Genomic DNA, 57,671 nt, shown 5'->3' with positions numbered 1-57,671 from the left:
TTTCAAAAAATCCATACTGATTTCGATGCTCTCAAAAGGTGTTCTTCTTGATCTGTCCTGCTCAACAACAAACCACTCCACACCTGAACTCATCCCCTGATTAAGTACCCCTTCTACATTAACCCCACCAGTTCCTAATTCCGCAAAAAACTTCTCCCCATCTGTCGTCATGTCCTTAAGATGAACAAGTGGTGTTCTTCCTTCATAACGTTTTAACCAATGAACTGGGTCTTCACCAGCTTTTGTTAACCAGTAGACATCAAACTCAGCCTTTACCCATTCAGGATTTGTTTCATCTAGAAGTATTTCTAAAGGCTTTTTACCATTATCTAGGTCAACTAATTCAAAATCATGATTATGATAAGAAAGTGTAATTCCTTCCTCGTGACATTTTCGACCAATTTCATTTAAAATTGGAATAAGTTCATAGTAAGCTTCTTTTGTTCTTCTTTCAGCTGGAAGGACAGGGCACGCTACGTGTCGACTACCTATTGTTTGTTGAAATTCAATGACCCTAGCTAATTCATTTTCTAGAACAGATAATTGAACATGACTAGAACTTGCTTTTAACCCTAAGCGATCAAGTTCCTGTCTCAATTGCTTTGACGTTAATCCTCCATATCCAGCAAACTCTACCCCTTGATATCCAAGCTTTGCAACTTTCTCTAATGTTCCAATAAAATCTTTTTCAGTTTCTTCACGCAGTGTGAATAATTGTAAGCTAAATAGAGTATTTGACATAGAAAAGTCCTCCTTTTTCAACCACAAATGTAACCGGTTACAAATATCCATTCAATTTTCATGTAACTTAAGCTATTCACCTCCCTTAATTTGTAATCGGTTACATTTTATGTGCTGATTTTTTCATTTATTACCTTTTCTTTACCTTTTCCACCACAAGAATCTCTCACAATTAATTCACAATCTAATATATATTGTGACTTAATAATCGGCTTTCCTTGAATTTGCTGTAATAGTAATTTCATAGACTTTTGTCCCATTTCAAAAAGGGGTTGTGCAACTGTCGTTATAGCTGGATCAAATTTTGATGAAAATGCTATATTATCGAATCCCACAATAGCGATATCTCTAGGAACATTAAGTCCAAATTCTTTTACTGCTTTTACTGCCCCCATAGCCATTTCATCATTTGCAGCAAAAATAGCTGTAGGTGTTTTCTCAATTGCCATGAACTTCAACATTTGATTATAGCCAGATTCAAAAGTGAAATCTCCCTCTTGAACTAGCATATTCCGAACTTCTAAATTATTTTGCATCAGCGCTTGTTTATAACCTTTATATCGACCTTTAGAAATTCCAAATTGCAAGGGCCCTGTTATATGAGCAATTTCTTTATGACCTAGTCTAATGAGATGTTCAACAGCTTCGCGACTACTACTAACATTGTCGATTGATACAGATGGTACCTTTAACCCCTCAATATATGCTGTAGCTAGAACAAGAGGATATTCTTCACTCAAAGACTTTATATCGTTTGAATCCATCCTTTCTGATAATAAAATCATACCGTCTGTTTGCCTTTTCTTTAGTAGTTCAACTAAGTCATATTCGTTTTCAACTTTTCTATTTGTATTCCCTAGTAAAACCCGATATCCATGTCTTGAGGCTTCGTATTCTATTCCCTCAATAATACCTGAAAAAACAGTATTCATAATACTTGGTACAACTACTAGAATAATATTTGTTTCATTTCTACGAAACTGGCGAGCTAGCATATTTGGTTTATAATTTAACTCATCAATTACACTCAGTACTTTCTTTCTCGTTGCTTCTTTTACAGTTTCTGGATTATGCAGGACCCTAGAAACTGTTGCGACTGACACATTTGCTAATTTTGCTACATCACGCATTTTTACCATGTACCATTCTCCCTGGAGATGACTTTTCATGTTCGATCGGCATTTTTTGTAACCGATTACATTTTCAAGTATAAAACCTACCGCTCTATATTTCAACACCAATTACCAAAATAGGTAATAAAACCCATAAACGAAGAAAAAACCTCCATACAAAGTATGAAGGCTCCTCAAGTTTTTCATATAGAAAGTATCAGGGGGGATACTGTCTTTTGCTATTTACCCCAATTAAAACATGTTAAACCTAATATTCAAATTTTTTTCATTTTATTTTTTATCTCTTGGTTTTCATTGACATTTTCCTTAAAAACAGAGAAAATGAACGCGTGTACATAATATTTACGGGGGGTGAATAAATTAGCTAATAGAAAAGATGTTGCAAGATTAGCAGGTGTTTCTGAAGCCACTGTTTCACGGGTCTTTAACAACATAGCTCCATTGAAAGAAGAAACGAAGAAAAAAGTGCTGAAAGCTGCAAAAGAGCTTCACTACCACCCTAATGTTATTGCACAAAATTTTGCAAAAGGAAAAAGCAACAATATAGGAGTAATTGTTCCTTATTTACCTAAGGTTAACTTAATGTCCACCCACTATTTTTCAGAGTTAGTTAGTGGAATTGGGGCAAAACTAGGAGAATCTGGTTATGGCTTACTCTTATTATTTCAAACTCCTGAACAACCAAAAGATTACATTCAGCTTTTTCAATCTCAACGAGTAGACGGCTGCATTATTCTAGGGGCTAAAAATACTCCAAATGATATTACAGCTCTTAATAATCTACATGAACATCATTTGCCATATTGTTTAATTAATCAAACTTTTTCAGAACAACCCTTTCACTTTATTGATGGAGATCATGTAGATGGAAGTTATCAAGCAACAACTTCTTTACTCAACAAAGGATTTGAAAGAGTTATCTTTTTAAATGGTTCAAAAGAGTTTTCAAATAGTCTTGATCGACTTGAAGGCTATAGGAAAGCATTACGAGATAAAGACATACCATTTAATAAGGACCTTATTTTTGAAGGAAATTATAGTCGTAAAAGTGGCTATAAGCTTGCTGAGCAAATTTACCCTATCCTGCAAACATCAAAGGCAATCTTTGCAGCAAATGATCGTATGGCTATTGGACTAATGCAGGGCTTGAATGAACGAGGTTTACTAGCTTCAAAGGATTATTTTATTATCGGCTACGATAACTCAGAAATTTCGAGAATGACCTCTCCCCCATTAAGTACCGTAAATGTACCTTTATATGAAATGGGGCAACTGGCTGCAGAAAAGGTACTAAACTGTATTTTGCATGGTGACAATGAAAAAACAAGTTTGAAGCTGCCTGTCACTTTAATTGAAAGAGAATCCTCACTATAACACTAGTGTCATATAAACATATTCTCCTCCATTCACCACGGAAATGACACTAATCGTGATCAACGTAATAACTTGTTTTCTACCAAACTTTGAAAAGGGGAAATGTTATGAAGACAGTAAAAGTTGGGATGATTGGTTACAAGTTTATGGGGAAGGCACATAGTCATGCTTATCGTGATCTTCCTCTTTTCTTTCCAAATAGAATCCAGCCAGAAATGAAGGTAATCTGTGGACGCAATCCTGAAGGTATCGCTCAAGCAGCAAAACAATTCGGCTGGGAGGAATATACAACAGACTGGAAAACACTAATTGAACGAAGCGATCTTGATTTAATAGATATTAATGCACCTAGTGATGTACATAAAGAAATAACCATTGCTGCAGCTAAAGCAGGAAAACATGTTTTCTGCGAAAAACCGTTAGCGCTTACATTAAAAGATTCTCGTGAAATGCTTGAGGTTGTTGAAGCAGAAGGTGTTAAGCATATGGTCGGCTTTAACTATCGTTTTGCTCCAGCTGTTATGCTTGCAAAAAAATTAATAGATGAAGGCAAATTAGGTGATATCTATCATTATCGTGCTTGGTTTTTACAAGATTGGCTGGTTGATCCTACCTTCCCTCTTGCCTGGAGACTTCAAAAAGATATAGCCGGCTCAGGTTCACATGGAGATTTAGGAGCACACTTAATTGATTTAGCTCACTACCTAATTGGTGACATGACAGAAGTAATCGGAATGAGTGAAACATTTATTAAAGAAAGACCTCTCCCGACAAATACATCTGGCCTATCCTCAAAAGGTGAAACTCAGACTGAAAAAGGAAAGGTCACGGTTGATGATGCAACCTTGTTTATGACACGTTTTGCAAATGGGGCATTAGGCAGCTTTGAAGCGACTCGTTACGGCACAGGTCATCGTTGTACAAATTCCTTTGAAATCAACGGAAGCAAAGGCAGTGTTATCTTTGATTTTGAACGAATGAATGAATTACAAGTCTACTTCACTGAAGACAGAGATGATGTACAGGGGTTCCGACGTGTGTTAGCAACAGATCCTCCCCATGCTTATGCAGAGAACTGGTGGCCACCTGGACATACAATTGGTTATGAACATACATTTATCCATGAAATAGTAGAGCTAATGGATGCAATTAAGGAAGACCGTCAGCCTGTTCCAAATTTTCATGACGGTGTGAAATGTCAACAAGTTCTAGAGGCTGTTGATTTATCAATTGAAAAACGACAATGGATAACCGTTTCGGAAGTTTAATAGAGAGGAGAAAAAAGAATGAGTGAAAAAAACGCTTTAATTGTTTGGGGAGGCTGGGATGGACATGAACCTGAGCAAGTTGCTCAAATTTTTAAAACCATTCTCGAAGAAGAAAACTTCTCGGTAGAAGTATCTTCCTCCCTTGAATCTTACGCAGATCCAGAAAAATTAAAATCCTTTGACTTAATTGTTCCGCACTGGACGATGGGTGAAATAGATAAGAAATATGTTCTTAATATTTCAGATGCTGTAATAAGCGGTGTTGGTATAGCCGGATGTCATGGTGGAATGTGTGATTCTTTTCGCAATAATGTTGACTGGCAGTTTATGACAGGTGGAAATTGGGTTGCACACCCAGGTAATGATGGTGTTGAATATATGGTCAACATTAAGCATTCAACAAGTCCTCTTTTAGAAGGCCTTTCTGATTTTAAAGTAGTAAGTGAACAGTATTATCTTCATGTAGACCCTGCTGTTGAAGTACTAGCTACAACACGTTTTCCAGTTGTTGATGGTCCCCACGCAACAAACAAAGCAGTAGATATGCCAGTTGTTTGGACAAAACGTTGGGGACAAGGAAATGTGTTTTATAATTCATTAGGCCATAAAGCTAATATAGTCTCCATGCCAGAGGTTACTCATATCATGAGAAAAGGTTTCTTATGGGCTGCTGATGGTAAACAACGTGCTGAAGAGTTGGTTTTGTCTAGCAATGGAATTAGTCGTAAATACACTGGAATGGGTGACAGTCAATAGTCTTAATAACTCTGGAGGGTGTCTATATGAAAAAGCTAAAAATCGGAATAATCGGCTGTGGTAATATCAGCTCCATTTATCTGGAAAACTGTCAAAAGTTTGAGCATCTTGACCTTATCGCTTGTGCAGATTTAGATCAAGAGCGCGCCAAATCACAAGCAGCAAAATTCGGGATTCCTCATGCTTATTCTGTTGAAGAGTTACTGAATGACCCTGAGATCCAATTAGTGATAAATTTAACGATCCCGAAAGCTCATGCCTCAGTCTGTATTAAAGTACTCGAGGCTGGTAAGCATGTGTATACAGAAAAACCACTTAGCATAACTCGTGAAGAAGGTAAGCAAATTTTAGAAACAGCAAAGAAAAACAATCTCTTAGTTGGAAGTGCTCCTGATACCTTTTTAGGAGGAGGCATTCAAACAAGCATCTCTCTTATTGAAAAAGGAGAAATCGGCACTCCGATTGGAGCCTCTGCCTTTATGATTAGCCGTGGCCACGAACATTGGCATCCAGATCCTGGATTTTACTATGATGTTGGAGGTGGCCCAATGTTTGACATGGGGCCGTACTATTTAACTACACTAGTATCTCTGTTGGGACCGATTAAGCGAATTTCTGGATCAGCCCGAATTAGCTATTCCGAACGAATCATAACAAGTGAACCAAAATCTGGTGAAAAGCTGACAGTTAAAACACCAACTCATATTTCCGGTGTTTTAGATTTTGCATCTGGTGCTGTTGCAACTCTTACGACAAGTTTCGATGCAATGGGCGGCACCTCCCTTCCCCCAATTGAAATATACGGGAGTGAAGGTACTCTGCTTGTTCCTGATCCAAATACATTTGGCGGGCCAGTGCGCATTAGAAAACGTGGTGAAAAAGAATTCGTTGATATACCTGTAAAATCTGATTATATCGATAACAGCCGAGGGTTAGGTGTAGCTGACATGGCAAAAGCCATTTTACATGGAGGTAAGTTCCGCGCCAATGGAGATTTAGCTTATCATGTGTTAGAAGCTATGCATGGATTCCACGATTCATCTAGCAACAGTACTCATTATATAATGGAAAGCACTTGTGAACGGCCTGAATTGTTGGATCTTTAGTGTTATAGTTGTAAGTTGTACTGAACGAGGACGCTCTGACGATAGTTAGAGCGTTTTCTTCTGTTTATAGGCAGAGGATTTGACGAACCTACTCGTAAGCGACGCGACCTTCACGCATTTTGACTTGACCTCTGGTCTTTTTGACGTGACTTTTTACGGATTTGACTTAACCACAGGCATTTTTGACGTGACAATTTGTAAGTGACGTGACTAACAAGCATTTTGACGCGACCACTAGTCTTTTTGACGTGACTTTTTGCGGTTTTGACTTAACCAAATGTATTTTTGACGCTACAACTCGTACGTGACGTGATCAACACGCAATTTGACTTGACTTCTGGTCTTTTTGACGTGACTTTTTGCGGTTTTGACTTAACCAAACGTATTTTTGACGCGACCACTCGTAAGCGACGCGACCTTCACGCATTTTGACTTGACCTCTGGTCTTTTTGACGTGACTTTTTACGGATTTGACTTAACCACATGTATTTTTGACGCGACAACTCGTTCGTGACGTGATCAACACGCAATTTGACTTGACTTCTGGTCTTTTTGACGGGACTTGTTGCGGTTTTGACTTAACCACAGGCATTTTTGACGTGACAACTCTTAAGTGACGCGACCTTCACGCATTTTGACTTAACCTCTTGTCTTTTCGACGGGACTTTTTACGGATTTGACTTAACCATACGTATTTTTGACCCGACAACTCGTAACTGACGCGACCTTCACGCAATTTGACTTAACCTCTAGTCTTTTTGACATGACTTTTTGCGGTTTTGACTTAACCAAATCCCTTTTTGACGCGACAACTCGTAACTGACGCGACCAACACGCAATTCGACTTGTACTCTAATTTTAAAAACTAAAAGAAAGAAGCCCAAACCAGGCTTCTTCCACAAAACATATTTAACTCTTCTCCTCTAGTCCCTCTAAATATTCAACAGCTTCAGACAAGGTTGCTACTGGCACAACTTCTACCTCATAGTCATTCTTCTCGACTTCTGCTATAACCTCTTTTTCATTTTGATCATAAGAAGTGATGTCTTTCGGTGCAAAGAAGATGTCAGCTCCGTCTTCATAGGCTGCTGTAATTTTATGAGAAATCCCGCCTATTTGCCCTACGTTTCCGTTATGATCAATTGTCCCAGTTCCGGCAATTTTATAACCTTTAGTTAAGTCTTCAGCTATTAGCTGATTGAGGATTTCCAAGGAAAACATTAGACCTGCTGAAGGACCGCCAATATCATCACTTTCAATTTTAACATCTCTAGGGACGGTTGCCGTAAAATCTTCTTCAGGGGCAATACCAATTCCCACTTTATTAGTTGATGGGTCCAGTTTCACCATTTCTACTGTTTTCTTTATTTCGTCTCCTCCGCGAGTAATTGTTAGTGTAGCTTGATCACCTTCTTTTTTATTTTGTTCTATATACGAAATAAATTCAGTTGCCTCATACATTTTTTTACCATCGATACTTGTGATGACATCTCCTACTTGAAGAACATTTTTTGCTGGAGAGTCTGCCAAAATTGCACTAACAAAAATTCCATGATAATCAATCTTAACCTCTTCTCTAGCTTGTTTAAAACCAGCAACTAGCGCATTTTGCTTAGAATTCTTCATCATAAATTCGAGTAATCTATCATACTCCTGATCTGTTAAATCCCCTTTAACATCCTCTTCCTTTACAATATCAGTATGCGGAGCTACTAGCCCATAAGCCAATATGTATGGATTCATTGCCTTGATCGACAAAATTGTTGTTAAATGAAAGCTTCCATCTTCCTTAGTGTACCCATCCTCTACCTTAATTTTTGGCTGTAACGCTTCGATCGAACCTGGTTGGTAAAGGTAGTAAGGCGTTGGAATAAAAGCCACAATAATTAATAAAAGCATAAGTAGAAGGGGGATTTTTAAATTAAACTTTTTATGTTTTACCATATATGTACTCTCCTCAGGTAGTTATGACTTACGTGCCTTGTTGGTTATGAATTCATGTTACCTTCATTATATTCTTTTCTCAATTAACTTGCATAAAAAAGAGACCTTTCCTAATGATGTGCACCCAAAAGTTAGGCGAACCAATTCTAACTTTTAGGGTTCAGCACATAAGGAATAGTCTCTTCTACTTTCAACCTGTTCGACTGTAATCTTTCTTAGCTTGTAGGCTAAATTCCTGCTGAAGTAGGTTTACCTCAAATAATTTTAAAGGATCATAAAAGACCTCAGGATTTGATCTCATGTTATCCAAGCTTTCTTTTCCATCCTGGATAATGGTTTCTGTTTCAGCAATCGTTTCCTTCACCTCTTGAATGGCACCTTGGAAAAAGGATGTAACATCTTGACTTAAGCCCTTTTCAAATAATTCAAATGGCAAAAATAGTTTATTCGCAATAGAGGCTGTTACTTCTTCATATGTTTCATTTTCAACATATTTCTTGTATTGATTATAGAGCATATTGTTGCTTTGATTCATTGTACCCAATAGCCTACCAGCACCTTTTAATAATAACTGAGCAGGTTTTTTCTTTAACATAATGTTTTCTTTTTCATATTGAATTCGACCTGTCATTCTGTCTAAATCTCGGCGCCAATCATCTAAAAGCGCAAAATCACATTGTAAAGAAAGCTTTTTCTCTTGATAAATATCATTGAACGTTTCACTCATCTCCACTAAGAAAGATTGACTTTCAAGGAATTCATCGTGAGAAGCTGATACCCAGGTATCCAGCTGATGATAAACGGTAGGAAGTAGTGTTTCTTCAATATACGATTGTATTTTTTCATTCATCTTCTCATTTAAGTTTAAGTGAATTTCTTTAAAATCACTATCTTCCTTAATATATTCTGAGCTTTCTTTTAACAGCCTTGGAATGGTTTCCATTAACTCTGTTTTACTTTCTTTTAGTAAGGTTCTGTATGCAGCAATAATAGTCTCCACTTTTTCATGTTGAAGATCTTTTAATTTTAGACTCAAGCCTTTTAATCTTCCTAAAATGTCTTCATTCCATTGAATGGAATAGATAAAGCCTTTCTCCATTTCTTCTCTTTTATGAAGCAAATCAGTTAGAACATGTCGAATTAACGTTAGCACATTAGCTGTTCTTTTGTTTGGCTTTTCTTTCATATCAAAAGGATAATGTGTGTTTACAAACGTGTTAAGCTTGCTCGATTGCTGACTAAATGGATGTAAAGAAGAATATGGCAGAATATCTGCCTCTGGATAAATATTTACAACTTTTCTTTTTATATCATTAATGGTTGCTTGTGTATTTGCGTCACTCGCAATTAAATCTACCTTATTTAAAATAAAATGAACATTTATATCTGGAGCAAATTTTTTCATTTGACATAATACATTATACTCTTCATCTGAAAGAGGATCAGCTCCGTCCAAAACAAAAAATACTCCATCTGCTAACAATAATGTGTCAAAAAATTCATTTCTAAAACTACCGTTTAAGGAAGGTGTGTCAATAATGGCACATTGATTTTCATGTAAAAAGATACATGGTTGCTTTACTTGGAATAAAGAAGTTTCATCCATATGCTCAAGCATTTCACGTTGGTTTTCAAGAAAACGATGTCCCGTACTTGTGATCTGACTGAATGACAGTTCATCATCATCGTGGAAAATGACCATAGAAGCTGTTGTACCTTTATACGGTTTTTCACCTAGGAGTGAGTGCATAAATGTTGTTTTTCCACTACCTTCGAATCCTGCAAGTAAGAAATGCTGCTTAATATTCGAATTAAGTAATTCCTCCAACCACCATACCGTTTTATAATCAACAGTAAGAGAATGTCCTTCCGCCCACTTTTTCACTGTTTTAAATAATTGTAGAGCCTGCTGCAATCCACTTTGGTTGTTCTCCACTTCAAAAATAATTGCTTCTGCACGATATATACTATCGTGAATAATGTGACCAGAAAAAATTTCATTCCAGGCTAAAACAGTGGCAGCTGGCGTTAACCCATTTTCTCTTGTTGAGAGCTTTAACCAGCAAGATAATAGATTAGGCATCACTACTTGAAGGTCTTGTAGAAAGTAGCGTCCATCTGTTAATTCAATAAATGTTTCTTCATAAAGTTGAACGATTTGATTCCACTCAAACTCCTCTTCATGTTGAACAATCATAAACAACTCATTAATCGTATTGATCCATTGAAGATATGACTCTTCATTTCTATAACTATTCCATAATGCATGAGTAAAAGAGATGAAGGATTGTTTATTAACGTCATGAATGGTAAGTAAAGCATCTGCAAAAAAGTCTGGTAAAAAGCTTTTGGTGTTGCCTGCTTTTACATATGAGGTAATAACTGAAAACCATTCTTCTTTTTCAGTACGAATAAGCTCATCAACAGCCAGTTTAACAGCATTCTCATCATCTTCATTTTCTTCGTAAAAATCGCGTGCAACTCGTGTTACATTTGGATAATCCGGATCCAATAAAACCGCTTTTTTTATTGTTTCATAAGCATGTTCCATTTTTCCTCTTTCCTTATAAAGAAAAAAGAGCTTTAAAGCAACCTCACTTTTTAATGTATCCTCACTTGTCTCAATCGAATTATACATATCCTCTGCTGCAGATAACAATCCAAGCTGAGAGTAGGCATCACCTATATTCATCTTCGCCCAAGGCTCCAACTCATTTTTAATATTTTCCCATTTAAAAATAGCAGCCTCATAATCCAAATCATGAAAATAGATTTCTCCTTGAGCAAAGCGAATATATGACAAATCAAAGCTTTCTTCTCGATTTTGTTCCTCAAAATAGGCCTGACCAAGGATCCGTGATGGACGCCTGTTATCACCATCAGATAAAAATGTTTCATAAAATGATTTTTCAATTAGTTGATCTTCTCTTGTCATATTTTCCTCCTGCAATCCTTTTAAATTTAAACTGAAGTAAAATTCGTATAAATTCGAAAAGATTAGAAAAATGTATACGAGTAATAACCTCATTATGTAAGAGGCTTATTGGTTTATTTTAACAGAAAATGTTGTAAAAGAGCGAAACGACTGTTGTACCTTTCCCTCAATTTTTTATAGTAAAACACTTACCCTAACTCGCTTCCTAGTACTAATACGAATAAAAAAACCAATCCCTTCACATAACAATACGCTTAGGAGCTTGGTTTTATTAGGGTATTTTTTTGACAATAAAGTGTCAGTTTAAGACAATTTTAAAATACTAGCTAAATGACAAAAAAAGCGGTAAAACCTTAGTTCCCCCGCTTTTTTCTATTAATATGTTAATGATGCAGCAATGATAAGTCCGATTGATATCGACAAAAATAATAAAAATAATCCAACAGCTTGGTTATCATCGTCGATTGCTTTTGTAATATTAAACTTTGGTGTTAAAAGCTCTGCTAAATAGAAAATAATAATCTGCATCACAATCGCAATGCTTCCCCAAATCACCATATCAAAGATATTAACAGAATTAGAGATTGATGAATAAAGAACAATAGCAAGCCCTAAAATTCTACCACCAAACGCATAAACAGCTGCTTTATTCCCGTTTTTGATTAGTTCAAATTCTTTGTTCTTTGTTGTTATTTCAAACAAAATAATCCCAATGATCAACAAAACAATAGCCAATCCAATATAAGAAACCGTTGATAAAAATAAGTCTAAAAATGTCATCTTCTCATTCCCTTCCTTTTTTTATTCCTAAAGGTAAAAAGTAGGCATTATTGTCTGTAATTTGCTTGCCTGCTCTTAGTCCTATTCCACTTGCTTTTCCGTTAATAAGGAAACTTCCTATTAATACTTTTCCTTCAAAAATACCATTCATCGTTTTGATCTGTTGAGAGGGAAGGTCCACATATTTTTGATAAACTGGTAGAGATTTCTCATACGTTTTATGTTTGTCCTCAAATAGTTTTTCAGTCCCTTGAAACACAGAAACTGTATCTCCTTCTCTACCAAAACTAGGTTTTTTCACATACTTCATTCCATTTTCAATAAAAATATCTTCCTCAAGGTATGTTGGTAAAAAATATTGATAAATCCATTGTTTTTCTGTTTCCGTAAAATAAGGCGAATCAAGCTCCTTCATCCCCCAAATTGCTGCCTGAACAGCTTTTGATTGAAGGAGAAATGCTGAAATTGGGTTTAACATAATCAACTTATTGGAACAAACAAGTTGGAGTAATTGCTCACCAATCGGATCTCCGGACTCTTCACTCACATCTTCAATTAAATGCTCCAACGGATAGGTCTGACGATACAATACATCAATTCTGTTTCCTTCATCATCATATAGCCCTTCACCCTTTTGAATCCTTAATTTATGTAAGGGAACATAATTAGCTCCTACATTTGCCAGATCTTTTAGAAAGATCGTTGTGAACTTATCTTCCTCATGTTCTTCATGGGATGTAAAAACAATATACGGAGGTTCATTATGTTTGCTGCGATGTAGGGCTTCAGCTATCGCTTTTCTCATTTCACTCCCAAGCTGTTCGGATAGCCCCTCATTTGGGTCATCAACTCCAAATTCTTGGCATAAAAAGCTGTTCACATCAAAGACTTCTTTTTCAAATGTGGGTGTATCGCTATTTAACTCAAGTACCTTTAACCCTTCACTTGTTTTAACTAAATCAACCCTTGATATGACAGTATCAATTGGTAGAGCACGGTGTCGGATGAACGGAAGCATATTCTTTGGAATATCAAGCTGAAGCAAAGATTCATCAGGAGAGCTTCTAAGTAAATTCCCCATTTTCAAAAAAATATGGCCAATGCGATTTGTGGCTAGGCGTATTTCCTCGATTTCTTCACTAGTCATTAGGGCTATATCATATAATGCATATTCACTTTCATAAAGGTCGTGCCAGAAGGAATCGAGTTTTTGATACATTCTTTTTCGGTTGTGTTGATGTTCTGTTAGGTTAAATGGTTGAGACATTACCCACCAAATCCTCCACTAGATCCCTTTCCAAAGCCCGAACTAGAGCCCCCTCCTTTAAAAGAACTGCTAGACTGATAGCTTTTATAAGCAGAGCTCGATTTAAGGCTGCTTTTCGTCGAATAATATTTTCCCCCATAATAATAGTGGCCGTAATGTGATGAATAGTCGTCATCACATTCCCAAACGCCTTCATCCGCTTCCCACTCCCAATCGCCACATTCTGAATCTTCTGGGACGGGCGGTAATGATTGATTATTCCCACAACCTGCTGCCGTAATCATCGAAGCTGAAATAATGCCAGTTAATAGCTTACTTGTTTTACTCAAGAAAACACCCCTCCTTAAAAAGCATAAGAATTGTATCAATAAATTTTGACAAGTTTTTGGAAAATTCCCCCGTCATGAACTACCCTTTTATAGTATAGTAAAAACAATCACAAATTTGGAGGTAAATATGAAAAAAAGTTATAAATTGGAATATCGGCTAAATGATGAACGCAATGGATATCCAGCTTTATATCATTACGAGTTTGCTGATCCATACGAAATTTACTGTCGTCGTTTATGTGATTTTTTTATTAAAGGAAAAAAGGTTTATCAAAAAACCTCCTCAAGTCTTGAAGAAGAATATTATGTCATTTATGTCGAAGAAGACACTGATGAATATGTTTTTGATCAAGCCGATCGCTATTCACATGTTACACTTGAAGTCAGGGACTTCAAAGAGTTCAGTGAGTCACCCCTCATCTTTACATATGATTTATATTCACATGAAGAAGCATTATCACTTCTTGGAAATGATTATTTATGGATTCAAAATGAAGAGTACGAAAAGATTTCTGCGGAGATAGATGAAGATCGATCTACGTATGTGATGTATATGAGTAAGACATCTTAATAGTTATTCTGAAGCCAACAAAAACCTCACAAACCTAAGAATTTCGTTTGTGAGGTTTTATCTTTGATTTATTAAAAAGTAAAGAAAGATTTAATCCAGTTCCAAAACGAATTCGATGATTCTGAAGTTGTTTGATTCGTTACTGCCATTTCTTTGTTGGCTCGATCACTTCCGTTATTCGAAGGTGACTCAAGACCAGTCGGTGCCTCAGATAGCTCAACTTCTGAAGTTGTTTCAGTTGCAGTTATTGTATCTGACGTTGTATCTTCTTCTACATCCTTATCAAACACCAATACATATGTTTTTCGGTCAGTATCGTTACTCACTTTTATGGAAATGGCTGTTGTTGCTTGGTCCGGAAGGCTAATTGTCGTGCTTGTTCCACCTTCGATTTCAATTTCCGCCCCACTATATTCTGCAGTTGGCGAAATTGTCACACTGCTAACATCTGCTGCTACAGCAATATGATAGGTATAAGTATCCGGATCAAACGATTTATTCCACGTACCTGATGTGGTGTTTAATGCGGCTAAATTTGCAGTTGTTGATGTTTCCTCTAAAGTACTATCCCCTTTTGACGAAGCACTTGTGCTCCCTGTAATTGTTGAACCTGTCATATTTGCTAGGTCAGAGGAAGAACGTGAAGAATTGGTTCCTGAGGTCGGAACGGCATTAGATTCAGTTTGTTGTTTCTTTGATGTTGACGAAGAAGTATTTTCTGTTGTAACCGTATCGTTGTTCGTGTCTTCTATTCTCGTAATTGCAACAAAATAAGTTGTCTGGCTACCATCTTCTGCTGTGACAACAATAGAAACTTTTGTTTCACCTACTGGGAGATTGATAGAAACTCCCTTATTAGGGTCCACTTTTGTTCCATTCACATGAACTGTTGATGTATCCACAGCTGTAGTTGGTGTAACAATTAAGGAACGAACTGCATTTCCGACATCAACAGAGTAGTGTTTAACAGTTGATGAAAAGTTTACTTTTCCTTCAGATAAAGTTAGATTAGATAAACTGCTATTTTCATTTTGTTCACGCACAACTATTAAACTGTAGGTTGATACTTCGCTGTCTTTCGTTACAGAAATTGCAAACATATTTTTACCTGTTTCAAGAGAATAAGCTAGTTGCTTGTTACTATCGACTTCCTCTCCGTTTATCGCGATTACCGCACCTTCTGTTTCGGTGTTTAATAGAATATTCATGGTTTTCATTTCATTTGAAACCGTTGCGGTGTATTCACCTATATTGCTAGAAAAGGTTTGATCTAACTCGAATTCAGCGATTTCTAGAGCAGATAGTCTGGTAGAGTTTGCTATTGTTACATTTTCTTCGGCTTTCACTTGTTCTATAGGAAAAGAAGAAAGTGTTGTGAAGGTGATCATTGATCCCATTACTATTACATTCATTCCTTTTTTTACTTGCATCGTTTCGCACCTCTTTTTTTATCCCTTTTTTTAAAAGTTCACCTAATACCCTAAAACTTGATTTAAGTAATTTGGGTTAACGTTATTCCTGACGCAATGCTTGAATTGGATTTAGTTTTGACGCTTTATTTGCTGGAAAGACTCCAAATACAACTCCGATTAATAAAGAAAACAAAAACGCAAGTGATGTAACTGACAGAGAGTATGAGATGGTGATGCTTGAAAATAACTCCATCAGCTTTGAAACACCTAATCCTAAAAAAACACCGATTAAACCACCAAGGGTACTAAGGACGATGGCTTCAATTAAAAACTGCAGTAAGATCGATTGACGATTTGCACCAATAGCTTTCCGGATACCGATTTCCTTGGTTCTTTCAGAAACAGAAACTAACATAATGTTCATAATTCCAATTCCCCCGACAAGCAAGGAAATACTAGCAATTCCTCCAAGCATAAGTGACATTGTATTTGAAACGGAGCTCATCGTCTTCATTAAATCTTCCTGTGTTGATACAGAATAGTAGTCACTTGAATTAGGGAAAAGTGTAGTCATTAAGCCTTGTACTTGAAATTTGGCAAGATTAATACGATCTTCACTTTCAGCTTGAAAATAAATTGTACCTATTGTTGTATTCTTTACTACTCTCTGAGTTGTTGAAAGAGGAGCAACAATCACACTATCCCCACTCATTCCAAGCGAAGTTCCGACAGATTCAAGAACCCCAACTACTTTGAATGATACTCCTTCAACCTGTATACTCTGCCCTACTGGGTTTTGATTTGGAAAAAGAGTGCTAGCAGTATCTGAACCAAGTACAACTACTTTTTGTCGCAATTCATTGTCCATATCTGAGATAAATCGACCTTGACTGAGCGTTAAGCTTCTAACAGATAAATAAGTAGAATTGGTACCTGTAATCGAAACTTGAGTAGAATTTTCTCCATTCTTGCTACTGACTCTACCAGTTACAACAGGGGCTACTTTTGAAATCCCCCTTAATTCTTCAAATTGTGTAAGTTGGTCTTCCTTCAGCTGTACTGATGTTGTATCATTAACACTCAAGGTAAGAAGGTTTGTTCCTAAGCTACCAATATCTTCCGTTACCGATTGTGAGGAGCCCTGACCTACGCCGACTAGTGTAATAACCGAGGCAACTCCGATAATAATACCAAGCATTGTTAAAAGTGCTCTTATTTTATTGTTCTTGATACTCTTGAATGCCATCTTGATAGACTCGACTAGGTTCAAACCAATCACCTCCATTTTCAAACAATTGTCCATCCTGAATTCGAACGATCCTGCTTGCTTCTCTCGCAACTTCTAAATCATGGGTAATAATAACAATTGTTTGTCCTCGTCCATTTAATTCCTTTAACATGCTTAACAACTCTTTACTTGTTTTGCTGTCGAGTGCTCCAGTTGGTTCATCCGCCAGCAAAACAGGAGGATCCCCTGTTAAGGCTCTGGCAATCGCAACTCTTTGTTGCTGTCCTCCTGATAACTGTGTTGGTAGGTGATGGATTCGTTCACCAAGACCAACTCTTTTTAAGCTTTCAATCGCTTTTTCTCTTCGTTCCTTAACGCCTATTCCTCTATATACGAGTGGTAGTTCTACATTTTCAAGTGCCGAAAGCTTATTTAGCAAATTAAAGTGTTGAAAAATAAAACCAATTTTGTTATTTCTTATTGCGGCAAGCTCCTTGTCCTTCATACTGCTAACTACCTTTCCATCTAGTAAATATTCACCTGAATCTGGTTTATCTAAGCAGCCGATCATATTCATAAATGTTGATTTTCCTGAGCCAGACGGTCCTATTATTGAAAGGAAGTCCCCTGCATCTATTTGAAGGGACACCTCTCGCAAAGCCTTAACTGTTTCACCACCAAGTTCATAGGATTTGGACATTTTTTGTATTTCAATAACTGGTTTTCCCATTATTCTCCGCCTCTTCCCATACCATTAGGACGTGTACCAGTCTCACCTGTACCTCTTGGGAACTCACCTGCGCCACCGGTTGGAATTCCGGCTGCACCATTACCTGGGAACCCTCCTGTTTCTTCAGTTGATGAGCTGCTTTCAGCAGAAATTGTAATCGCCAGTTGAATAATTTGTCCTTCTTCTAAACCAGAAACAATTTCAATATTTTGATCATCATTAATTCCTGTTTCAACAACTTGCCTTGTTGTTGCCGCATCTTCTTCGGTTGCCGATTCAGAATTTTGAACTGTCACATATTTCTCGTTCCCTTGCATTTTCACTGCTTCAATTGGAACATATATAACTCCTTGTTTACTTTCTGTTGTAATACTTACCTCGGTTGACATACCAATTAATAGATTTTTTGAATCATCAAATTGCACAGCTACTTCAAAGCTTGATACACCATTCTCAGAGGTTCCTTCTTTTGAAACACTCGTCACCGTTCCTGTGAACGTATCATCAGGAAATGCACTAGCCGTTATTTCAGCTGTTTGTCCTTCTTTAATACTGGCAATATCAAGCTCATCTACAGAAATAACTGTTTGAAGTGTTTCATAATCAGTTATGTGTGCCACCACTTGACCATTTTGTACATTGCTTCCACTTTCAACATCCAAGGTCGTAACAGTTCCAGCATGTGGAGCTGTAATTGGATCACTTCCATCTGTGAATGTAATAAGCTCTGTTCCCTCTTCCACCACATCGTTTTCACTTACAAGAACCTCGTCTACCTCTCCACCATAAGAAGATGTAACATCGTTGCTGTTAATAGAGGAAACAGAACCAGAACCAGTTACTTGCACCTCAATATCACCTTTTACTACTGTTGTCGTCATCACTTGCGCACTAGCAGTAGTTACTGTTTTATTTCCTTTATACAACCAAAAGCCCCCACCTGCTAAAATAAGCACGACAACACCAATTGAAATCCACTTTTTCAATGCTTTTTCCTCCTTAAATGAAATGATCATTTGATAGGGTAATTATTACGACTCAACCTTAAAAAAACCTTAAAGAAAATCTTATAAAATCATTTTTCTTAGGAGTCGGGAACTTACAAATGAATTGATAGGGATAACAATCATCATAATAAAGGTAGAGATTGAGAATATTTCCATTTAGCGATCAACAATTTCATATAAAATCACCCGCATTTTAATGAAATTGCTTTAAAAAAGTTTTGACATCCCTTCAAAAATGATGTAAATTACCTAAGGGACGAACAATTATATTAGTAAAAACTTTTAATATTCGTATTTAGGGGTGTTATACAATGGAAAATGTATTTGACTATGAAGATATACAACTAATTCCTGCAAAATGTGTGGTTAATAGCCGTTCTGAGTGTGATACGACTGTATCATTAGGGGGACATAAATTTAAATTACCTGTTGTTCCAGCAAATATGCAAACAATTATCGATGAGAAAATTGCCACTTATTTAGCTGAAAATGGATATTTTTATGTGATGCACCGCTTCGAGCCAGAGAAACGTCAAGATTTTATTAAAGATATGCAATCGCGTGGATTAATCGCATCAATTAGTGTTGGAGTGAAAGATGAAGAATATGATTTCGTTCAACAATTAGCTGAAGAAAAGCTTGTACCAGAATTTATTACAATTGATATCGCCCACGGTCATTCTAACGCGGTAATCAAAATGATCAAACATATTAAGGAATATTTACCACAAAGCTTTGTCATTGCTGGTAATGTTGGTACTCCTGAAGCAGTAAGAGAACTAGAGAATGCAGGTGCTGACGCAACTAAAGTTGGGATTGGGCCAGGAAAAGTTTGTATCACAAAAATCAAAACAGGATTTGGAACTGGTGGCTGGCAATTAGCAGCACTTCGCTGGTGTGCAAAAGCAGCAAGTAAACCAATAATTGCTGACGGTGGTATTCGTACACATGGTGACATCGCAAAATCTGTTAGATTCGGTGCGACTATGGTTATGATTGGTTCCCTATTTGCTGGTCATGAAGAATCTCCAGGTCAAACAATAGAAAAAGACGGAAAACTTTTCAAAGAGTATTTTGGTTCAGCTTCTGAATTTCAAAAAGGTGAAAAGAAAAATGTTGAAGGTAAAAAAATGTATGTAGAGCACAAAGGTGCGCTACAGGATACATTAACTGAAATGGAGCAAGACCTTCAATCTTCTATCTCATATGCTGGTGGCACTAGCTTAGACGCTATTCGTCACGTGGATTATGTTGTTGTGAAGAACTCTATTTTTAACGGTGATAAAGTTTATTAAAATAAAGGGGAGCTAGTACGAATTTGTACTAGCTCTTTTGAATTGGCTATTGGTTAAAAATATCATCCTATACTATAACTACACTTTAGTTTCCACTAGTACATTAAAAAAGGTACGTTGTCATTAACGTATCTTTTTTTGCCCTTTTATGAATAAGATGGTCTCCTAAGAGAGCATTTACTAGCTTCTTCACTTAAACTAGGTGCATAATAGCTTAGCTTTTTAATAAAATAACAGGTTTCTGGGAAATGATGTTCAAGAAAGCGAAGTGTTGATTTATTCAAAAGTTTGTTTTCCTTATATCTAATCACCATACTATAAATAAACTGACTCATTTCAATCGTGGTCTTGCCTACATCATTGGCAAATTCTTTTTGTCGTGCAAAATTTGGTTCCTTAAATCGTAAGTAACCTTTTAAATGCCGATTTTGTACAATAAATGCTTGGTACCTGTTAATATAGGTTTCCGCCTGCTTAGTTGCAATTAATTCTATCGGATCTAGTAAGTCCTCAAATAGAAGAACGTGTCCTAATTGATCTTCCAACCATAAATCCATTAAATCTGCAAGTGGAAGAGGTAGGGGTTTCTTCCCTTGAACTAAGAAAGTCAAAATACGTAAATATTCCTGATTTTCAGCAAGTGTACCATTCAAATACGTCGGAGATAAATTTAAATTCACTTTATTATCAATTCTAAGTGATTGTAAGTTCCCCTCAAACTCAAAATAGCCTTTTACCACCGGCCATGCTTTTTTAGCAAAAGAAATCATTCCTTCATCATTATAGTAAACTTTTCGTGGAATCGAGTTTAATAAAGAAATAAGTTCTTCAAAAAGATAAATATACTGCTGAGATACACGAACATAGTCAACTTCACTCACAGAGAGATGATCTCTAACAAAATAAGCATGATCTTGCAGAACCTCTAACCAAAACAAATGTTCATCCCACACGGGTATCAAATTATCATTCATACTACTCCCTCCCCTATTATGTATATATTTACGATAAAATAGGGAAAGAAATGATTTGATCTTCAAATATTTACATATTTCAATTTAAATTTGGAAAAATAATGATATACGAATAAGAAAAAAAGGGTGTTTATAAATGCGGCACACTAGACTATACATCACCTTAATGACTATATTACCTTGGCTTTCATTACCTTTATTAAATAAAAAAACATTTAAACGATTTCTGCCAGGTTCACTATTTATGTGCTTATACCTGATAGCAGAAGGCTCTTTAGCTCAAAAGAGAAAATGGTGGTGGTTTCCGTTTTCAATAAAGCCTAATGTTTTAGCTGAGCTACCATTAATAATTGGACCTTTCTTTATAGGCTCATTATGGGTTTTTAAATACACTTTTGGAAAATTCAACTTATATATCTTTATTAATATCATCATCGACTCTATTTTTACTTACATTGCAATATCTTGGTTTAAAAAAATTGGATATGTGTCTCTTGTAAGACTTACAAAATTCCAGCTTTCTCTTTTATTTTTAGCGAAATCTATTTTTATGTATGGATTTCAGGTACTTTACGAAAAGCTTTTCTACCGAAACCAATTCAATTCTGCTTCTGAGTAGTGAACATCCGTTAAAATTATATTAAAAAAAGTCTTCCCAGTTATTAACAAGGAGGACTTTTTTTGATCAATCTTTATTCATTAATTCTTCTATTAATAACATTGGGTGGCTTCTCCATCCATTTCGAATCATTTTATGCTGTTTCAATCACTAAATCATAAAGATTTGAAAAATGCTCTAAACATACTTGAGCAAATTGTCTAACATCTTGAGGTTAATCACAAATTACAATTTTTTACACTTTTACAAAGCTAGGAAATATCTTCACTCAAAGATAATCACTATAAAATTTAACTCAATGTATCAATCAATTATTTCTTTTACTCGACCAACAATTCCACTTTGAAGCATAACTTTGATACCATGTGGATGAGATGAAGAGTTTGTTAAAATTTTCGCAACAACTCCTTCAGTTAATTTGCCTGTACGCTGATCTTGCTTTTGTACGACATTCACTTTTATACCCGGTTTTATATGTTCTCTTATTGTCCCTGACATAATATCTATCTCCTTTTATGTTTGTAAAATAGACGCATTTCAATTCTAAAAATGCGTCTATAACTGTTTCATTCGAATTTAGATTTTAGATAGTGATATACCCCATCTTCATCACAAGTGTATTCAGTTATCTCTACAGCTAGCTCTTTAATGTGATCTGATGCATTTTTCATTGCAACTGGATATTTTACTAACTTTAACATAGGTATGTCATTGTCACTATCACCGATTGCAAGAGTTTCATCAACTGTCACACCAAATTTCTCTAACATTTGTTGAATGCCAGTTGCTTTGTTTACATTTGCGACCATGACCTCAACATTATGATGAGATGAAATAGATGTAGTGAAATTTATGTCTTTTTTAATTTCATCAAGCTCATCTTTCCACTTATTAATATTCTCTTTTGATTTAGCAAAAAAATAAAATTTAGAGAACTTTTCACCCTCTACCTTTTCTGCCCATTCAATTTCTTCTTTAATCGCTTGTTGCCTTGAAAGCCACTCATTAATTCCAACACTTTCAGGTTTATCCCCACTAATCTCAGCTTCAACATACTCTTGATCTTGCTTTAATGTTACACGAGAAGACCCATACGGAAAAAGCTCATAATATATTTTATGATCTCTTGCTCTTTCTATAATTTTTTCAACTAATTTACGCTCAAGTGAATGTTCAAAAAGAGATTCTTCACCTACATATCCTGACATTCCATTAGATGTAACAACCCCATCTACTTCAAATCCTTCCGGTACGACTCTTTCTATTTCATCAACAGCTCTTCCTGTTGCAATGAAAACATAAATCCCCTTTTTTCTTATCTTATCAATGATTTCCTTTGTATTAACACTCACAAAGTTTTGATGGTTTAAAATGGTCCCATCCATGTCTAAGAAAATGGCTTTTGGCTTGAATTCCATACTGTTCCCCCTCATGCAATTGAGTTATTTGCTTAGTATACACCCAGCGAACAAACTGCTCAAATATATCATCCTATTTCAAGTTTTGTTTATACTATATATAGACTATTGTATTAGAAAAAAGGAGGAGTAAGATGAACTTCAAACATATTACAGTTGCTGGTGGTGGAGTTTTAGGAAGTCAAATTGCTTATCAAACAGCATATAAAGGTTTTCAGGTATTTGTTTATGACATTAATGATGAGGCGACTCAACAAGCCAAAGAAAGAATACTAAAATTAACACAACGTTACCAAGAAGATTTAGGAGCATCTAAGGAAGAAGTGAATGTTGCTTTTGACCGAATTTCGTTTAGCTCTAATTTATCTACAGCTGTGGCAAATGCAGATTTAGTTATTGAAGCCATACCTGAAGTTGTGCAAATTAAAAATGACTTTTACAAAGAACTAGGAAAAGTGGCTCCTGAAAAAACAATTTTTGCAACAAATTCTTCCACACTTTTGCCAAGTATGTTTGCTGAAGCAACTGGGCGACCTGAAAAATTCTTGGCTTTACATTTTGCTAATGAGATTTGGATAAACAACACGGCAGAAATTATGAAACATCCAGGCACGGATATGAATGTATTTCAACAAGTGATTGAATTTGCAGAAGCAATTGAAATGGTTGCTTTACCACTACATAAAGAACAACCAGGCTATATACTGAATTCGTTACTAGTGCCATTGTTGGAGGCTGCTCAGATGCTGCTAGTAAATGAAGTGGCAGATCCAGAAACAATTGATAAAACATGGATGGTCGCAACTGGTTCACCAAAAGGACCATTTGCTATTTTAGATGTTGTTGGAATTAAAACGGCATATAATATTGCACAAGGAAAAGCTGAGGCTACTGGCAGTGAGCAATATACAAAGCTCGCTAAACACCTAAAAGAAGAATATATTGATAAAGGTAAACTTGGTGTTGAGACGGGAGAAGGATTTTTTAAATATACAAAATAACAGCAAAAGAGGTGCCATTTTTTCAGGCACCCTCTTGCTCTATTAATTCCGAACCTGACCTGTACCATAAACAAAAAACTTACTAGATGTTAATGCTTGTAACCCCATAGGGCCTCTGGCATGTAATTTTTGAGTACTGATTCCAATTTCTGCACCATAACCAAATTCAGATCCGTCTGTAAAACGTGTTGAAGCGTTATGGTAAACAGCTGCAGCATCCACTCTATTAAGAAACTTTGTTGCATTTTCCTGTTTTTTTGTCACAATTGCTTCTGAATGATTTGTTCCATATTTATTAATATGAGAAATCGCCTCGTCCACATTTTTTATAACCTTCACACTTACTGATAATGCAAGATATTCTGTATACCAGTCTTCTTCTGTAGCTAGTTTCGCAGAGGTAAAGGCACTTTGAACAGCCTCATCCCCATAAATTTCAACCTCAAGCTCAGCCAACTTTTCTAAAAGATTTTTCCCGTACTGTTCAAACCACTTTTCTTCTATTAAGATTGTTTCGATTGCATTACATACAGACGGACGTTGAGTTTTACCATTCACTACAATGTTTTCAGCCATTTGATAATCAGCAGTTTCATCGATAAACACATGACAGTTTCCAGCGCCTGTTTCTAATACAGGTACGGTTGCTTCTCTCACGACTGTATCAATTAGATTTTTTCCTCCACGTGGAATAAGAACATCTAAATATTCTTTAAGATGAAAAAGCTCTTTTGCTGTTTCTCTACTTGTGTCTTCAATAAGTTGTATCGCATTAATTGGAACATTACTTTTTTCAAGCGCTTTATGAATTGATTTCATTAAGGCTTGATTTGAAAAGCTAGCTGAAGAGCTGCCTCGTAAAATGACTGCATTCCCTGTTTTCAATGTCAACGTAGCTGCATCAACAGTTACATTTGGTCTTGCTTCATAAATCATCCCAATCACACCAATTGGTACTCGATTTTTCTTTATACGCAGACCGTTTTCTTTTTCAATTGTTTCAATCGTTTCGCCAACCGGATCTTTCAGCTCAATTAATAAACGAATTGCCTCAGCCATATCACCGATTCGTTTTTCATTCAACATAATTCTATCTAACACACTATCATTTAATCCATTTTGCTTCCCTGCTTCAAGATCTTTCTTATTTTCTTCAATAATAAAACCTTGATCTAAAATTAGTTGATCGGCAATTTTAGATAATGCTTCATTTTTTTCCTCTGTTGAAATATCAACCAATGCAAAGCTAGCTTCCTTTGCCGCTTTCCCCTTCACTAAAACCTCACCCATTTTTACAACCTCCCTATGCTTTTACCCATTTATTTCTGTGAATAACTACAATAGAAGATAATACATCTTTACTTAGTTCCTCACTTCTTTTTCCCATTGCTGCTTTTAACTCACCTGATGAAAAAAGAACCTCTCCCTTACCAAGTAAGCCATTTGGGCCGACTACTTCAACAACTTCATTTTTTTGAAAAGTCCCTTTAATATCGTAAATACCTGCAGGGAGAAGACTTTTTCCTTTATAAAGCAAGGCATCCTCAGCACCTTTATCAACATAAATGGTACCGGATATTTCAGAATGGAAAGCGATCCATTGACGACTGTTATTAATCGATTGCAATCCAGCCTTACCAATGTAAGTACCATTTCCTTGTCCGTCGATAATATCTACAAGCTTGGTTTTCCCTTTACCTAATCCAATAAATACCTGAACACCAAGTGATATCGCTGTTTTGGCTGCCATTAGTTTTGATTTCATTCCACCTGTGCCCACTTTAGAACCTGAGCCACCAGCAGCACTAAGCATCTCATCAGTTACTTCTGATAGAAAGTCAATTCTTTTGGCATCAGGATGTTTAGTAGGATTCGCATCATACAGTCCGTTAATATCAGTTAAGATAATAAGCTGATCTGCATGGATTAACCCGCTAACGAGTGCGGAAAGCATATCATTGTCACCAAAGGTAAGCTCCTCAACTGAAACCGTATCATTTTCATTAATGATCGGTAATATCCCTCGTTCTAACAACTCTGTTAAAGTTGCATAGGCATTTTTATAACGCTCTTGTTTTGAGAAATCTTTTCGAGTAAGAAGAATTTGGGCTGGAACAATGTTAAATTGACTAAATTGCTCAATATAAGATTGAACAAGCAAGCTTTGGCCTACAGCTGCAGCAGCTTGTTTTCCCTTTAACGTGGACGGACGAGTTGGGTAACCTAAACGAGCAAAGCCGGCTGCAACTGCACCTGATGAAACTAATAATACCTCATGCCCTTCCTCACGTAATGCTGCGACAGCTTGAACATGATCAGTAAACTTTTCGTGATCAATTTGCCCCTTTGAGTTTGTCAAAGAGCTGCTTCCGATTTTGACAACAATTCGCTTTTTTTCCATGTTCTTCTCCTCCACTTCTCTTCGTTCAATTAGAAAAACTTAGCTTATCACCAATTCCTAATGACGAAAGCATTATCGCACAGAAAATTTTTATACTTTATGATCGTACAAAAAAGCCCCAATCATCCCTATATAATAAGGACGAAAGGAGCTTTGCTTCCGTGGTACCACCTTGATTGGATGTTTTTTCAACATCCCACTTAACCCTATAACGCTAGGGATGCGCCTATGTTTGCACAGGACTCAAGAGGTAGGTTCTGCGGCTTTTCAATATGAAGTCTTTCAGCTACTAAACTTCACTCTCTGAATTGATAAGTCCCCGCATACTGGTCCTCTTTTTATAACGTTCCATTTTATTTTAATTTATTATGCCGAGTATTTTTCGTGGTGTCAAGATTAAGATGAATTATTTATGAGCTGCTCTTGAAGGCTCCAGTTCAATTTTATTCCATTTCCCAAACTTATAATATCCAAAAGCAATCACACTGCTTATCACAAAGCTAAGCCCCATTCCAACGGCAATTCCCTTGTCACCCAGCCATAAGGAGCAAAGATATGAAAGCGGGTATCGTAGTATCCAAAAGGAAATAATGTTTAATACAAGTACCTGGAACATGGCGCCTGCAGCCCTCACAATGCCATTTAGGATAAAATTAATACCTAAAAATGGGTAGAAAAAGGCAATGATACGTAAATATTCTTTTCCGAATTGTAAAGCATCTTGTTCATCGATAAAAAGTCTAACTGCCATTTCTGCACAAACAAATACGATTGTACTGATCGCAATCATAATAAACAAATTAAATAAAACACCATATTTTGCTATATCGTGAACACGGCTCCATTTATTGGCCCCAATATTTTGACCTGCCATACTGTTTACAGCTGTTCCAAGTGCCATTGCCGGCAGCATAATCACACTGTCTAACCGTTGTGCAGCACCAAAGCCTGCTACAACATCACTTCCAAATGAGTTAACAACACTCATGATTGCCATCACACCCGCTGATATGACAGTCATTTGCAATCCTGAAGGTAACCCTAGCTTCATAATCGTTGCCACTTCATCAACTGTAGGCAACTTAGGAAAAATAAACGGAACTAATCCTCTTTTTATTGCGTCAAAAACACCATATATAAATGAAATCCCCTGAGATAAAATCGTTGCATACGCAGCTCCCTCAATTCCCATATCAAACACATACAAGAAAAGTGGATCTAACACTGCATTTAATATCACAGCAATCATGACATATCGAATCGGTGTTTTACTATCTCCTAATGCTCTTAAAACGGTGCTAATAAAGTTATAACCAAACAGAAAAAGTATTCCAATAAAATTAATTTGGAGATAAGCAGTTGCTTCCGGAATCATTGCCGGTGGTGTTGAAAGCCATGTTAAAATCTTTTCAGATAGAATGAAGCCGATTATACCCAACAAAGCCGCCATAGCTGTCAAGACAACGATAAAGGCATTAATATAGTTTTTTAATCCTGCTTCATTTTGCTTCCCTTTTTGTTGAGAAAGAATGGTCAATGTAGCATTATTTATGCCGATAATAAACGATAAAATCGTAAAAATGACTGTGCCCGAAACAGCAATCGCACCTAATGCAGTGGCACCGAGTAAATTTCCCACCCATAAGCTGTCGATAAATTGATAAGAAACCTGCAATAAGTTTGTCAGCATAATTGGAAGTGAAAAAATCCATATTTGTTTAACAATATTTCCGTTTGTAAAATCATGCTGTTGCTTCATTATTTACTAACTTCCCCTCGAGAGTGAATATTAGAATACTACTACTATTCACTTTTTGATTGCTTTTATGTTATCACAGACCTTTGTCACCTTGCACAAGGTATGATTTGAGGCTCAAGAGGAAGTTTCGGTTTGAATTTTCACTTTAAGACTATTGAAAAAATGATGAACATCATGTTTATCTTAGATTTTTGGAAGTTTATCTTCGATTATTAAACTTTTATCTTCGATTATTCAAATTTATCTACGATTTTTAAGCTTTTATCTTCGATTACTCATATTTATCTACGATTTCTTTTTCGGACTCTTATCTTCGATTATGATTTTACTTTTTGCCATCTCTAACAACTTATCCCCCGTTTTTCATTTTATGAATACCAGCTAAAAAACTATCAATTAATAAATGAAGACTATGATCAAGATCAAGAGGTAAACCGAATCCACCCTTATGTTCGAGTGAGGAGAAGCCGTGTAATATACTACGAATACCTCGTACAGCATGGATGACTTCATCATTTTCAAGTCCATACCCATTTAATACTTGAACGGTTAAGTCAACAATTCGTTTCCCTGCTAATTGAATGTCGTGGTCATCTGGATCTGATGCATTTAATGTTAATTCATAAAGTCCTGGGTGTTTACGTGCAAATGCAATATATGCATCGGCCACACTATGAACAGCATCATCCTGTGACCGCCCAATTGCAGCTTCGGCTAGCTTGTTATAGAGTAACTCCATACCATGAACAGCTAATTTTTTTCGAAGTCCTGTTAACCCTTCGATATGATTATATAAGGACGGAGAACGAACATTAAGTTTTTTAGCCAATGTTGCTAGCGTAACGGCCTCTATTCCTTGTTCATCTGCTATTTCTGCTGCAGCTTGTAAAATTGTTTGTAAGTCAAGTCCCATTCTAGGCATTCGTGCATCTCTACCTTTCCATTCTTTCTTAATTTGTTACTAATTTCTTTTCTGCTTGATCAATAGCAAGCTGGATAGATTCTGCTGGATTTTCAATCATTTCACCGTGACCTACGGCAAGTAAACTTGGCTGTAATGCTTTAATCTTTTTCACACTTTCAAGAGCTGTTTCTTTGTGCCATGTAGCCATTGCCGGAAACGGAAAAAACGGACGTATCTGACCACTTACTGCAATTCCTCCTCTAGTTTGAAGGGCATCTCCCGCAATAACTGCTTGATCACGCGTATCAAAAAAGGAAATAGAGCCAGGTGTGTGCCCAGGTGTTGTAATAACAACTAAGGAGCCAATTTGATCTCCTTCCTTTAAAAGCTGTTCAGGAACTAAATTAATATCCTTTGGAATACCACCTTTTATAGGAGCTTGCGGCTCATCTTTATCTATAGATGTGTCACCTCTTAATAATCGGCTGTCACGTTCTGAAACAGAAATAGGTATGTCTGGAAATTGATTTTTCAATTCAACTAAGGAGCCAACATGATCTCCGTGAGCATGTGTTAGCATAATATTTTTAAGTGGCTTACCGACGGTATTAATTATCTTAACAATCCCTTTATAACTATTAGGAAGCCCTGTATCTATTAGTGTAAGGCTTGAACCTTCTTCAATCACATAGCAGTTTACCGGAAAGAAGCCTGGTAAAAACGTTAATTGATAAACATTCCCTATCTTTGTTACCTTCATTACGATCCCTCTCCCTTACTAAATTAGCATTAAAACTAACATTATTAGTTTTATGATAAACTAACCCCATTAGTTTTACAACCATAATTTACTAAATGAATTAAAAAAGGCATATCACTAAAAGTAATATGCCTTCATTAAACATTAAACCCAATAAACCCTTGTTTCATAAGGTCTTAGTTCAAATTTTGATATTGCTTGATGTTGCTTCACTTCATAATTGGAAAGAAGCAATTGATTTGATTCAACATTAAATTCTAGATCTTCTTCCCAAGTTGCCGAGTCTCCCGTAAGGTTTGTGAGAATAACAACTTTTTCATTCTCTAGCGTTCGGGTGTAAGCAAAAATTTGAGAATGATCTTCTAAGATTAAATCATATGCTCCATACGTAAACACATCATTTTCCTTTTTAACCTTGATCATTTTCTTATAAAAATGTAGAACAGATCCTTCGTCTTGTTGTTGTACTTCAACATTAATATGACGGTAGTTTTTATTTACACCAAGCCATGGTGTTCCTGTTGTAAAGCCTGCATTTTGCTCGGAGGACCATTGCATCGGGGTTCTTGAGTTATCACGACTGGATGACCAGATTACTTCCATGATCTCTTCATGCGGAACGCCTTCTTCACGCTTAATTCGGTACATATTTCGATCGGCTACATCGTTATATTCCTCAATCGAGTTGAACTTCACATTTGTCATCCCAATTTCTTGTCCTTGATAAATAAAAGGAGTTCCCTGCATGAGGAAGTACATAGCACCAAGTGCCGTAGCGCTCTCATACCAGTATTCCTTATCATTTCCCCAAGTTGAAACACGGCGTGGCTGGTCATGATTTTCTATAAAAAGAGCATTCCATCCGTTATTTTCGAGAGTTTTTTGCCACTTTGTTAGAACGTTTTTTAACCCTAAAATATCTAAGCTATTCTCTTTTGTTGCGTTCCATAATGATAAATGCTCAAATTGAAACACCATATTGAATTTACCATTTTCCGTTCCAACCCATTGATCTAAATCTTCGTGATCTTCGACTTTGACTCCATTTGCTTCACCAACAGTCATGATGTCATATTTCGAAAACGTTTCTTCTTTTAATTCTTGCAGGTAGGTATGGATGCCTTTAACGTTCATATGCTTATCAAAAGAAGGAACATACTTTAGTCCTTCTGGATTTGGCATATCCTTTAATCCTTCTTCTTTATTAATATGACTAATTGCATCAACACGGAAACCATCTATTCCTTTATCAAGCCACCAGTTGACCATATCGTATAGGGCATGACGAACTTCAGGATTTCTCCAGTTTAAGTCCGGTTGTTTTGTTGAAAAAATATGCATATAATATTGCTCTGTTTTTTCATCATATTCCCATGCTGAACCACTAAAAATACTCTCCCAGTTATTCGGCTCTTTTCCGCCTACACCATCTCTCCAAATATACCAATCACGTTTTTCACTATTTTTAGATGTGCGTGATTCAATAAACCAAGGATGCTCATCACTTGTGTGGTTAATAACTAAATCGATTATTAATTTCATCCCTCGGCTATGAACTTCTTTTAACAACTGATCAAAGTCATCCATCGTTCCGAAGTCTTCCATAATGTCTTGATAATCACTAATATCATAGCCATTATCATCATTAGGCGATTTATACATTGGGCAAATCCATATAACATCTATTCCTAAATCTTTAATATAATCTAATTTTGAAATCATTCCTTGAAGATCACCAATTCCATCACCATTTGAATCCATAAAGCTTCTAGGATACACCTGGTAGGCAACCGCTTCTTTCCACCATATCTTGTTCATGTTACTTCCTCTCTTATGCGAATTAATTTTCTGTACTGTTCATTTTCCTAGTTTTTTCTCCATTATCTTGAGGCATACACATTAAATATTATGTGTATGCAGAACTGATCATGTTATAAAAGAAAAGGACAAATGATCAAATGTATGTACACATTTCAATACATTGCGATCAATTATCCTTTTTACTAAAGCTTATTTCTTTTTTTTACATGATTTACGCTCAATAAATTTAGTAGGAATTGTAATTCTTTTCGGCAAAGAATCTGGTTTGTTCATTTTCTCAATTAAACAATTTGTTGCTTCTAAGCCTAGTTGATAAATGCATATATCAACTGAAGTTAAAGGCGGTTTAGAATGCTCAGAAAGCATTAAATTGTTAAAGCTTATAATAGAGATATCATTTGGAACATTTACATTCATATCCTCTAAATGACTAATCATTTCATATGCAATTAAATCATCTTGGGTCACAAGTGCCGTTGGTGGAGAGTCTAAGGACATAAGAAGCCTGATCGCTTCTCTTCCGTTTTCCTTAATATATTCTTCGTGAACCATATATTCTTCATTAAACGGAATATCAGCTTCCTCTAGCGCCAACTTGTATCCATTTAAACGATCAATGGTTACGACAAAATGGAGACTACCTCCAACAAATGCAATATGACGGTGTCCAAGTTCAATTAAATATTTTGTTACTTGTTTTGTTATATAAATATTATCGTTATCAACAAATGAAATTCTTTCCTCATTTTCATAAGGTCTACCCACAACAACAAAAGGGAAATTTGAGTCATGTAAAAATTTCATTGTTTTATCGTTAATTCTTGAATATAGAAGGACAATGCCATCAACACGTCTACCTTGAACCATCGATACAACTTCATTAAAGATTTCGTTTTCATCCGATCCTGTAGACAAATAAATTCCATATTTATTTTCATGTGCGCTTGTACTAATCCCTCTTAATACTTCTGGGAAAAAGGGATTTTGAAAGGCATAATACGCTGAGTTTGGCATAACCACGCCGATTGTTTGAGTACTTTTTGCAACTAAGCTGCGCGCCTGAAAATTTGGATGATATCCTAGTTCCTCCATCACTTCTCGAACTCGTTTTTTAGTTTGCTCACTAATACGAGGACTGTTTGCAATAACCCTCGACACAGTTGAAGGAGCTACATTCGCTCGTTTTGCAACATCTTTAATTGTTACGATCATTGCTGCCTCCTTACTAATTGCAGGTGTTAGAAACACCAATTCTTATTTCTATCATAATACGTCGAGAAGGATAATGGAAACGCTTTTCTACTTTCACTTCAATTATTTTACTGCACCTTCAGAAATTCCTTTAATAATTTCGCGTTGTGCAAAGAAATACACGATAATAACAGGAATAATCGCAATTGTTAAGCCTGCAAGAGCTAAGTGCCATTGCTTTGTATATTCACCAAAGAAGAAGAACATTTTTAATGGTATTGTTTGAAGTCCTTCTTGATTTATAACTAATGAAGGCAATAGATAATCATTCCAAATGTAAATGATATTTAGAATTGCGACTGTTACAGTGATAGGCTTCAATATTGGGAAAATGATGTACCAGAAAACCTGGAACTTATTGCATCCATCAATTGTTGCAGCTTCATCCAATGATTTAGAAATTCCATTTAATGAACCGTGGAATAAGAAAATCGATAAACTGCTACCAAAACCTAAGTACATGAAGATTAATCCAACTCTGTTTAGCATTTCAATTTGTCCAAATACAGTAACAAGCGGAATCATTACTGACTGGAAAGGAATTAACATTGCCGCTACAAATAGCATAAAAAGAATGGTACTTGTTTTGCTCTTATTTCTTGAAAGTGCATAGGCTGCCATTGATGAAAAAATAATGATAATCGCAACACTAATCACTGTAATAAGTAAAGAGTTGAAAAATGTTTGAATAAAGTCAAGCTCTTCAAAGGCTTGAAAATAGTTAGCAAGTGTAAACTCTTCTGGTAACTTCAAGACATCAGTAAAGATTTCTCTCTTTGTTTTTAACGAGTTAACAATCATTAAGTAAAAAGGTGCTAACCAGATAATCCCTAAAACAACACCCAAGATTTCAACAGGAAATTGATATTTACTTCTCATTATACTTCAACCTCCTTCTTCTTGTTCATATACACCTGAGTTAATGAGATGACCGCAACAATAATAAAGAAGACAACTGCTTTTGCTTGAGCGTAAGCCATATCTCTTTCACCAAAAGCTGTTTTAAAGATTTCCATCGCAACCATTTGTGTTGAATTATAAGGTCCACCACTTGTTAAGGATAAGTTCTGATCGTATAGCTTGAACGAGTTTGATAGAGTTAAGAACATACTTACTGTAAATGCTGGTGCAACAAGTGGGAAAATAATATATCTGAATCGTTGGAAAGGTCCTGCTCCATCAATCTCAGAAGCTTCAAGTAGCTCACTTGGCAGACCCTCTAAGTAAGCAATATAAATAATCATGATATACCCTGACATTTGCCAGCTCATTAAAATAACTAATCCCCAGAATCCAGTTTCTGTTGTTGATAACCAGCCTTTTAATGATTCTATACCTAATACATCTCCAATTCCGGCAAAAACCTTAATGAAAATAAACTGCCAGATAAAACCTAAAATTAATCCACCAATTAAGTTAGGCATAAAGAAGATAGTTCTTAAGAATTTACTTGATTTAATTTTTGTTGTTACAATTAACGCTAAACCTAATCCAATAGCATTTGTTAATAAAACAGATACAACGGAAAACTTCGTTGTGAACCAAAGTGATGCTAGAAATTCTTCATCCTTAAAAGCATCAATATAATTCTCAAGTCCAACAAATGAACCAATCTTAATACCGTTCCAATCTGTAAATGAATAATAAACACCAATTAGTAAAGGTATGATTATAACCATTGCCAATGCAAACAGGACAGGTGCTAAGAATAACCAATATGATAGATCCCGAGTACGCATCATGTGAATCCCTCCAACACTTTTTTGCTTTTTTAATGTAGTAGTCAAGCGCTCAATCTATAAGTCGCTCCATAAACGAAGGTTATAGGCACCTTTGTTTATGGAGCAGCTTATAACAAAGCCACTCCTTACATGGATTAATAAAACAAAGTAGCAACAATCTGCTACTTTGCTTTATCCATCTCCACCTTATTCTTTAGACTCTGCCCAAGCAGCTTTTGAATCTTCAACAATCTCTTCCCAAGTAGCTTCTTCAGCTAAATATTTTTGGATATTAGCACCAAGCTCATTTTGACCCCAGTTTGCTGGATAACCCATAAATACCCATCCAATTGTTTTTCCTGCTTCTGCATACTCATAGACTTGTTTTGAAAGTGGATCTGTAATTTTTGAAGCATCGTAGCCTTCATAAGCTGGAACGAATTTGAAATCATTAAGTACAACTTCTTTACCTTCGTCAGATGTATATAACCAATCTAGGAATTTTGTTGCTTCTTCGATTACTTTTTCATCTTTATTCTTGTTTACAGCCCAGTACATTGGAACTCCTACTGGAATCGCATCTTCTTTGTATCCTGGAACAGGGATAGGTAAGATCCCAACCTTGTTGTTTGCTAGCTCTTCGTCAATTCCAGCAATTGAACCATATACCCAGTTACCTTGTTGAATCATCGCTACTTTTCCAGTAGAGAATAATTCTTCCACTTGTTGAGAATAATCAAGACTAACAACAGGTTGAACCGAGTGTTTATTTTGAAGATCAATAAAGTTTTTCATTGCATCGCCATATTTAAAATCAACTGTTTTTGATTCAAATGCACTTGTTACGTTTCCATCAAATTCTGGAGAAATAAATGCGTTTGATAAGTGTAAACCTGTTACCCAAGTTTCTTTTGCAGGTAGTGCAAATACTGCTTCTAAACCTAGGTCTGATTTCTTTTCATCTAAAGTTTTAACAGCTGCTTCTAAAGAAGCCATATCTTTAATATCTGCAGGGTTAATTCCCGCTTTTTCAAAAATTTCAGTGTTATAAATTAGACCATAACCTTCTTGGTTGAATGGTAAGCCTAGTACTTGATCATCTTTCGTTACACCGTCAAGTGTACCTTCAAGTGCCGCACCAGCTGCAGCAGAATCAGTTAAATCAGCTAAGCTATCTTCCCAGTCAATTACGTCAGTAGGACCACCAATATTGAAAATTGCAGGCTCGTCACCAGATGCAAATTTAGATCTTAACGCTGCACCATAATCTTCTCCGCCACCTACAGTTTGGATATTAATTTTCACCCCTGGATTAGCTTCTTGGTATTGCTCTGCTACTGCTTCAAACTGATCCTTGAATTCTACTTTGAATTGGAAAATATCTAGAGTTACTTGATCTCCTTCAGAACCTGATCCTTCATTTCCAGAAGAAGAGTCACTGCCGGAACAACCAGCTAATACAACGCTTACAAGAAATAGAATCGAGAAAAAGCTTAAAAATATTTTTTTACTTCCCATTGTTTTTACCCCCGTTTTATTTATTTGCGCTACTGCGCTGTTTTAGGTGAGGAAACGTTTGCACAAACATTTTTAAAAAAACATAGAGTTTCTTACTTGTAACCTCTTAATCTATTATTTCATTACGAATAATAAGGTTATCAAGAGAATTTATCTATGAGATATTGTGCAACAGTTTGCGAAATCGTTTGCACTAACCTTGCATAAAGAAATATATCATAGATTTTTTATTTGTACAACAAAAAATTATTATTTTTTCTAAGCTCAATTAAAACGCAGACGTTTAATAATTTTCTGAGTTTGGGAATATTACACATTAAGAATGAAAATGAGGAGGAGAACATGGAAAATCTTGATTACATAAAATGCTCTTGTCAATCTGAATATGACACCCTAAAAAAGGTGGTTTTATGTTCACCAGATTTTATGACAATTAAAGAACCAATTAATGAAATCCAAAAAAGGTTTTTAGAAGAGAATATCGACACAAAGCTAGCTCAAAAGCAACATAAAGACTTAGTCAAGACATTAAAAGAAAATGATGTGGAAGTGATTCTACTTCCCCCTAAAAAAGACTTTCCTGAACAGGTTTTCACCCGTGATATTGGATTTGTACTAGGTCATCAAGTTTTTGCGGCAGACATGGCTCATGATGTGAGAAGAGGTGAAGAAACAACATTTATCGATTACCTAGAAAAGGAGCAAGTTACATACACAAATTTGATTGGAGATAAAATCGAAGGTGGCGATGTTTTTATTGATCAAAACACAATTTACGTTGGTGTGAGTAATCGAACAAACGAAAATGCTATTTCACATTTACAAAGCCTGTTACCCACTTTTGACGTTATTGAAGTTCCATTTACAGATAAGTATCTTCACTTAGATTGTGTTTTTAATATCTTATCACCGGAAGATGCTTTAATTTTCCCTAACGAAATAGAAAAGAACAAGGTAGAATTGCTATCATCTCGCTATAACTTAATTGAGGTAAATGAGGAAGAACAAGCAACTTTAGGTACTAATGTTTTATCGATAGGAGAAAAGCGAGTATTGAGTTTACCTATCAATAAAGATGTGAATCAAAAGCTTCGGGAACGAGGTTTTCATGTTATAGAGGTTGATATTACTGAGATTATAAAATCAGGTGGGGCATTTCGCTGTTGCACCCTTCCGTTAATTAGGGAATAGAAAAAGCTTCAGTTCCTTTTAAAGGAATTGAAGCTTTTTTTGTTAGGATTAACATGATGATCGTTTTATTTAGTTACTCTTTCTAATACCGCCGCTGCTGTTGACTCATCAATGATAATCACATCAAGATAGTGACTATTAAGTGCTCCTATAACACTTTCTACTTTTTCCATACCTGTTGCAACACCTATAACAAATTCTTATCCAATTTTTCCGGTATCGAGACACATATTTGCTCTTTGCACCCTCGCTTGTCCCGATTCTCCTGGTATCCAGACACATATTTGCTCTTTGCACTTTTTCTTGTCCCGATTCTTCCAGTATCCAGACACAAATTTGCTTTTTGGATCCTTGCTTGTCCCGATTCTTCCGGTATCCAGACACATATTTGCTCCTTGCCCCTTTTCTTGTCCCAATTCTTCCAGTATCCAGACACATATTTGCTCTTTGCACCCTTGCTTGTCCCGATTCTTCCAGTATCCAGACACATATTTGCTCCTTGCACCTTTTTTGTCCCGATTCTCCTGGTATCCAGACACATATTTGCTCTTTGCACCCTCGCTTGTCCCGATTCTTCCAGTATCCAGACACATATTTGCTCTTTGCACCCTTGCTTGTCCCGATTCTTCCAGTATCCAGACACATATTTGCTCTTTGCCCCTTTTCTTGTCCCAATTCTTCCAGTATCCAGACACATATTTGCTCTTTGCACCCTTGCTTGTCCCGATTCTTCCAGTATCCAGACATAAATTTGCGCTTTGGACCCTTGCTTGTCCCGATTCTCCTGGTATCGAGACACATATTTGCTCTTTGGACCCTCGCTTGTCCCGATTCTCCTGGTATCGAGACACATATTTGCTCTTTGCACCCTTGCTTGTCCCGATTCTTCCAGTATCCAGACATAAATTTGCTTTTTGGATTCTTGCTTGTCCCGATTCTTCCGGTATCCAGACACATATTTGCTCCTTGCACCTTTTCTTGTCCCGATTCTCCTGGTATCCAGACACATATTTGCTCTTTGCACTTTTTCTTGTCCCGATTCTTCCAGTATCCAGACACATATTTGCTCCTTGCACCTTTTCTTGTCCCAATTCTTCCAGTATCCAGACACATATTTGCTCTTTGCACCCTTGCTTGTCCCGATTCTTCCAGTATCCAGACACATATTTGCTCTTTGCACCCTTGCTTGTCCCGATTCTTCCAGTATCCAGACACATATTTGCTCTTTGGACCCTCGCTTGTCTCGATTCCTCTTGTATCGAGACACAAATTTACTCTTTGCACTTTTTCTTGTCCCGAATCTTCCAGTATCCAGACACATATTTGCTCCTTGCACCACTTCTTGTCCCGATTCTTCCAGTATCCAGACACAAATTTGCTTTTTGGATCCTTGCTTATCCCGATTCTTCCGGTATCCAGACACATATTTGCTCCTTGCACCATTACTTGTCCCGATTCCTCAGCTATCGAGACACATTTTCGCTCTTAGTACCTTTTCACGTCCCGATTCTTCCGGTATCCAGACACATATTTGCTCTTTTTCACCTTTTCCGGAGAACAATATAAGATAGTAGAAAAGAAACCCCCGCCTTCAAAAGACGGGGGTACGTAGAACACATTTATACTCTTAATGTGCATGGGGTGAAAATCATCTAACATATCTATATGGAGATAAATCTGCTGTGTCAGAGGTAAGTATTTTGAATGAGGAAATACTTTAATTAATGTTCATTAAAGTACTATAGAATTTACTGCACCCCACTTACTGGGGTGCAGTAAATCACCCTAGAAAAACAGCTCCATATCCCATCGCACCAACGATCACTAATGCAGGGTGCACTTTCACCTTTTCTAATAACAAAAAGCTTATCACTACTAGAAAAAGCGATTGATATATTCCTGTATCTTGATATGACGTAAAGAAAAAGCTAAATGCCATCATCCCTAATAACACTGCAATTGTAGGGCGAATGAATGTTGTCATTCTCTTTACTTTCGGAGAGTCCTTATACTTATATAGAAATCCCAATAAAACGATCATTAAGATTAATGAGGGAGCAACTGTAGCAAAAATCCCAACAAGACTTCCTAACACTCCCCCTTGTTGGTACCCAATATAACCTGCCATCTTAGTGGCAATTGGACCTGGAAGAGCATTACCTAACGCAAGGACCTCACTAAATTCATTTACATTCATCCAGCCATATCGATCCACTACCTCATTTTCAACAAGTGGGATAGATGCTGGACCACCTCCGTAACCTAATATCCCTGGTATAAAAAAGGCCAGAAAAATCTCCCAATATAGCACTAAGCACTCCCCCTTTCAACCTTCCGATCTTTATCAGGATTTTTATCTCTTTTTAATATCGCCGCAAGCAAAAGTCCTCCAATTAAAATGGCAGGGTGTAAACCAAGAATCTCCATTAAAAGAAAACTACCACATATAAGTGCTAAAGCTTTTACCCAGCCAAGTGACTTTTGAGATTTCTTAAAGAAGTCCCAAGTTAGAGTAGCTAACATGACTCCTACGACAGGTACGACTGCTGCTGTCATTCCTTGAACCCATGGATAATCTTTGACAGAGCTAATTGTTGTTAAAAGAACGATCATTAACACAATAGTAGGAAGAATCGTAGACAGTGTTGCATTTATTAAACCTAAAATTCCCGCGACTCGATAACCAATATATCCTGCCATTTTTGTAGCAATAGGCCCAGGCAATGTATTCCCCAAAGCTAACACATCTGCAAATTCATCATCATTCATCCATTTGTACTTTTCAACCACCTCTTTATGAACAAGTGGTATTGAAGATGGACCACCGCCATATCCAAGCATTCCAACCCGAAAAAACGCTAAAAAAAGCTGCAGGTGTTTCATTTGTAATCACCCTTCTACATGAGATTTTTCAATGTAATTCCCCTCGCTATTTTATTCTCCCCTTTTTCATTTAAATGTTCCTTTACGATATTTATGGTGGATCTTACCATTCATGCAATCACCATTACCGTTTGTTAGTTATAATTCTATATTGAATTAACAAACGGAAGATATTTATGATTATAAACCATATATAGTTAATTTTCTATACAATTTCCAGAAAAATTTCAACAAAAAAGAATGACCTTTGATAGTTCCTTTCTAAAGTCATTCTTTACAAATTTTATTATAGTTTCATCCCGCTTCGACTTTTAAAACGTCTAAGTAAAATGTGACTTTCCACTCTAGTAATTCCTTCAAGTGCATATAATTCATTGTTGATAAATTTTTCTAATGCCACAAAGTCATCTACTAACACATGCATATGTAGTGTACTAGGGCCTGTCATTTGATAGCAGCTTGAGACACAGGGATTATCCGCCAATGTTTCAGCTACCTCAACTAAATAAGCCGGTTCACAGTCAACCTCAAAAAAAGCTGAAACATTTTTGCCCATCTTCTCAGAATTGATTACAACACTGAACTTTTCAATTACATCATTGTTTATTAATTGATTTACACGTTCTCGAACGGATACCCGTGACAAATCTAGTTCTTTTCCTATATCTGAATAAGACATTCTGCCATTAATCGTGAGTAATTCAAGTATTTTTCTATCAATATGATCTATTTTCAATGAAAACCCATCCTTTAAGTATATATAGTCTTAGTATAATAAGAAGATGGCTTGGTTAAAAGTCTTACATAAAGAAAAATTATGTTTAACGAATACTATATGAAATATTTACTTTTCGAATACCAGACAAAATAGAGAGGAAAATTCCAATGCCTAGTCCAAATTTCGGGCCTGAAACAATCGTTACTGAGAAAGTTAAAAGAAGTATAGCTCCATTCAGTATATTGGTTCTAAGTAAGTGGATTGCCTCTTTTACATCGATTAACTTTATAACTGACACTAAAATGATAGAGGCAAGAACTGCTTTTGGAATAAATGCAAACAATGACGTAAAACAAGCTAACGTAACTATAACAATTGCTGCACTAAAAAAAGAAGAAAATTTTGTCTTTGCTCCTGAGCTATAGTTAACTGCAGACCTCGAAAACCCACCCGCTACTGGCATTGATGAAAAAAAGCCTCCAATCAGATTCGCAATGCCAAGAGACTTTAATTCCGTATTGGGACGAATTGAATATCCTTCTTTCTTTGCAATCACTTTTGCAATAGCGAACGTCTCAATAAAGCCTATAAATGCAATTACAATAGCAGTTGGTAACATCACAGTTGCTTTGTCCAAATTTAATTCAGGTAACACAAATGGAGGAAGCCCCATTGGAATTTCTCCGATAAGCACTACACCTTTGGTTGAAACATTTAATACATATGCAATCATTGTACTTATAAGTATGAGGATAATTGGTTGAGGGTAGTTTGGTAGTAACTTTTTTAATGACATAAGTGCAATGACTGAGGTAAGGCCAATTATGGCTGTTAATACATGAATATCTTTCAGATTACTTATAATCAATCCTAAGGAAGTAATCATATTACCTCGATCATGCAATGGCATTTTAATGATTGTGCTTATTTGATTCATCGCTATGATCACCGCGCATCCTGAAGTGAAACCACTAATAACACCATGAGGAACATGTTCAACAATTACCCCAACTTTTAATAAGTGTAAGAGGTACTGAATAACACCAACGAGAATCGTCAATATAGCAACATACTGGATATACTCGGGAGTACCAGCAACAGCATATGGTGTCACCCCACTGAAAATAAGAATTGAGACCATCGCAACAGGTCCTATTGAAACATGTGGAGACGACCCAAATAATAAATAGATAAGCACTGGAATGGTTGCTGTATATAATCCTATAACAGGTGGCAGCCCTGCTATCAATGCATAAGCTATACCTTGTGGAATGACCAATGCAGCAACAACTAGTCCAGAAGATAGGTCACCTCTTATATATTCTTTTTTATAATGTAAGAACGACAACTTAATTTCTCCCTTCTAAAGACCATAAATTTCTTCATTTTTATACATATTTCAAAATATTTATATATATGCTTTTCTACCAAACAAACGGTTAGCAATTTAGTTAAATTATTAACATTTGAAGGTGAAATTTCTTTAGAGTAGAAAAGTTGTGATCAAATTTCCGAATCAGTTTTGCTTTATTTTTACCTTACATGTCTGTTTGTGCTTATTACTGTGATTAACTCAAATCTTTTCAACTACTCGTAATACTCGTAACATCAAATCCAGCCTTTTTCCATTTGAAAAACCCGTCCTACCAAAGAACGGGCTCTCCTAAAGATTACCTTCCAATCGCGGCTCCATCGCTCCTAGGGTCCACCCCACCATGAACAAAGCCCTGATCATCAATGACTATTGCATTTGCATGGCCCATAATTCCGGCAAAATCTTCAACTTTATTAACAATATGTCCAGCTTTTGATAATTCCTCAATCACATCAATGCTGACTCGACCTTCAATTTTCAACTCTTGAGTTTGTTGTCCCCACGTTCTTCCCCAAACAAATCTAGGTTCACTTATCGCTTGTTGCGGATTCATGCCATAGTCAATCATTCTTGTAATGATAACTGTTTGAGTTTGTGGCTGACCCTCACCACCTTGTGTGCCATATAGAATCCTTGGCTGACCATCTCTTAGAGCCATTGCTGGCATAAGAGTATGGAAAGTTCTTTTTCTCGGCTCCAGGCAATTCACATCACTTGGGTTAAGCGAGAAAAACGAGCCCCTATTTTGCATAACAACACCTGTATCTCCAGCAACCACACCTGATCCAAATTCAAAATAAAGACTTTGTATAAAGGAAACGGCATTTCCTTCCTCATCAATAACAGCTGCATGTGCTGTGTCGCTGCCAACCGATTGAGTTTCTATATCATTAGTACGCTCAAATTGAATGGCACCTGCCATCTCTTTTGCATACTCCTTACTTAATAATCTTTTTATAGGAACGGAGTAAAACTCAGGATCTGTTAAATGTTTATTTCGATCTTGAAAACTTCTTTTCAATGATTCTACTAATAAATGATAATATTCATAAGATCCTTCGGAAATGGCAGTAAGTTCAAAATTTTCTAATATATTCAGTGCCATTAATCCCACAAAGCCTTGTGAGTTTGGAGGAACTTGATACATATTATACCCGCGATATGTAGAGGTAAGTGGTTCAGTCCATTCTCCTTTATGATGAGCCAAATCCTCAACCGTTAGCTTGCCACCCTTATCTTTTAAGCTAGAAATAAGCCGATATGCAAGCTCACCTTTATAAAATTCATCTCTACCAGATGATGCTAACTTTTTTAATGTTGTTGCTAAGTTTTCTTGTACGAATCTTTCATTTACCATAGGGATCTTTCCTGTGGGTAAAAACACATTTGCTGTATCTTTATCTTCTTTTAACATCTCTGCATTTTTGACTGTATTCTCATGCTGGTCAAGTGAGAATGGAAACCCTTTAGAAGCATACTCAATTGCTGGCTGCAACACTTGCTCTAACGAAAGTCGCCCATATTCCTTTAATACAGCATCCCAGCTATCGACCATACCAGGCACTGTTATCACACTCTCAATACCTCGAGTAGGAATAGAGCTTTTCCCTTCATATACTTCACGTGTTACATTTACTCCTGTTCGTCCACTTCCATTGTATGCACGTACTTTTTGATCCTTTTTACTGTATGTTAGCCAAAAAGAATCACCACCAAGTCCCGTCATATGTGGGTATACCACCGCAAGGCAGGCACTAACAGCTACTGCTGCATCAAACGCATTTCCTCCTTTTTCAAGGATTGTGTTTCCCGCTTGAGATGCTAAGTAGTGCGGACTTACGACCATTGTTTTTGAACCGACAATTGGTTTATTCATTCAACTGCCCCCTCATTTATTTTTAATAAACATATTCAATAATAGAAAAAACAAAACCTCTATTATTTTAAAAAAAGGCTTTGCAAATTACATATTTTATGAAGTTTTTACTTCTACTTTTATAGGTTTTACCCATTCCCCATAAGATTCTTGATCTAGAATGTTCCCATTCTCATAGATAATATTACCTCTATTAATTGTCCCAATAATCTTACAAGGAAACGTATGCCCTATATACAAGGTTTCCTTATGCTTCGCAAAGAAATTCTCTTTTGTTACTGTGAAGGAGTCTTCGAAAGAAACAATAGCAAAGTCGGCATCTCCACCAACCTTGATCTGTCCTTTATCAGATAAACCAAACCTATCCGCTGGCGCTTGTGCTGTCCACTTTGCAACTTGTTCAAAGGGAATTTGATAGCGAGTAGCAAGCTCAATTGCAGATAAAAGCGTAAATTGCCCACCACTAATTCCTCCCCATGCTTCAAACAAATTATATACATTAGGATCTTTCAAATCATAAGGACATGGAGAATGATCAGAGGTAAGCATATCGAATTTCCCGTTGATTAATAAGGTAATTAACTTCTCCTGCTCTTCTTTTTCTCGTAAAGGTGGTGCACATTTTGCCACAGTTCCTAATTCCCTTAAATGTTCATGGTTGTATAATAAATAATGAGCACATGTTTCCACTGTGATGTTTAGTCCCTTTGCTTTAGCCTCTTCAATCTTCTCAATCGCTTTCGCTGAGCTAATATGAACAAAATGAAGTGGACAGCCTGTAAGCTCTGAATAATAAATAGCTCGTTCAACTGCTTCTACTTCAGCTATAATAGGTCGTGTTTCTAAATAATCATCTGCACTTATATTTCCTTCTTGTTCCTTCTGTTCTTTTAACCAATTTGTTATTGCCGCACTTTCTGAATGAAGCGCTAAAATTTTCCCTAATTTGGCGATCTTCTTCATTCCATTAAGTAAAGTTATATCATCAACCGCTTCAAACTCTTTATTACCTGTAGTTGAGAGAAATGCTTTAAATCCGATTGCACCAGAATGCGCCAGTTCTTCTAAATCCGATTCGTTTCCCGGGACGAGTCCTCCCCACAACCCAAAATCGACATAAGATTTTTCATTACCTAATTTTGCTTTTTCATAAAGAGCTTCTTTCGTAACTGTAGAGGGAATTCCATTTAACGGCATATCAAAATATGTTGTACAACCACCAGCAGCCATCATTTGTGAGCCAGTATGGAAACCTTCCCAATGCTCTCTTCCTGGCTCACTAAAATGTACATGAACATCGATCATTCCTGGGAAAATGTATTGATTAGTAGCGTCCCATATGTTGAGTGTACTTTTTGTTATAGCTTTTTCTATTTCAGTGATTTTTCCGTCTTTTATTCCAATGTCCATTTTCTCTAGACCTGATGGTAGAACAACACTTCCATTTTTTATGATTAGATCTAACTGTTCCACTATTTCATCCCCTTTATATTTTAAAATGAAAGCAGTGCTTAAGGTTTACTTAAGCACCAATCCCTTTTTTACACTGCTTGATCTTCGATATCAGTTGATTGTGTAAAGCTCTGCTCAAATCCTTCTTTAACATACTCATCACGCTTTATTATCCATAGTCTCATAATTACTGTATAAACAACCCCAGCTGGAACAATTCCTAACAACCAAGATAGATCAACATTAATAAATGAAAAACAAGTACCTACAGCAATTGCAATAATTGCAGCTGGATTCCACCCTTTAAATGCTGGAAACAGGGTCTTCACATCATAAAGTTTGTTAACATTGTAGTTTCCTTTATGTACTAAATAGAAATCTGCTACCATCACAGCAAAAATTGGCCCTAAAAATGCAGAGACAATGGAGATAAATAGATTAAAAGTTGAATCAGTCATGATATACCATGGACAAGTGATTATACCTAATATTCCGACAATTACACATGCCTTTTCCCACGAAATCTTAAAAATATCCATTGCCACAAGCACTGGTGGCATTATATTTGCAACTAAGTTTGTTGTAATTTGAGCAATTGCAATAAACAATAAAATGATGATACTTGCAAACATACTTGAAATATGATCAGATATAATATCTACTGGATTCCATATTCCTACAGCAGCTGCACCAAGAATTCCAACGATAGGTAACAAAATCATTGGTGGAACTATACCTACTACATGCGACCCGATAAATGTTTTAGCAGAAGCTTTTCTAGGAAAATATCTTGTATAATCTGACACATTCAATAATAAAGCTGAAAATTGACCTATCAAAACTGAAATAGCCAGCCAAAATGGAATACCCCATGAACCGCTAATATTAGCCGTCTCTGTTACTTCAAAGCCAAATGTAGATAAAAATAAGAAGATTAAGTACACAACGCCTAACATAATGACAACAGAACCAACCACTTCAATCCACTTAATCGATTTGATTCCTTTAGCAGATAAGTATATTTGTAATGCTTGAAACCCGAAGAACCATACCCAAACATTATTAAAACCGAATATATCCATGAAAATTTGATTTAAGGCTTGTGCTCCTAACCAGCTTTGGACTCCATACCAAAATAGTGCTGGTATTGCACGCATTAACGAAGGTATTTTTGCTCCAACTGGGCCGAAGGATGAACGAAGTTGAACAACCATAGGTATTCCATGCTTCCACCCCACTCTACCATTTAATGCAAATAATAAGGCCGCAAGTATATTCGCCAAAACTAATCCAATTAATGCTTGTGTTAAGTTTAATTCACCGAATGGAGGAATAAGGCTTGATCCTAACATAAACGACCCAACCATAACTGCGTCTCCCCACCACATCGCCACATAAGCTTTTGGACCTAGTATTCGATTCTTTTCACTTAAAATTGGTTTTAAATCATAATTTGTCTCCATGTGATCCTCCTTTATCATCTAAATCTCTTATTGTAATACTTCATCACCCAACTATGTCAATAAAGTTAACATCTACTTACATTTTATAGTAGAATTTCCGATAAATCATTAGAGGATCTATGAATTGTTTATGTTCCCTTTGTATCATTTAACTAAAAATATTGCTGACAATTCTTCAGAAGTAACAAATCCTAACATAAACAAAAAGCAGGTATCTCTCCGAAGACACCTACTCCAATCGATTAACACTATATTTTCCTACAACTGAATTTCTCAACTCCTTAAACCCAGAGATTTCACATCCCACAACATCCCCGTCACGAATCAGAACCGATCCCGGAGTACCCGTCATAATGATATCTCCAGGATGTAGGGTCATTATTTCTGAGAAAAAGGAAACAATCCACCAAGGTTTAAACATCATGTTGCGGACAACGTTTTGATGCCTCGCACAACCATTTATACTTGTCATTACTCTTAAATCTTCTAAGTCTTCCCATTCATCTACTGTTAAAAAGTATGGGCCGAAACTAAAAAACGTATCAAAGCTTTTGGAGCGTTGTAAAAAACGTGGATCCTTTGCATGTATATCTTTTGCCGTCATATCTAACGTTGTTGTAAAACCAGCAACAACATTATGCGCTTCCTCTTCCTTAATATTTTTGCACGTTTTCCCGATAATAACACCAAGCTCAGCCTCCGCTGTAACCTGTGAAGATTGATCCGGCAAAACGATCTGATCATCAGGACCTATCACACTAGTAAGTGGCTTCATAAAAATAACAGGCTCTTCCCCAGGTGGACTTCCGGATAACTCAATGGCCTTTTCAACGTAATTCATCCCCACTCCCCATATCTTTCCTGGATTGCGATACAAAGGGCCAAATGACAAGTTATCAACATCCACTAACGAAGAACTTCCGAGTTGATCCAACCCTCCACTTCTATACCAGTCATTCAATGAAGAAAGTTGATTTTTTTGTAAAATATTAAAAAGGTCTTCACTCCAATTCACTCCAAGAACCCTATTAATCTCTCGAATAGAAACAGCTTTTTCAGCTGTAACAATAACAGCAAGCTCTTTACCTTCGTTCTTTATTGTTGCAAGTTTCATTAAACGGACCCCCTATCTTAAAATACTCTTTACCCAATTAAGAAGCTTAAGATCTTGATCCTGATTTGCAATAAACGATAAACCTATCGGAAGCCCATTCACTTCTGTTAAAGGAAGTGTAACCTGCGGCAAACCAGCCAACCCCGCTATACAGGAAAGTTGCATTGCTTTCATTCGATACTGTTCCGCTTTTTCTCCATACAAATTTAGGAGCGGCGCCGGACCTGGCGCTGTCGGAATACAAATAATTCCACTTTCCCCTAAGAGCCCAGATATCGATTGTTTCATATTCTCCCTAAACTGAAATTGTTGCCGACTCTCACTTGAGTTAAGCGTACTCGTCCATTGAAACCTTTCAGAAATGCCAGGTCCAAATGTTGGCTTTTCTTTTTTAATCCATTCTCCATGTTCATTCCAAATCTCAAGTCCTTGTAAAATTCTGAAAGCACTTGACCATTCAGATAATCCTTCTTCCGATATTTTGACCCATTCTCTTATTTTCGGAAGTTTCATTGAAGAGACAGTCTTTAACAATGCCTCTCTATATTCATCACCCAATAATCCCCATGCATCTTCAGCAAAAAACATTTCCGTAAAACTACCACTTGTATTTTGAGCTTCCAATAGCACTTCTCCGACTCTACATAATAGTTCCGGGTCTCTTGTCATCCATCCAACTGTGTCAAAGCTTCTTGCCAACGGAATTACTCCATCAACCGAAATAGCTTCATGAGTTGGGCGAAAGCCATATATTCCACAATAAGACGAAGGTATTCGAACAGAACCACCTGTATCGGTCCCTATAGCAAAATCAACTAAACCAGCTGCAACCGCAACAGCTGATCCACTTGAGGAACCTCCTGGAATTCGTCTCGGGTCCTTCGGATTTACAGGTGTACCATAATGGAAATTTTCACCATTTAAACTGTACATTATTTCATCCGTTTGTGTAGTTCCCACTAACTTTGCACCTTGTTCTAAAAGACATACAACTACCGGAGCATGTTCTTGTGATTCTTTATGAGTTTTTAACCAATCTGGATTTCCAGCACCATTTTTGTACCCTTTAATCGATATAACATCTTTTACAGCAAACGTTAAACCGTTTAATGTTCCACCTTTTGTTGGTTCCAATTCTATTTTTTCATCAAAAAATGCATTCCATCGATCACTCACACTGATCCCCCTTTACATTTAACAAAAAGATTCTGGTTGCTCTCCAGAATCTTTTCCACCAATTCTATTTAGCTACCAAATTCATTGATTCATAAATATCCAACGTAGCTTGCAAACCTTTTCCTACATGTAAGTTTGCTCCCAGACGAATTAGAACAGCTTCAAGAGCTGACAGAACAAATAAGACATTTTCTTTTCGACAGCTATATCCCATCGTTCCGATTCTCCAAATTTTCCCATGGAGAGGACCAAAAGAGCTTGCAATCTCGATCCCAAATTGATTAAGAAGTATTGACCGAACTTCCTCTCCATCAATGCCATCAGGTATACGCACACAGGTCACCATCGGAAGTTTCCACGGAACATCATTCAATAACTCTAATCCCATTGCTTTTATTCCTTCAACAAGTGCTTTTTCATGTAATTGGTGTCGCTCAAACCGTCCAGATAACCCCTCTTGTAAGACAATTCGAACTCCTTCACGTAAGGCATATAACATTGAAGTTGCTTCTGTATGATGATTCAGTCTTCTTTCTCCCCAGTAATCCTGAAGCTGGCTTAAATCGAAATAGTTACTACGAATTGATCGACCAACATTTACGTGATCATTTTCTGTGGCTATTCCTTTTTCTACTTTTTTTCTTTTCACTAAGATTTCTTCTATTCGTTCATTATACGTAATCGGCGCCATCCCCGAAGGAACAGACAAGCATTTTTGAGTCCCACCAATCACCGCATCCAGCTTCCATTCATCTACTTTTACTTCTGTCCCAGCAATTGTAGCCACCGCATCCACAATACATAAAACATCAAGCTCTCGACACGCAGGACCAATTTTATCTAAAGGCTGCATACACCCTGTTGAGGTTTCACCATGAACAATTGCTAGCACCTTAGGCTTTACCCTTTTGATTTCATCAATCACTTCTTGCTGATCAAAAACTTTCCCCCATTCGCAATCAATCGTATGGATTTCCGCTCCATTTCGTTCAGCAATTTCCGTTAATAAATGACCAAACCTTCCAAAAATCGGAATTAACACTTTATCTCCAGGCTCAATAACACTACACATCACAGCTTCAATACCTGAACGGGATGTTCCATCTATCGGAAACGCCCATTGATTTTTCGTTTGAAAAATCTGGCGAAGCATCTCCATTGTTTCATTCATCATTTCAGTAAAAGCAGGATCAAATTGCCCTAAAATCGGTGTACTCATTGCTCTTAACACTCTTGGATCAACCTCAACCGGTCCCGGTGTCATAATGGTTCGTAATGGTGCATTAATTTCTTGAAAAACACTCATTCTGATTCCCCCTTAATACGCTAGTTCATATAAAATTTTCATTAATACTTTTATACCTATTTCCAAATCCTCAGTTTTCGTAAATTCCAACGGAGAATGACTGATTCCATTTTGACTAGGAACAAATAATAATGAAGTCGGACAAAATGGACCGAAAATTTGGGAATCATGCCCAGCACCACTTGTCATCCATTTATAAGGAATTTGTTCTTCTTCTAAAATCTTCTCAGATAAATTATTTAGTTTTTCACTCATCTTGACCGGCTTTTCATTCATCCAATTATGAATAGTTAGCTTTGTTTGATGTTTATTCGCAATTAGTTCAAGCTCTTGAAAGACTTGATTACAAAACTGATCTAACACACACTCTTCACTATGCCGAATATCAACACTAAATGTTGCTTCCTTCGGTATAACATTTGCTATGTTTGGTTTTAAACTTATTTGACCAATCGTCACCACTAAGTCAGGTGAAGTTTCTTTCCCTCGATCTATGAGAGCTTGAATAAGCTCTGCTGCTGTATACATCGCATCTTTACGCCACATCATCGGAGTTGTTCCTGCATGATTACTTTCGCCAAAAACAGTAACATTGTATCTACGTTGACCAACAATATGACTCACTAAACCAATCGCCTTCTCTTCCTTCTCCAATACAATCCCTTGTTCAATATGAAGTTCTAAAAAACATTCAAGATCATTACGATATGGCTCCAAGAATTTACCTTGACCAAAGCCAACCTTATTCATCGCCTCTTCAAACTGAATTTCTTCTGAATCTTTTATATCCGTTATATCTTCAAAAGATTTAACGCCAGTTATATTCCCCGATCCCCAATAAGTCATCGGAAAGCGACTTCCCTCTTCTTCACACAAAGAGACAACCTCTATATTTTTCTTAGGAGTTCCATACTGTTCCTGCAAACGCTGAACAGCTATTACAGCTGCAATGATTCCATATGCACCATCATATTTCCCACCATCTCTTACCGTATCAATATGTGATCCTGTTAAAATTGTCTTAGCATCTTCATGAGTTCCTTTTAATCTTCCAAATAAATTACCAACATCGTCAAAATTTGTTATTAGGCCAAGCTGCTCCATTTTCTTTTTAAGTGCATGTTGAGCCTCCTGCCAAGCATCTGTATATAATAATCTTGTCACGCCACCACTTTGACTTCTTCCGAATTGAGCCAGCCACTCAACCATCTGTTCAATCTCTATGAATAAGGCAGATGATTCTCTCTCTTTCATAACCAATCCAATCCCCCCCTATTCTATTCTAAAAAATGATGTTATATTTATTGACACGAAAAGTAATATAATCTAATTTTAAAATAGACATGAATAAAAATCATTCACATATATGTAGAACATACATTAATATTTTTGTTTATTTTATACAAATAAACTTTGAATCTCTTAACCCGAGTTAATTTCATAATTATGACTCTTAAATCAAAAAACAAACATTTTTCTTCTTCTTGAACACGTTAATAAACAATACACAGATAAAAACATGATTAAAATAAATGTAAAATTCATACGTTTTTTGGTAACAAATAATACATTATGAAATCGATTCACCTAAGTAAATTACCTAACAAAAAGGATGACCATTTATGAGATTAATTGATTTACTGAATCTTTCTGTTTTTCACGGAGCAAAATTACTAGGTGGGCATCAAGGAACTGATCGTGAAGTGAACACAGTTAATATGATGGATGCACCTGACATTATTCACTTTTTAAAAAAAGACGAACTTCTTGTTACAACAGCCTTTCATTTTAAAGATGATCTTCATGCATTACTACAACTTATTAAGGAAATGGAGAAACAAGGATGTGCAGGATTAGGGATTAAAACGAAGCGTTTTTTGCAGGAGATTCCTAGAGATGTGATCACTCTCGCTAACAAGCTTAATATTCCGTTGCTAGAGCTTCCTGTTGATACATCACTTGGAGATATTGTCAACAAATCACTTAGTCATATTCTAGAAATTCGAACAAATGAACTTCATCATGCTATGGATGCACACCAACAATTCACAAATCAAATTATGAATGGACAGGGTATTCGTAAAATGTTAGATAACTTATCCAACCTTATTGATTCACCTGTCTTTTTAGTAAATGACCATTTACTTCCACTGACAAAACTAAATTGGCAAACAGATATTTATTTGTATTTGGATCAAATCGCAAATGAATATCTGTTTCATCTTTCAAAAGCATCATATACAGCTTTTTCACTATTAAATAACAACAAAGACACAGTTACCATTTTTCCGGTTTACACACATAGGCAGTCCAACTATCTTTGTGTTTTAGGTAACATCCCACCAACAGATCGTTCCACTATATTAACGATAGAACAAGCAACTAACGTCATTTCATTTGAATTAATGAAAGAAAATGCTTTAAAGCAAATGACAAGACGCCTACAAAATGAATTTTTCTCCAATTTCATTAATGATGCATTTTCAACACAAGATGAGATCATTAGTCGTGGAAAGGAATTCGGACTAATAGAGGATCAACGCTATTTATGTGCTGTGGGACAAATAGATTATGATGACAAAGACAAATCTTATCTTCAACTTCAGTCAGACAAGGAATTAATTTACGATACTATTGAATATGAGCTACAAAACTTTGAGGAAAAAATCCATCTCTTCACTAACGAACAGTCTTACATTTTTTTATTAGAGTTAAATGGAACAAGAAAGGAATATGAAGATTCATTTGTTCAGTTATTAGAAAAACTACAAATGCGGATAAGGAGTCATTATAAGGAAAATCTTTCATTTGGAATAAGCATGTATGCAGAAGAACTTACATCTGTTACAGTGTCATACAAAGAAGCAACAGAGGCTCTATATTTTGGAAGGATGTCAGGTAAAACACAATTTATTGAAATTTATCAACCAAAGGAAGTACCAGAAATTTTACGAATGGTTCCTTATGATCATTTAAAAAAGTTTTATGACGATACATTCCAAGCTTTTGCCAACGATTCTAAAAAGGATCATCAGGTCCTGCTCCATACTTTATCTGTTTATTTAGAAACACATTGTCAGCTATCAGAAACAGCAAAGAGACTATACGTTCATCGAAATACTGTTATTTATCGGTTGGAAAAATGCGAGGAAATGATTGGAAGAAGCTTAAAAGAACCCGATGAAACGCTACGCCTCCGCCTCGCTTTTAGAATTAAAGCACTACTTCACGGAGCAACTAAGAATTAAATGATACTAATGGAGCTTGGTGTCCCATTCCAAGCTCTCAGTTCGTTTAGAATACCTCACACTATATTTACTAATCAATAAACCTGAGAGCTCACTTTACCTTTCGGCAATCAGTGGTAATTTTACTGTAAAAGTTGTCCCTACGTTAACTTTACTCTCAACATCCACCACCCCATTATGCTGATTAATAATTCGATATGTAACCATAAGACCTAATCCTGTGCCATTTTGTTTTGTTGTGAAAAATGGTTCTCCCAACCGCTTTAGCTGCTCTTCACTCATCCCTACACCTTCATCATGTACAGAGATAAGAATAAATCCTTCATGATTTTCAAATGCAATAGTTATAGTCCCCTCGTTTTGCATCACTTCAATTGCGTTTTTAATCAAATTAATGAACACTTGCTTTAGTTGTGTACCAATTCCATTAACTGCTGTTTCTATAGCGTTATTTTCAACAACAAGAGATATTGATTTTTTGAAAGCTTCCGTATCCAATAAATCGATAACATCATTCACTAAATCTCTAATATCAACAGTAGTAAAATCAGTATTTGCAGGTTGAGCTAGCGTTAGAAACTCACTAGAGATAACATCTATCCTTTCCAACTCAGCCTCCATGATATTTAGAAACATTTCATTCGGTATCGTTCCTGAGCGAAATAATTGAACAAAACCTTTTAAAGCAGTTAACGGATTTCGTATTTCATGTGCAATTCCAGCTGCTAGCTGCCCTACGACATTCATTTTTTCCGCCTGAATCATCATTGAATCTGATTTTTTCTGTTCCGTTATATCTTGCATGATTAACTCATTGGCCTCTTTCCCCTGAAAGGTAGTAGGAATTGATACCACTTCCGTATGTATTTCTCTCCCACTCAGGGTAGTCCAAACACGATAAAGCCTAGGGTGAATTCCACCATTCTTTACAATCTCCTTACATTCCATATGAAACTCCGGATGCAACATATCATAAATATTTCTCCCTAGTAGCTCTTCCTTTGTTTTAGCATCAAAAAGAGTTAAAGCCGCCTTATTCGCAAATACCCATTTCCCATCTTGTAGGATTGTAATTCCATTCGTAGAGGATTCCACGATATTTTCAAACTGTTCCTTCGCCTCCCGAATCTCTCTTTCTGAATTTTTTCTTTCAGTAATATCACGACAAACTGAAAGCAGATACATTTCCTTTTCTACCTCAAACCTATGAGTCTTTATTTCAACAGGGATTCTATCCCCATTTTTACAAACATGAACGGTTTCAAAAGTGATTGAATCGTAAACATCTTTAATGACAGGCTTCAGTTCCTCTGTTCCACACCCATCAATTTGTTTTGGGGATAAAGTAAGCATTTCTTCACGCGTGTACCCTAATCGTTGACATGCCGTTTCATTCACCTCAATAAAAGTGCTCGTACTTCCATCATCATAAATCTTAAAATAATACACAGCATCCGTTAAATGATTAAACAACCTTTTAAACCTTTTATCACTTTTATCTGATTCTTGAACTCTACTTTCCTTAGAAGCATTAAGCTCATGCGTTAAATACTCAATTTCCAACTTTAATTGGTCATTTTCTTTTCTTAATTTTTCTGTTTCCTCACCGTGAACATTTACATTATTCAATATCACACCTGCTTCGTTAGAAATTAGTATTATTATATTTTCAACAATAAATGGAAATTCACCTCTAATTCCAAAGACATTTCTTATAAAAAATTTTAGTTATATAGAACTACTCATACATTCCTTTTAAAACAATTAAACAAAAATTACATATATTAAAAAGGGTGAAATCCTTAGACTTCACCCCTATCCATTGTTTTTGCTATTAACTTCCTCTGTACACTTGATACCCCCAAGGAGAAACAAGCAACGGTACATGATAATGTGAATCAGGATCTGATATCCCAAATCGCACTGATATTTTATTTAGAAATGGAGGTTCTGATAACAAAACTTCCATACCCCTAAAATAGTCTCCGATAAAAAATAGTAACTCATATTCACCCGCCATCATTTCTTCACCAGATAAAAGCGGTTCATTTAAGCGACCATCTTCATTTGTTATAGCTGTTTTTATTAAAGTGTGTGTTGAATCAACAATCCTCATTAATTGAATGTCTACACCCGCAGCCGGTGTCCCATGTGTTAAATCCAATATATGTGTTGTCAGACCTATCATTCTATCAAATCCTTATTTAGCAAGATTGTTTGATTCGGCATATTCTTTATTTCTTTGCACATCTTCTTTTGTAACTGAAAATCGTTGGAAGCCGTAAGGAGGGCGTGGCTCTGTATATACTTTTCCTTCTGAATTTGGAATTTCCTCCACCACTGAATCCCAAGTATGGTTTTGTGATTGAAAGTTAACTTCTTTTAATTGCGGGAATCTTTCCAGCACTCGACAACCAATTAAATAGATCAAGTATTGAATAGACGGTGTTTCAAGTTCATGGAAAACAGATGTCGCAATATCTTTTATCTGTTCTGCACAAACATAAAGGTTTGGTACAACTCCTGTCGAATCTTCTAAGTCCTCATATTCCCACCCGATATTTAAATAGATAAATAGCGGTCGATTGCTGTCCTCCGGTAATGTTGTATACTCATCCCTGATAAATCCAACAAATGAATTACCTCGCACTTTAATTAACTGCAAATCTAAAATCCCACTATTCTGTTCAACAACTTCAACCCCACTCTGAGTTCGGACCATTTCTATTTGAGCAACAGCCTTTTCATTCCGGGAATGCTTAAACACTAAGTCACTTTCAACTAGGCCATTAACTGAAAGTCTTGTTGAAGTCTCAAATGGAACTTCTTCACCGATTAATTTAATTATATCAATATGTTCATATTTCTTTAAAAACTCTTCGCCAACATATTGAATAAATCCTTCAATAGTGGACCCTTCATAGCTACCCAAGTGTCTTTGAACAAAATTTTTCATAGAATCTGTTGCAACGACAAGACTATTATCTCCTTCTGTAAATGAAGGAAGCAATTTTTCACCACCAACCTCTACTTTTACATTTACCCCAAAAACAATATTGTTTCTTTCTGTAAAATGAGATTCTGGAATTTGTTTCACTCCAATCAAAGGCTTCAAAAATGTACGATATGCAAATACATCACCTTTTCCATATGATACAAAACGCTCTTTTCCCATAAGTTCACTCCTCAATTTGAAATTAATTCACATAAACGAAATAGAGCTATTTTTTCTATTTCTGTTAAAGCTGTTTCAAACTCACCCTTCACACCGTGCGATATTCTTTTTTCCATAGAAGAATATATTTCGTCTTTCGTTCGTCCTTTTACCGCCATAACAAAAGGAAATCCAAACTTTTCCATGTACTGCCTATTTAACAGAGAAAAATGTGTATATTCTTCTCCTGTAAGCTCACTTAACCCCGCGTTAGCCTGTTCTTGCACTGAAGAATGACTCATCACAAGCCGTGTCCCCAAATTCGGATGTGCCTTAATCAACCGCAGCTTTTCTTCATCAGTTGCTTCAATTACTCTACCAACCATCTTTCCATATAAGTCTTCTACTGAAGAAAAAGGTCTGTCATTCCATGTTCGTTCAGGTACCCAAGGAGAATGTTCAAAAATATCTTTTAAAAGATGAATAAAATCAGAATGACTAACCTCATTAAGTTGTTTTATCGAAACCACCTTCTGTCACCTCTTCTTATTTATGCAATCGATTTGTTTTCATCTAATGGTACAGTGTTGCTTTTCTTACGAATCGTAAAAAATAAATTTAATAATATAGCTGTTATGCTTCCTGTAATAATCCCGTCACTTACAATAATGCGTAACGCTTGAGGTAACCCC

General features: G+C 36.3%; 52 protein-coding genes and 1 other annotated feature (2 of these 53 only partly in view). Of the genes, 10 read left to right on the top strand and 42 right to left on the bottom strand.

Annotated elements, in window-relative coordinates:
• Positions 1-741: the 5' portion of a sugar phosphate isomerase/epimerase family protein gene (locus tag D9842_RS01210; protein ID WP_121660917.1), read on the bottom strand. The gene continues 24 nt to the left of window position 1, outside the view; 741 of the gene's 765 nt are visible here — the first part of the coding sequence; its start codon is at positions 739-741; the stop codon falls past the left edge of the window.
• A 107-nt stretch (positions 742-848) separates the two neighbouring features.
• Entirely contained in the window at positions 849-1,880 is a 1,032-nt protein-coding gene (locus D9842_RS01205) for a LacI family DNA-binding transcriptional regulator (RefSeq protein ID WP_121660916.1), read from the bottom strand.
• A 345-nt stretch (positions 1,881-2,225) separates the two neighbouring features.
• Between D9842_RS01205 and D9842_RS01200 the strand changes: the two genes are divergently transcribed.
• The 4 genes from D9842_RS01200 to D9842_RS01185 all read left to right on the top strand — a co-directional run bounded on the left by D9842_RS01200 (position 2,226) and on the right by D9842_RS01185 (position 6,378).
• Positions 2,226-3,248, top strand: a complete 1,023-nt coding sequence (locus D9842_RS01200; RefSeq protein ID WP_121660915.1) for a LacI family DNA-binding transcriptional regulator — start codon at positions 2,226-2,228, stop codon at positions 3,246-3,248.
• Between the two features lie 107 nt (positions 3,249-3,355).
• Positions 3,356-4,516, top strand: coding sequence for a Gfo/Idh/MocA family protein (locus tag D9842_RS01195; RefSeq protein WP_121660914.1), 1,161 nt, complete (start codon positions 3,356-3,358; stop codon positions 4,514-4,516).
• A gap of 18 nt (positions 4,517-4,534) precedes the next feature.
• A complete protein-coding gene (locus D9842_RS01190; protein ID WP_121660913.1) occupies positions 4,535-5,272 on the top strand; it encodes a ThuA domain-containing protein in 738 nt (245 codons plus the stop codon).
• 26 nt (positions 5,273-5,298) lie between these two features.
• The gene (locus tag D9842_RS01185; protein WP_121660912.1) at positions 5,299-6,378 is read left to right on the top strand and encodes a Gfo/Idh/MocA family protein; all 1,080 of its coding nucleotides are present in this window, start codon (positions 5,299-5,301) and stop codon (positions 6,376-6,378) included.
• A 909-nt stretch (positions 6,379-7,287) separates the two neighbouring features.
• Here D9842_RS01185 and D9842_RS01180 read toward each other — a convergent pair.
• The 5 genes from D9842_RS01180 to D9842_RS01160 form a co-directional block, all read right to left on the bottom strand.
• Entirely contained in the window at positions 7,288-8,322 is a 1,035-nt protein-coding gene (locus D9842_RS01180; protein ID WP_121660911.1) for a SepM family pheromone-processing serine protease, read from the bottom strand.
• A 190-nt stretch (positions 8,323-8,512) separates the two neighbouring features.
• Positions 8,513-11,257, bottom strand: a complete 2,745-nt coding sequence (locus D9842_RS01175) for a GTPase domain-containing protein (protein ID WP_121660910.1) — start codon at positions 11,255-11,257, stop codon at positions 8,513-8,515.
• A gap of 375 nt (positions 11,258-11,632) precedes the next feature.
• Positions 11,633-12,037 carry a DUF350 domain-containing protein gene (locus D9842_RS01170; RefSeq protein ID WP_121660909.1) on the bottom strand — a complete coding sequence of 135 codons (405 nt, stop codon included), beginning with the start codon at positions 12,035-12,037 and terminating at the stop codon, positions 11,633-11,635.
• A gap of 4 nt (positions 12,038-12,041) precedes the next feature.
• Entirely contained in the window at positions 12,042-13,304 is a 1,263-nt protein-coding gene (locus tag D9842_RS01165) for a glutathionylspermidine synthase family protein (RefSeq protein WP_121660908.1), read from the bottom strand.
• Positions 13,304-13,633: an aminotransferase yhxA gene (locus tag D9842_RS01160; protein ID WP_121660907.1), complete on the bottom strand. Its 330-nt coding sequence runs from the start codon at positions 13,631-13,633 to the stop codon at positions 13,304-13,306. The genes D9842_RS01165 and D9842_RS01160 overlap by 1 nt, the downstream gene beginning before the upstream one ends.
• A 127-nt stretch (positions 13,634-13,760) precedes the next feature.
• Here D9842_RS01160 and D9842_RS01155 point away from each other — a divergent pair, with 127 nt between their 5' ends.
• Entirely contained in the window at positions 13,761-14,204 is a 444-nt protein-coding gene (locus D9842_RS01155; protein ID WP_121660906.1) for a hypothetical protein, read from the top strand.
• A gap of 71 nt (positions 14,205-14,275) precedes the next feature.
• Here the strand turns inward: D9842_RS01155 and D9842_RS01150 are convergent, their stop codons facing one another.
• The 4 genes from D9842_RS01150 to D9842_RS01135 all read right to left on the bottom strand — a co-directional run bounded on the left by D9842_RS01150 (position 14,276) and on the right by D9842_RS01135 (position 18,560).
• A complete protein-coding gene (locus tag D9842_RS01150; protein ID WP_121660905.1) occupies positions 14,276-15,634 on the bottom strand; it encodes a cadherin-like beta sandwich domain-containing protein in 1,359 nt (452 codons plus the stop codon).
• A gap of 82 nt (positions 15,635-15,716) precedes the next feature.
• The gene (locus D9842_RS01145) at positions 15,717-16,895 is read right to left on the bottom strand and encodes an ABC transporter permease (protein WP_306821524.1); all 1,179 of its coding nucleotides are present in this window, start codon (positions 16,893-16,895) and stop codon (positions 15,717-15,719) included.
• Positions 16,834-17,574: an ABC transporter ATP-binding protein gene (locus D9842_RS01140; protein WP_121660903.1), complete on the bottom strand. Its 741-nt coding sequence runs from the start codon at positions 17,572-17,574 to the stop codon at positions 16,834-16,836. The genes D9842_RS01145 and D9842_RS01140 overlap by 62 nt, the downstream gene beginning before the upstream one ends.
• On the bottom strand, positions 17,574-18,560 hold the full coding sequence (locus D9842_RS01135; protein WP_121660902.1) for an efflux RND transporter periplasmic adaptor subunit: 987 nt from the start codon (positions 18,558-18,560) through the stop codon (positions 17,574-17,576). The genes D9842_RS01140 and D9842_RS01135 overlap by 1 nt, the downstream gene beginning before the upstream one ends.
• A gap of 332 nt (positions 18,561-18,892) precedes the next feature.
• Between D9842_RS01135 and guaC the strand changes: the two genes are divergently transcribed.
• Positions 18,893-19,876: a GMP reductase gene (guaC, locus tag D9842_RS01130; protein ID WP_121660901.1), complete on the top strand. Its 984-nt coding sequence runs from the start codon at positions 18,893-18,895 to the stop codon at positions 19,874-19,876.
• Between the two features lie 146 nt (positions 19,877-20,022).
• Here guaC and D9842_RS01125 read toward each other — a convergent pair whose 3' ends face one another.
• Positions 20,023-20,850 (bottom strand): DUF2935 domain-containing protein, encoded by an 828-nt coding sequence (locus tag D9842_RS01125; RefSeq protein ID WP_162987263.1) that lies wholly within the window; start codon positions 20,848-20,850, stop codon positions 20,023-20,025.
• 136 nt (positions 20,851-20,986) lie between these two features.
• On the opposite strand from D9842_RS01125, the gene D9842_RS01120 reads away from it, so the two are divergent.
• On the top strand, positions 20,987-21,469 hold the full coding sequence (locus D9842_RS01120; RefSeq protein ID WP_121660900.1) for a hypothetical protein: 483 nt from the start codon (positions 20,987-20,989) through the stop codon (positions 21,467-21,469).
• A 303-nt stretch (positions 21,470-21,772) separates the two neighbouring features.
• On the opposite strand, the gene D9842_RS01115 is transcribed toward D9842_RS01120, so the two are convergent.
• Positions 21,773-21,967, bottom strand: a complete 195-nt coding sequence (locus tag D9842_RS01115) for a YwbE family protein (RefSeq protein WP_121660899.1) — start codon at positions 21,965-21,967, stop codon at positions 21,773-21,775.
• A 68-nt stretch (positions 21,968-22,035) separates the two neighbouring features.
• Positions 22,036-22,887 carry an HAD family hydrolase gene (locus D9842_RS01110; RefSeq protein WP_121660898.1) on the bottom strand — a complete coding sequence of 284 codons (852 nt, stop codon included), beginning with the start codon at positions 22,885-22,887 and terminating at the stop codon, positions 22,036-22,038.
• Between the two features lie 134 nt (positions 22,888-23,021).
• Between D9842_RS01110 and D9842_RS01105 the strand changes: the two genes are divergently transcribed.
• Entirely contained in the window at positions 23,022-23,888 is an 867-nt protein-coding gene (locus tag D9842_RS01105) for a 3-hydroxyacyl-CoA dehydrogenase (RefSeq protein ID WP_121660897.1), read from the top strand.
• A 42-nt stretch (positions 23,889-23,930) separates the two neighbouring features.
• On the opposite strand, the gene D9842_RS01100 is transcribed toward D9842_RS01105, so the two are convergent.
• From D9842_RS01100 to D9842_RS01055, 10 genes are all read right to left on the bottom strand, one after another.
• Positions 23,931-25,178: a glutamate-5-semialdehyde dehydrogenase gene (locus D9842_RS01100; RefSeq protein WP_121660896.1), complete on the bottom strand. Its 1,248-nt coding sequence runs from the start codon at positions 25,176-25,178 to the stop codon at positions 23,931-23,933.
• Positions 25,179-25,191: 13 nt separating this feature from the next.
• Positions 25,192-26,289: a glutamate 5-kinase gene (gene proB / locus D9842_RS01095; RefSeq protein WP_121660895.1), complete on the bottom strand. Its 1,098-nt coding sequence runs from the start codon at positions 26,287-26,289 to the stop codon at positions 25,192-25,194.
• A gap of 134 nt (positions 26,290-26,423) precedes the next feature.
• Positions 26,424-26,639, bottom strand: a binding site (T-box leader).
• Positions 26,640-26,695: 56 nt separating this feature from the next.
• Entirely contained in the window at positions 26,696-28,048 is a 1,353-nt protein-coding gene (locus D9842_RS01090) for an MATE family efflux transporter (protein WP_121660894.1), read from the bottom strand.
• A 349-nt stretch (positions 28,049-28,397) separates the two neighbouring features.
• Positions 28,398-28,970 carry a TetR/AcrR family transcriptional regulator gene (locus D9842_RS01085; RefSeq protein WP_121660893.1) on the bottom strand — a complete coding sequence of 191 codons (573 nt, stop codon included), beginning with the start codon at positions 28,968-28,970 and terminating at the stop codon, positions 28,398-28,400.
• Positions 28,971-28,998: 28 nt separating this feature from the next.
• Positions 28,999-29,712: an MBL fold metallo-hydrolase gene (locus D9842_RS01080; RefSeq protein WP_121660892.1), complete on the bottom strand. Its 714-nt coding sequence runs from the start codon at positions 29,710-29,712 to the stop codon at positions 28,999-29,001.
• A gap of 144 nt (positions 29,713-29,856) precedes the next feature.
• Positions 29,857-31,530, bottom strand: a complete 1,674-nt coding sequence (locus D9842_RS01075) for a glycoside hydrolase family 13 protein (RefSeq protein WP_121660891.1) — start codon at positions 31,528-31,530, stop codon at positions 29,857-29,859.
• A 192-nt stretch (positions 31,531-31,722) separates the two neighbouring features.
• Complete coding sequence (locus D9842_RS01070; RefSeq protein ID WP_121660890.1) at positions 31,723-32,745, bottom strand: LacI family DNA-binding transcriptional regulator; 1,023 nt, start codon at positions 32,743-32,745, stop codon at positions 31,723-31,725.
• Between the two features lie 102 nt (positions 32,746-32,847).
• Positions 32,848-33,663, bottom strand: a complete 816-nt coding sequence (locus D9842_RS01065; protein WP_121660889.1) for a carbohydrate ABC transporter permease — start codon at positions 33,661-33,663, stop codon at positions 32,848-32,850.
• Positions 33,663-34,523: a carbohydrate ABC transporter permease gene (locus D9842_RS01060; protein WP_121664900.1), complete on the bottom strand. Its 861-nt coding sequence runs from the start codon at positions 34,521-34,523 to the stop codon at positions 33,663-33,665. The genes D9842_RS01065 and D9842_RS01060 overlap by 1 nt, the downstream gene beginning before the upstream one ends.
• Positions 34,524-34,712: 189 nt before the next feature.
• Positions 34,713-36,023 (bottom strand): ABC transporter substrate-binding protein, encoded by a 1,311-nt coding sequence (locus tag D9842_RS01055; protein WP_121660888.1) that lies wholly within the window; start codon positions 36,021-36,023, stop codon positions 34,713-34,715.
• A gap of 342 nt (positions 36,024-36,365) precedes the next feature.
• Here D9842_RS01055 and D9842_RS01050 point away from each other — a divergent pair, with 342 nt between their 5' ends.
• Positions 36,366-37,214 (top strand): dimethylarginine dimethylaminohydrolase family protein, encoded by an 849-nt coding sequence (locus D9842_RS01050; protein WP_121660887.1) that lies wholly within the window; start codon positions 36,366-36,368, stop codon positions 37,212-37,214.
• 65 nt (positions 37,215-37,279) lie between these two features.
• On the opposite strand, the gene D9842_RS01045 is transcribed toward D9842_RS01050, so the two are convergent.
• From D9842_RS01045 to allC, 13 genes are all read right to left on the bottom strand, one after another.
• A complete protein-coding gene (locus D9842_RS01045) occupies positions 37,280-37,405 on the bottom strand; it encodes a sugar-binding domain-containing protein (RefSeq protein ID WP_257536043.1) in 126 nt (41 codons plus the stop codon).
• Positions 37,406-37,414: 9 nt separating this feature from the next.
• Positions 37,415-38,431: a hypothetical protein gene (locus D9842_RS01040; protein WP_162987262.1), complete on the bottom strand. Its 1,017-nt coding sequence runs from the start codon at positions 38,429-38,431 to the stop codon at positions 37,415-37,417.
• 563 nt (positions 38,432-38,994) lie between these two features.
• Complete coding sequence (locus D9842_RS01035; protein ID WP_121660884.1) at positions 38,995-39,525, bottom strand: chromate transporter; 531 nt, start codon at positions 39,523-39,525, stop codon at positions 38,995-38,997.
• Entirely contained in the window at positions 39,525-40,097 is a 573-nt protein-coding gene (locus tag D9842_RS01030) for a chromate transporter (RefSeq protein ID WP_121660883.1), read from the bottom strand. The genes D9842_RS01035 and D9842_RS01030 overlap by 1 nt, the downstream gene beginning before the upstream one ends.
• 286 nt (positions 40,098-40,383) lie before the next feature.
• Positions 40,384-40,833: an Lrp/AsnC family transcriptional regulator gene (locus D9842_RS01025; protein WP_121660882.1), complete on the bottom strand. Its 450-nt coding sequence runs from the start codon at positions 40,831-40,833 to the stop codon at positions 40,384-40,386.
• Between the two features lie 85 nt (positions 40,834-40,918).
• Positions 40,919-42,163 (bottom strand): SulP family inorganic anion transporter, encoded by a 1,245-nt coding sequence (locus tag D9842_RS01020; RefSeq protein WP_162987261.1) that lies wholly within the window; start codon positions 42,161-42,163, stop codon positions 40,919-40,921.
• Positions 42,164-42,485: 322 nt separating this feature from the next.
• A complete protein-coding gene (gene ggt / locus D9842_RS01015; RefSeq protein WP_121660880.1) occupies positions 42,486-44,066 on the bottom strand; it encodes a gamma-glutamyltransferase in 1,581 nt (526 codons plus the stop codon).
• Positions 44,067-44,162: 96 nt separating this feature from the next.
• Positions 44,163-45,539 carry an allantoinase gene (locus tag D9842_RS01010; protein WP_121660879.1) on the bottom strand — a complete coding sequence of 459 codons (1,377 nt, stop codon included), beginning with the start codon at positions 45,537-45,539 and terminating at the stop codon, positions 44,163-44,165.
• Between the two features lie 68 nt (positions 45,540-45,607).
• Complete coding sequence (locus D9842_RS01005) at positions 45,608-46,981, bottom strand: NCS1 family transporter (protein ID WP_162987260.1); 1,374 nt, start codon at positions 46,979-46,981, stop codon at positions 45,608-45,610.
• A gap of 229 nt (positions 46,982-47,210) precedes the next feature.
• Complete coding sequence (locus D9842_RS01000; RefSeq protein ID WP_121660877.1) at positions 47,211-48,095, bottom strand: fumarylacetoacetate hydrolase family protein; 885 nt, start codon at positions 48,093-48,095, stop codon at positions 47,211-47,213.
• A 12-nt stretch (positions 48,096-48,107) separates the two neighbouring features.
• Positions 48,108-49,271, bottom strand: a complete 1,164-nt coding sequence (locus D9842_RS00995) for an amidase (RefSeq protein WP_121660876.1) — start codon at positions 49,269-49,271, stop codon at positions 48,108-48,110.
• A gap of 64 nt (positions 49,272-49,335) precedes the next feature.
• Positions 49,336-50,577 (bottom strand): pyridoxal-phosphate-dependent aminotransferase family protein, encoded by a 1,242-nt coding sequence (locus D9842_RS00990; protein WP_121660875.1) that lies wholly within the window; start codon positions 50,575-50,577, stop codon positions 49,336-49,338.
• A 12-nt stretch (positions 50,578-50,589) separates the two neighbouring features.
• On the bottom strand, positions 50,590-51,831 hold the full coding sequence (gene allC, locus D9842_RS00985) for an allantoate deiminase (protein WP_121664899.1): 1,242 nt from the start codon (positions 51,829-51,831) through the stop codon (positions 50,590-50,592).
• A gap of 368 nt (positions 51,832-52,199) precedes the next feature.
• On the opposite strand from allC, the gene D9842_RS00980 reads away from it, so the two are divergent.
• Positions 52,200-53,825 carry a PucR family transcriptional regulator gene (locus D9842_RS00980; protein WP_121660874.1) on the top strand — a complete coding sequence of 542 codons (1,626 nt, stop codon included), beginning with the start codon at positions 52,200-52,202 and terminating at the stop codon, positions 53,823-53,825.
• Between the two features lie 96 nt (positions 53,826-53,921).
• Here the strand turns inward: D9842_RS00980 and D9842_RS00975 are convergent, their stop codons facing one another.
• The 5 genes from D9842_RS00975 to D9842_RS00955 all read right to left on the bottom strand — a co-directional run.
• Positions 53,922-55,454: a PAS domain S-box protein gene (locus tag D9842_RS00975; RefSeq protein WP_162987259.1), complete on the bottom strand. Its 1,533-nt coding sequence runs from the start codon at positions 55,452-55,454 to the stop codon at positions 53,922-53,924.
• A gap of 205 nt (positions 55,455-55,659) precedes the next feature.
• On the bottom strand, positions 55,660-56,013 hold the full coding sequence (gene uraH / locus D9842_RS00970) for a hydroxyisourate hydrolase (RefSeq protein ID WP_121660872.1): 354 nt from the start codon (positions 56,011-56,013) through the stop codon (positions 55,660-55,662).
• 12 nt (positions 56,014-56,025) lie between these two features.
• Positions 56,026-57,000 carry a factor-independent urate hydroxylase gene (gene pucL, locus D9842_RS00965; RefSeq protein ID WP_121660871.1) on the bottom strand — a complete coding sequence of 325 codons (975 nt, stop codon included), beginning with the start codon at positions 56,998-57,000 and terminating at the stop codon, positions 56,026-56,028.
• Positions 57,001-57,011: 11 nt separating this feature from the next.
• Positions 57,012-57,509 carry a 2-oxo-4-hydroxy-4-carboxy-5-ureidoimidazoline decarboxylase gene (gene uraD, locus D9842_RS26150; RefSeq protein WP_121660870.1) on the bottom strand — a complete coding sequence of 166 codons (498 nt, stop codon included), beginning with the start codon at positions 57,507-57,509 and terminating at the stop codon, positions 57,012-57,014.
• A 20-nt stretch (positions 57,510-57,529) separates the two neighbouring features.
• Positions 57,530-57,671, bottom strand: partial view of a nucleobase:cation symporter-2 family protein gene (locus D9842_RS00955; RefSeq protein ID WP_121660869.1) — the final stretch only. The gene runs 1,172 nt beyond the window's last position; only the last 142 of its 1,314 coding nucleotides appear in the window; the start codon falls outside the window, past its right edge; the stop codon is at positions 57,530-57,532.

Source organism: Metabacillus litoralis, assembly GCF_003667825.1.
Lineage (GTDB): Bacteria > Bacillota > Bacilli > Bacillales > Bacillaceae > Metabacillus > Metabacillus litoralis_B.
This window is presented reverse-complemented; position numbering and strand designations above follow the sequence as displayed.

Bases quoted from the DNA above. Each gene is read 5' to 3' on its own strand.
- D9842_RS01205 (WP_121660916.1), bottom strand. From the start codon at position 1,880: ATGGTAAAAATGCGTGATGTAGCAAAATTAGCAAATGTGTCAGTCGCA.
- D9842_RS01195 (WP_121660914.1), top strand. From the start codon at position 3,356: ATGAAGACAGTAAAAGTTGGGATGATTGGTTACAAGTTTATGGGGAAG.
- D9842_RS01190 (WP_121660913.1), top strand. From the start codon at position 4,535: ATGAGTGAAAAAAACGCTTTAATTGTTTGGGGAGGCTGGGATGGACAT.
- D9842_RS01185 (WP_121660912.1), top strand. From the start codon at position 5,299: ATGAAAAAGCTAAAAATCGGAATAATCGGCTGTGGTAATATCAGCTCC.
- D9842_RS01180 (WP_121660911.1), bottom strand. From the start codon at position 8,322: ATGGTAAAACATAAAAAGTTTAATTTAAAAATCCCCCTTCTACTTATG.
- D9842_RS01175 (WP_121660910.1), bottom strand. From the start codon at position 11,257: ATGACAAGAGAAGATCAACTAATTGAAAAATCATTTTATGAAACATTT.
- D9842_RS01170 (WP_121660909.1), bottom strand. From the start codon at position 12,037: ATGACATTTTTAGACTTATTTTTATCAACGGTTTCTTATATTGGATTG.
- D9842_RS01165 (WP_121660908.1), bottom strand. From the start codon at position 13,304: ATGTCTCAACCATTTAACCTAACAGAACATCAACACAACCGAAAAAGA.
- D9842_RS01155 (WP_121660906.1), top strand. From the start codon at position 13,761: ATGAAAAAAAGTTATAAATTGGAATATCGGCTAAATGATGAACGCAAT.
- D9842_RS01150 (WP_121660905.1), bottom strand. From the start codon at position 15,634: ATGCAAGTAAAAAAAGGAATGAATGTAATAGTAATGGGATCAATGATC.
- D9842_RS01140 (WP_121660903.1), bottom strand. From the start codon at position 17,574: ATGGGAAAACCAGTTATTGAAATACAAAAAATGTCCAAATCCTATGAA.
- guaC (WP_121660901.1), top strand. From the start codon at position 18,893: ATGGAAAATGTATTTGACTATGAAGATATACAACTAATTCCTGCAAAA.
- D9842_RS01125 (WP_162987263.1), bottom strand. From the start codon at position 20,850: ATGAATGATAATTTGATACCCGTGTGGGATGAACATTTGTTTTGGTTA.
- D9842_RS01120 (WP_121660900.1), top strand. From the start codon at position 20,987: ATGCGGCACACTAGACTATACATCACCTTAATGACTATATTACCTTGG.
- D9842_RS01115 (WP_121660899.1), bottom strand. From the start codon at position 21,967: ATGTCAGGGACAATAAGAGAACATATAAAACCGGGTATAAAAGTGAAT.
- D9842_RS01110 (WP_121660898.1), bottom strand. From the start codon at position 22,887: ATGGAATTCAAGCCAAAAGCCATTTTCTTAGACATGGATGGGACCATT.
- D9842_RS01105 (WP_121660897.1), top strand. From the start codon at position 23,022: ATGAACTTCAAACATATTACAGTTGCTGGTGGTGGAGTTTTAGGAAGT.
- D9842_RS01100 (WP_121660896.1), bottom strand. From the start codon at position 25,178: ATGGGTGAGGTTTTAGTGAAGGGGAAAGCGGCAAAGGAAGCTAGCTTT.
- proB (WP_121660895.1), bottom strand. From the start codon at position 26,289: ATGGAAAAAAAGCGAATTGTTGTCAAAATCGGAAGCAGCTCTTTGACA.
- D9842_RS01090 (WP_121660894.1), bottom strand. From the start codon at position 28,048: ATGAAGCAACAGCATGATTTTACAAACGGAAATATTGTTAAACAAATA.
- D9842_RS01085 (WP_121660893.1), bottom strand. From the start codon at position 28,970: ATGCCTAGAATGGGACTTGACTTACAAACAATTTTACAAGCTGCAGCA.
- D9842_RS01080 (WP_121660892.1), bottom strand. From the start codon at position 29,712: ATGAAGGTAACAAAGATAGGGAATGTTTATCAATTAACGTTTTTACCA.
- D9842_RS01075 (WP_121660891.1), bottom strand. From the start codon at position 31,530: ATGAACAAGATATGGTGGAAAGAAGCGGTTGCCTACCAGGTGTATCCT.
- D9842_RS01070 (WP_121660890.1), bottom strand. From the start codon at position 32,745: ATGATCGTAACAATTAAAGATGTTGCAAAACGAGCGAATGTAGCTCCT.
- D9842_RS01065 (WP_121660889.1), bottom strand. From the start codon at position 33,663: ATGAGAAGTAAATATCAATTTCCTGTTGAAATCTTGGGTGTTGTTTTA.
- D9842_RS01060 (WP_121664900.1), bottom strand. From the start codon at position 34,523: ATGCGTACTCGGGATCTATCATATTGGTTATTCTTAGCACCTGTCCTG.
- D9842_RS01055 (WP_121660888.1), bottom strand. From the start codon at position 36,023: ATGGGAAGTAAAAAAATATTTTTAAGCTTTTTCTCGATTCTATTTCTT.
- D9842_RS01050 (WP_121660887.1), top strand. From the start codon at position 36,366: ATGGAAAATCTTGATTACATAAAATGCTCTTGTCAATCTGAATATGAC.
- D9842_RS01040 (WP_162987262.1), bottom strand. From the start codon at position 38,431: ATGTGTCTGGATACTGGAAGAATCGGGACAAGCAAGGGTGCAAAGAGC.
- D9842_RS01030 (WP_121660883.1), bottom strand. From the start codon at position 40,097: ATGAAACACCTGCAGCTTTTTTTAGCGTTTTTTCGGGTTGGAATGCTT.
- ggt (WP_121660880.1), bottom strand. From the start codon at position 44,066: ATGAATAAACCAATTGTCGGTTCAAAAACAATGGTCGTAAGTCCGCAC.
- D9842_RS01005 (WP_162987260.1), bottom strand. From the start codon at position 46,981: ATGGAGACAAATTATGATTTAAAACCAATTTTAAGTGAAAAGAATCGA.
- D9842_RS01000 (WP_121660877.1), bottom strand. From the start codon at position 48,095: ATGAAACTTGCAACAATAAAGAACGAAGGTAAAGAGCTTGCTGTTATT.
- D9842_RS00990 (WP_121660875.1), bottom strand. From the start codon at position 50,577: ATGAGTGTTTTTCAAGAAATTAATGCACCATTACGAACCATTATGACA.
- allC (WP_121664899.1), bottom strand. From the start codon at position 51,831: ATGAAAGAGAGAGAATCATCTGCCTTATTCATAGAGATTGAACAGATG.
- D9842_RS00980 (WP_121660874.1), top strand. From the start codon at position 52,200: ATGAGATTAATTGATTTACTGAATCTTTCTGTTTTTCACGGAGCAAAA.
- uraH (WP_121660872.1), bottom strand. From the start codon at position 56,013: ATGATAGGTCTGACAACACATATATTGGATTTAACACATGGGACACCG.
- pucL (WP_121660871.1), bottom strand. From the start codon at position 57,000: ATGGGAAAAGAGCGTTTTGTATCATATGGAAAAGGTGATGTATTTGCA.